We start from the raw sequence: 57,671 nt of genomic DNA, 5'->3' as shown, positions 1-57,671 counted from the left end.
TGATTGAAACCGGCCCCAAAGCCGTCGTCATCGCCGCCTTCCTCATCTTCGCCGCCCGCCCCCTAGCCGTCTGGACTTCGCTCAAGTTTTTCAGCTACCGTTCGCGCGAAGTGGCCTACATCAGCTGGGTCGGACTGCGCGGCGCCGTACCGATTACCCTTGCCATCACACCCGTGATGATGGACGTGCCCGGCTCCCTGATGCTGTTCGACGTCGCCTTCGCCGTCGTCATCCTCTCACTGCTGATTCAAGGCGCAACCATCCCGTTTTTCGCCCGCCTGCTGAAAGTCGATTTACCGCCCAAGCCGGAACCGCTGTCGCAACGAGAAATTTGGTTGGCCGACAAACTGGCCGTATCCCTACAATCGTTCAAAGTTGAGGCAAATTCCGACGCGGAAGACAGCCACCCGTCCGCCATGACGCGCGACAGGTTTTCAGACGGCCGCATCTTTGCCCTGCTCCGCAACGGCGAAAACATAGCCGTCCTGCCCAGCACCCAGATGAAGGCAGGCGACATCGTATGGTTCATCCTCGACGAACAGCTGGGCGATGACTTCGCCCAGCAATTTGCCGGCAACAACCACGGCGAACAAACCTTCTTCGGCGCATTCAACCTGAACCCCGAAGCCATTGTCGGCGACCTTGCCGAAGCCTACAGCCTGCCCGTGGACGAACACGAACGCAACCTCCGCCTGGACGAACTGTTTAGACGGCGTTTCGGCGATATGCCCGTCGCAGGCGACTGCATCGATTTGAACGGCTTTAAAATCACAGTGAAAGAATTAGACAATAAAGCCCAGATTCGCCAGCTGGGCTTGAGAATTCCGGATTGAGGCATTGTCATACCGTGAGTTGTCCAAAACCGGCAAGGTATCAATCAAACAGATGAAAAATATAAATTTGGAAAAACATGAATTTGGGAAAATCATTTATTTGAACCATTATGTTCCCCAATCAGGCAGAAATTCAACGTGAACATTTAAACGGTCTATTTATCCATGGCTATCAGCCATCAAAAGCCAAATTTCTCACACGACAGGACTGCCCAATCTTACGAAAATGATGATTTGTGATGTTTATGCTTTCCCAACTTAATATCCGGAATCAAGCTGGTTTACTGCAGTAAAAATCCAAACTCAATCCTGCAATTTAAAATTCTAAGACTGAAAATAAAAAAACCGCATCATAATTTGATGCGGTGTTCTTTTAATAAACAGTATTACTCGGCAGCGGCAACTACTGCTACGGTAACTTTTGCTACTGCATCGCTGTGCAATGCAATTTCCACTTCGTATTCACCAATGGCTTTAAACGGGCCTTCCGGCAAGCGAACATTGGCTTTCTCTGCTTTGATGCCGCTTGCCACAATGGCTGAAGCAATGTCGGCATTGGTAACGGAACCGAACAGACGGCCATCCACGCCGGCTTTTTGGGCCACAGTGATGACTTGTCCGTCCAATTTCTCTTTACGGGCCAAAGCATCGGCAAGGATTTCAGCCTGACGGGCTTCCAATTCGGCACGGCGTGCTTCGAATTCGGCTTTATTGGCCTCTGTTGCGCGTTTGGCTTTACCTTGCGGGATGAGGAAGTTGCGGGCGTAGCCGTTTTTCACGGTTACGATATCGCCCAAGTTGCCCAAACCACCAATTTTTTCTAACAGAATAATTTGCATGATCTACGCTCCAAAATTATTTGTGTTGGTCGGTATAAGGCAGCAACGCCAAGAAACGCGCGCGTTTTACGGCAACAGCCAGTTGGCGTTGGTAGTGCGCTTTGGTTCCGGTGATGCGGGCGGGAATGATTTTGCCGTTTTCAGTAATGAAATCTTTCAGCAAATCAACTTGTTTGTAATCCACTTCTTGGATTTTTTCAGCCGTAAAACGGCAGAATTTTCTACGTTTGAATGTTTGACGAGCCATGTCGTTTAACCTTTATATTCTTGAATGTTCTGTATCCGCAGTATCGGCTTTGGATAACGCAGGCCGGCTGCGGCTAAAAAACCGCTGACCTGTACGGCCCAATCCTGCCGACCCTGCCAAACCAAAGCCTCCTTACCGACTATCCTGGCCGCTATTTCAAGCTTTGCCAGACATTTTTCACCGTTCTCATTTTGCCAAGATTCATGCTTCAGCATTAAATCCAACACAGGCACGCCTGCGGGCGTATAACGGATGATGCCGCATTTTTCGATACGGGCGGTAAGGGTCAGGGAGTTGTCCAATTATGCTTCGGCAGTTTCTTGCTGTTGTTTCAACAGGTTTTTGGACTTCTCTTCTTTCATCATCGGAGAAGCGTCGGTAACTGCATGTTTGGTCTGAATAGTCAGATGACGCAGTACGGCATCATTGAAACGGAAACCAGTCTCCAATTCTTCGATAACGGCCGGAGTGGCTTCAATGTTCATCAGAACATAATGTGCTTTATGAATTTTGTTGATGGGGTATGCCAACTGGCGGCGGCCCCAGTCTTCCAAACGGTGGATTTTACCGTTGTTTTCGGTTACCAGTGCTTTGTAGCGTTCAACCATAGCGGGTACTTGCTCGCTTTGATCAGGGTGAACGATAAACACGATCTCGTAATGACGCATGTTATCTCCTTACGGTTTAAAGACAGCCTGCCGCCATGCGATTGCGGCAGACAAGGTTGCAAAACGCGGCATTATAGCTGCCGGACGTGGTTTGCGCAAGGGGCTAACTGCCTATATTGCCGAACAAATCGCCTGCAAACAAATCCGGTTCGCTCATTCTCGCGCGGCAATCGACCTTAATATCCTCATTCACGCGACAGCAACACGGCAGAATCTCGCCGGGCGCGACAAACGCCAGCGGGAAATCGTCGTAAGACACCCTGCCGTCTAATATTTTGACGCGGCAGGAACCGCAATAGCCGCTGCGGCACTGGTATTCGACCTCGTGGCCGGTGCGCTCCAAGCCCTCCAATAAGGTTTCGCCCTCTTGAAGCTCGAAGGTTTTGTCGTGTGTGCTGATGAGTGCCATATCGTTATTTGGGAACGAAAGGCCGTCTGAAAGTTTTCAGACGGCCTCAAAGACCATGAAACCACAGAAAAGCCGCAAAGCCCGATTACAGTTCGAAATCGCCCAAATCGTCCGCGCTGACTTCCGAATCGATCTGACCGATTAAATAAGAAGAAATTTCCACTTCCTGCGGCGCGACCTGTACGTTGTCGGACGACAGCCACGCGTTAATCCACGGAATCGGGTTTTGGGTGGCGCCTTCAAATCCGGCAGGCAAGCCGACCGCCTGCATACGCAGGTTGGTAATATATTCGACGTATTGCGCCAGAATTTCCTTGTTCAGACCAATCATCGAACCGTTTTTAAACAGATAGGCAGCCCATTCTTTTTCCTGCTCCGCCGCTTTTTTGAAGAGTTTGAAACATTCGTCCTGTAATTCGACGGCGATTTCCGCCATTTCAGGGTCGTCTGAACCGGCGCGCATCAGGTTGAGCATATGCTGGGTGCTGGTCAAGTGCAGGGCTTCGTCGCGGGCAATCAGTTTGATGATTTTGGCGTTGCCTTCCATCAACTCGCGCTCGGCAAAAGCAAACGAGCAGGCGAATGAAACGTAAAAACGGATGGCTTCCAACACGTTGACGCACATCAGGCAGAGATAGAGTTTTTTCTTCAACTCGCGCAAAGACACGTTAACGAGCTTGCCGCCGACATTGTGCGTCCCTTCGCCCAACAGGTTGTAATACTGGGTGTATTCGATTAAATCATCGTAATAACAAGCGATGTCTTCGGCGCGGGCGATGATATATTCGTTCTGCACGATGTCGTCGAACACGACCGATGGATCATTGACGATATTGCGGATAATGTGGGTATAGCTGCGCGAGTGGATGGTTTCGCTGAAGCTCCACGTTTCAATCCAAGTTTCCAGTTCGGGAATCGACACCAAAGGCAGCAAGGCAACGTTCGGACTACGACCTTGGATGGAGTCGAGCAGGGTTTGGTATTTCAGATTGCTGATGAAAATGTGTTTTTCGTGTTCGGGCAGGTTGGCGTAGTCGATACGGTCGCGCGACACGTCGATTTCTTCCGGCCGCCAGAAAAACGACAGTTGTTTTTCAATCAGTTTTTCAAATACTTCGTATTTCTGCTGGTCATAACGGGCGACATTCACCGGCTGACCGAAAAACATGGGCTCTTTAAGCGCGTCGTTTTTGATTTTCGGGAAGGTACTGTAAGACATGGTCAAGTGTTCACAGGACATGGCGTTATTCTCTCTGTAAAACGGTTTTTCAGACGGCCTTCAACATCGAGGCCGTCTGAAAAGGATGATGATTGCAGTTTCAGGCTTAATGATCGGAAGGTTTTTTCAACAACCAGAACAGCATGGCCAACACAACGCCGGTCGCGGCAAATCCCAGCAGCGGCTGGCGGCTGAAACCGAGCACCAGATAGCCGACACCGGCCGCACCGGCAACCGCCAATGCATATGGCAGCTGGGTGGTAACGTGGTCCATATGGTTACACTGCGCACCGGTGGACGACAGAATGGTGGTATCTGAAATCGGCGAACAGTGGTCGCCGCATACTGCGCCGGCCATCACAGCCGACATGCACGGCACAATTAACGCAGCATCAACTTTTACCGCCATTGCCGCAGCAATCGGCAACATAATACCGAACGTCCCCCAGCTCGTGCCGGTGGCAAAGGCCATAATGCAGCCAAGTGCAAACAAAATCAGCGGCAGCAGGCCGGGATGGATGTTGCCGGCAACCAGCGTAGACAGATAATCGCCGGTATGCATTTGGCCGACCACGATACTGATCAACCACGCCAAAATCAGAATGGTGATGGCACCGAACATTGATTTCAGACCTCGCCACACCGCCGTGCCGTAATCACTTTTGCGTATCGTGCCGACGGTGCAAAGCAATACCGCCAACACACCCGAACTGCCGCCGACTACCAGCGACGTATTGACATCGGTTTTCTCAAACGCACCCAACAGGCTGAAGGTTTCCAATTCGCGGCTGCCGGTGTAAAGCATGGCGGAAACCGTTGCGCAAATCAACACCAAAACCGGCACAATCAGGGCATAAACACGGCCTGCCTGCCCGTTTGCCGACGGTGCATAGGTATGCGCATCCTCTTTTAAAGCATTGCGCTCGAAACGGGCCATCGAACCGATGTCATAAGAAAACCACGCCGTAACAAACACCATCAGCAACGCAAACAGGGCGTAATAATTCATCAGGCTCATCGCGGTGAAAATACCCATCGGCGTATATCCGTCGATATTGTACATCACCAGCAAGCCCGACAAAGTGGCAATAATCGACGCCCCCCAACTTGAAACCGGCATCAGCACGCACATCGGTGCGGCGGTAGAATCGAGAATATAAGCCAGTTTTGCGCGGGAAACACGGAATTTGTCGGTAACGGGGCGCGCAATCGCGCCGACGGCCAAACTATGGAAGTAATCGTCGATAAAGGTAACGAATACCAAACAAGCGGTCAGCATTTTTGCACCGCGCCGCGATTTTATGCGCCGTTGCGCCCACTCGGCAAAAGCCTGATTGCTGCCGGAAAAAGTCAGCAACGACGTAAATACGCCAAGCAGGAGCAAAAACAGCAGGATTTTCGTTTTACCCCAGTCAAACGCGCCATCGGCATATACCAACGACACCGTAATGTCTTTCAGGTGCAACAGGCCGTCAAGCGGATTGCCGCCCGTCAGCATCAGCGCACCAACGATAATGCCTATGCCCAACGACAACAATACGCGGCGGGTAATCACAGCCAATGCCAACGCAAGAAACGGCGGCACGACTGACCAATAGGAGTGTGTGTAGTCCAGGAGTTGTATGATGATTCTCCCAAAAAGTTGGTTAATCGGGCGACGGCGCAAACTCAGCCGCAGCAGTCGGTACGGAGCCGCAACGTTTAGGCGGCTGAAAGGCCGCCATTGTATCGTTAATTGCCGTTTATGTGTAAAGAAGAGTTAAAGCGGAGAAATTTTCAGACGGCCTTTACGAGCAGTAAGGCCGTCTGAAAACTCCCCCCTTCATCAAATCTTACAAGCCCCGCCCGTGCAGCCGTCATCCTGAATATCAGTCTGCGTATCGTCCGCGCCGTCGCGGGTGTTGTGGTAGTACAGGGTTTTGACGCCGTATTTGTAGGCGGTCAGCAGGTCTTTGAGCATTTGTTTCATGGAAACTTTGTTGCCTTCGAATTTGCCCGGGTCGTAGGCGGTGTTGGCGGAAATTGCCTGATCGACGAATTTCTGCATCACGCCGACAAGTTTCAAGTAGCCTTCGTTGCCCGGAAGCTGCCATAGGGTTTCGTAGGCGTCTTTCAGAATTTCAAATTCGGGCACGACTTGTTTCAAAATACCGTCTTTCGATGCTTTGACCGTTACCAATCCGCGCGGCGGCTCGATGCCGTTGGTGGCGTTGGCGATTTGCGAACTGGTTTCAGACGGCATGAGTGCGGTCAGGGTGGAGTTGCGCAGACCGTATTTAACGATGTCGGCGCGCAGGCTTTCCCAGTCGCACAACAGCGGTTCGCTGCACACGGCATCCAAGTCTTTTTTGTAGGTGTCGATGGGCAGTTTGCCTTGCGAATAAACGGTTTGGTTGAACAGCGGACATGCACCGTATTCTTTGGCGAGGTTCACCGATGCTTTGAGCAGGTAATACTGCATGGCTTCAAAGGTGCGGTGGGTCAGGCCGAGCGCGGAATCGTCGCTGTAACGGACGCCGTTTTTCGCCAGATAGTAGGCGTAGTTGATGACGCCGATGCCGAGCGTGCGGCGGTTCATGGTCGCGGTGCGGGCGGCTTCGACCGGATAGTCTTGATAATCCAGCAAGGCATCAAGTGCGCGCACGGTCAAATCAGCAAGCCCTTCCAGCTCGTCTAAGCTGTTTAATGCGCCCAAGTTGAAGGCAGACAGGGTACACAGGGCGATTTCGCCGTTCGGGTCGTTAATATTGTCCAGCGGTTTGGTCGGCAGGGCGATTTCCATGCACAAGTTGGACTGGTGAACGGGGGCGACGCGCGGGTCAAACGGGCTGTGCGTGTTGCAATGGTCAACGTTTTGGATGTAGATGCGTCCCGTTCCGGCGCGTTCCTGCATCAGCGTGGAGAACAAATCGGTAGCCGACAAGGTACGCTTGCGGATGTTCAGGTCTTGCTCGTATTTCGTGTAAAGACGCTCGAATTCATCCTGGTCGGCAAAGAACGCGTCGTACAGGCCGGGGACTTCGTTGGGCGAGAACAGCGTGATATTGCCGCCTTTAATCAGGCGGGTGTACAGCAGGCGGTTGATCTGCACGCCGTAATCCAGCTGGCGGATGCGGTTGTCTTCTACGCCGCGGTTGTTTTTCAATACCAACAGGCTTTCGGCTTCGATGTGCCACAAAGGGTAGAACAAAGTTGCCGCGCCGCCGCGCACACCGCCTTGCGAGCAGGATTTAACCGCTGCTTGGAACATTTTAAAAAACGGGATGCAGCCGGTATGTTGCGCTTCGCCGCCGCGGATTTCGCTGCCTAAACCGCGAATACGTCCGGCGTTGATGCCGATGCCCGCGCGTTGGGAAACGTATTTCACAATCGCACTGGTGGTGGCGTTGATGGAATCCAGACTGTCGTCGCATTCAATCAATACGCAGCTTGAGAACTGGCGCGTAGGCGTACGCACGCCGCTCATAATCGGGGTTGGCAGCGATACTTTGAATGTGGAAACGGCATCGTAAAAGCGTTTGACGTAGTCCAAGCGCGTCTCTTTCGGGTATTTGCTGAAGAGACACATCGCCACCAAAATGTATAAAAACTGTGGCGTTTCATAAATCTGGCGGGTAACGCGGTTCTGCACCAGATATTTACCTTCGAGCTGCTTCACGGCGGCATACGAGAAGGTCATGTCGCGGCTGTGGTCGATATAGGCGTTCAGCTCGTCAAACTCTTCGCGGCTGTAATCTTCGATGATGTGGCGATCGTATTTGCCCGCATCAGTAAGTTTTTTAACGTGGTCGAAGAGATGCGGCGGTTCGAACTCGCCGTAAGCGATTTTGCGCAGGTGGAAAATCGCCAGACGCGCGGCGAGATATTGATAATCGGGCGTATCCTGCGAAATCAGGTCGGCAGCCGCCTTGATGATGGTTTCGTGGATGTCGTCGGTGCGGATGCCGTTGTAAAACTGGATGTGCGATTTGAGCTCGACCTGCGATACGGAAACGTTTTTCAAGCCTTCCGCCGCCCAAGTAACGACGCGGTGGATTTTGTCTAAGTCGATATTTTCCAAACGTCCGTCGCGCTTGGTTACTTTAATGCTTGCAGCGGCATTCATGCGTTACCCTTCCAACAATCAAAATACTAGATGTAGTATGGTTTATTCTCTCGAACTACAATATATCGTATTTTGCACACCGCCGACAGCTTGACAAAATACCGGCATACGGCTTAGAGAAGCCCCTCCGAACGGCGTAGATTTCCGCCTAATCGACGCTGCACATGAATGCATGCCTCCGCCCTGCCTGCCCAACCGAATACGTTAAAGTTTGTAATGACCGTATAATGCAGGGGCATATATGCAACAGCAGTACCATAAAATGATGGAAAGTAGCCCTTTCAGACGGCCTCAAACTACAAAAAATCATTGAATTCAAATATATCAGCCCACCCCCCCTATTTCTTTCCCATTCCGGCTCTATCCGGCCTGCCACTCTACACGATAATGTAAAAAAACATTAAAATACCGTCCGAAAGCCGAAACGGACTACCAAATCCGTAATAATGGCGGCACACGGGCAACCGCCTGTGTCTTTCATTGAACTCATTAAACAAAGGAAACGATTATGAAAAAACTGCTTATTCTAACCGCCGCACTGGCTTTGGCTGCCTGTTCCAGCACTTGGAGCGGTGTAAAGCAAGACACCTCCCACAACGTCAGCCGCACGAAAGAGGCCGTAAAAGAAGGCGGAAATGCCGTCGGCCGCGGCATTACCCATGTCGGCGAAAAAATTGAAAACGCCACCGAATAATTAACCCGAAAGGCCGTCTGAAAACCGACACCGAAGTTTTCAGACGGCCTTTTCCAACCTCCGACCACAATACAAACCGCTATGAAATCCTTTACCCAGCTTACCGCCCTTGTCGCCCCCCTCGACCGCGTGAACGTCGATACCGACGCCATCATCCCCAAACAATTTTTAAAATCCATCAAACGAAGCGGCTTCGGCCCCAACGCCTTTGACGAATGGCGTTATCTCGACCACGGCGAACCGGGCATGGACAACAGCAAACGCCCGCTGAACCCCGATTTTTCGCTGAACCAGCCGCGTTACCAAGGCGCACAAATCCTGCTGGCACGCAAAAATTTCGGCTGCGGATCCTCGCGCGAACACGCCCCTTGGGCATTGGACGACTACGGCTTCCGCGCCGTCATCGCCCCCAGCTTTGCCGACATCTTCTTCAACAACTGCTACAAAAACGGCCTCCTGCCCATTGTGTTGACTGAAGAACAAGTCGACCATCTCTTCAAAGAAGTCGAAGCCAACGAAGGCTATCAGCTCTCCATCGACCTTGCCGAGCAAACCCTGACCACCCCGAGCGGCGAAACGTTCAAATTCGACATTACCGAACACCGCAAACACTGCCTCTTAAACGGCTTGGACGAAATCGGCCTAACCTTGCAGCATGCGGACGAAATCCGCGATTTCGAAGAAAAACGCCGCCAAAGCCAGCCTTGGCTGTTTAACGGTTAATAAACAAAAGGCCGTCTGAAAACCATCCAACAGTTTTCAGACGGCCTTTATAACAAACCCAAACATAAAAAATCCAAGATTAAAATACAAGCCATACTGACAATATCGCAAACTCCTTGCAATAACAGAATCTTGATAGAAAGGAACAATAATGAAAACATTATCTGACCTCATCAATACCACCGACCCCGCATGGCCGCTGATTCAAGAGTGGCTTGCCGAAGCTGCTAATCCCGTGGAAATCCTGCCGCGCGACTCTGCCGCCGCAGAAGCAGAACTCGTCAAGACCCAAGTAACAACACGTTCATTTATGGGCGCGGTCGTTTATGAAACCGGCGGCATCCTGATCGACCACGGCTGGTTGCGGATACTGGGTTCCGGCAGTGCAAAACTGCCTCGCGGACTGGGAAGCTGGAACATCAGCCGCACCCAAGCCGAACCTGCCGCGCCCGCGCCTTATTATCTGATTGCCGACGATGCCGCAGGCGGCTACTTCGCCCTAAACGGCGGCGGATTGGACGGGATACCCGGCAATGTTTTCTACCTCCCGCCGGATACGCTCGAATGGGAAGATTGCGAAAAAGGCTATGGCGATTTCTTGCATTGGGCATTAGTAGGCGACCTACAAATGTATTATGAAAACCTACGCTGGCAGAATTGGCGCGAAGAAATCCGCGATTTGAGTGGCGACAATGTTTATACGTTCTTTCCATTTTTATGTACAGAAGAAGGTGGCGACATCAACCAAGTCAGCCGCAAGCCTATCGCCATTGCCGAACATTATGCTTTCACTTTAGATTTACAAAAAACCATCTTGTAAGAAATGCTTTTCAGACGACCTTTTTTCGTCTCATCCTTCAAAACATGATTACCGACACCATCCCCAACGCCGCCCGCTACGCCGCACTGCACCCCGACTTTGCCGATGCCGTCCACCTACTGCAAACGCTGGATTTCGCCGCCCTGCCCGACGGTCAAGTGCCGTGCGCAAACCCCAATATCCGTCTCTTTATCGGCAGCGAACCGATGAGGAGCAAAGCCGAGGCAAAGCCCGAAGCGCATTTGAAACACATCGACATCCAAGTCCCCATCAGCGGGGAAGAAACCTACGGTTGGATAGACAGGGGCCGTCTGAAAAACGGTTTGGGCTACGACGAAAAGCGCGACATCGAATTTTTCGACTGCGAACCGGAAACCTGGCTCACGCTCCAACCGGGCGAGTTCGCCCTCTTCTTTCCCAACGACGCGCACGCCCCGCTGGTGGGCGGAGAAAAAACCATACGCAAAGCTGTCTTTAAAATCCGTGTTGCAGAATAAGGAGCCTGATATGTCTTTTTGGAAAAAACTGTTCGGCGGCAAGCCCAAACTCATGGATTGGCGTGAATTCTGCCAACATTTCGCCGATGCGGCAAACCGCGAACCGGGCGTGTCGGCAGCCATCGAATGGGCGGATACGCCGCACGACACCTATATCGCGATTACCGCCGAAGGAGAGGCCGAATCGGGCAGGCTGTACGTCGCCAACGCCTACGCGCAATACAGCCAAGACCCCGAAGGCTTGGACGGGCTGCTGGCCGCACATCTGACCGCTATGCGGCAAATGGCATCGGCAATACAAGAGTCTGCCGCCATTGAAAGCGGGCAAATCCGCATCACGCTGAAAAACGCGGCCTGGCTGGACGAAATACGGGAACTAAACGGCCCGTCAACCGAAGAATTGCCGCTTTGCGAACCGCTGGCCGGCGACATACTGCTGGTGTACATGCTGGATTTGAGTACCGCCATGCGCTCGATGACGCAGGCCGACGCCGACAAATTGGGCTTGTCCGACCGTACCAAACTGCGTGAAACCGCATTGGACAATATCCGCCGCCTGATCAGGCAGGACGGCCTCGAAACCGACCGCGCCGAAGGGCACAGCCTGTGCCAAATCCGCTTGGACGGCTTTTACGATACCGCGCTGGTGCTGCTGCTGGACGAAATCCTTCATGACAATGACGTTTTGGCCGCCAACCCCGTCTTCTCCGTTCCCGCCCGCGACGCGCTTTTGCTGTGCAACCCCGCCGATGAAGAGAGCCTGTACGCGCTGGCCGATTTGACACGGCAGGCATATGACGAATCGGCTTATACCGTATCCGACATCCTGTATCAGTATCACAAAGACAGCATCAGCATTTTCCAAAGCCATTGAACGGCAAAAGGCCGTCTGAAAGAAAATTTTTCAGACGGCCTTCCGTTATAATCCGCATTTCAGACGGCCTGCCGTCGGAAACTCCCCCAACCAAACAAGGAAACCCGAAATGACCAAACAAATCGCCATCCTGCCCGGAGACGGCATCGGCCCCGAAATTACCGCCCAAGCCGTGCGCGTACTCGACAAACTGATTTCAGACGGCCTGGACGCACGTTACGAATACGCCCCGCTGGGCGGTGCAGCCTACGACCAATACGGCCACCCCTATCCCGAATTTACGCAAAACCTGTGCCGTGCCGCCGACGCCGTGCTGCTCGGCGCGGTCGGCGGGCCGCAATACGACACACTCGAACGCCCGCTGCGCCCCGAACGCGGCCTCTTAGCCATCCGCAAAGACCTGGGCCTGTTTGCCAACCTGCGCCCCGCCGTTTTATATAAAGAGCTTGCCGATGCCTCCACATTAAAACCCGAAGTCGTGGCCGGATTGGACATCCTCATCGTGCGCGAACTCACCGGCGACATCTACTTCGGCGAACCGCGCGGCATCCGCACACTGGAAAACGGCGAGCGCGAAGGCTACAACACCATGAAATACAGCGAGTCCGAAATCCGCCGCATTGCCAAAATCGCCTTCGAAGCGGCACAAAAGCGCAACAAAAAACTCTGCTCCGTCGATAAGGCCAACGTACTGGAAACCACCGAACTGTGGAAAGAAATCTTCAACGAAGTTTCCAAAGATTATCCCAACGTCGAACTCTCCCACATGTATGTGGACAACGCCGCCATGCAGCTCGTGCGCGCGCCCAAACAGTTCGACGTGATTGCCACCGGCAACATCTTCGGCGACATTCTAAGCGACCAGGCCTCCATGCTCACCGGCTCCATCGGCATGCTGCCCTCCGCCTCCCTGGACGAAAGCGGCAAAGGCCTGTACGAACCGTCGCACGGCTCCGCGCCCGACATCGCCGGGCAAGACAAAGCCAACCCGCTGGCCACCATCCTCTCGCTGGCCATGCTGCTGCGCTACAGCCTGAACGACGAAGCGCGCGCGCAACAAGTCGAAAGCGCCGTGCAAAAAGTGTTGGAACAAGGCCTGCGTACCGCCGACATCATGCAGGACGGAGGCAAACTCGTCTCCTGCTCCGAAATGGGCAGCGCAGTCGTCGCCGCACTTTAAAACCCAAAAGAGGCCGTCTGAAAACACCGTTTTACCAAACCAACGCCGCATCCCCGTTTTCAGACGGCCTAAACCTTACCCTACCGACAAAGAGGCCGAACATGAACATCAAAACCCTGCTTCCCACCCTTACTGCCGCAGTTCTTCTGAGTGCCTGCGGCAGCATCGTCCCGAAACCGCAAACCGATCTGTTTACGATTGCCAAATTTGAAAGCGAGAACACCATCGTCAGCCAAATCAGCAATCCCGAGCGGGAAATTATCGCCTACTACGACAACAATCACCGGGAGAGTGCCAAGCCTGCCAAAGGCGGCTACTACCGCATGCTGCTGGGGCGCACCGCCGAAGGCCGGGCCGTGATCCAAGACTTTTACCAAGACAACGGCGCACGCCAAATTTCCCCCATCATCATTCCCGACGATACAAAATTGAAGCTGTCCACCCCGCTCGAAATCGGGTTGAACGGCAAAATGGCCTTTTACAGCCGTAAAGGCCGTCTGCAAAGCATAGGCCTATATGAAAACGGCCACATCGTCGAAGAATGGACATACGACCTCAAAGACCGTCTGATCAGCCATAACTACGGCACCCAAAGAAGCAGCAGCCACGCCGTCTACGGAGAAAACGGCAAGCTGCTCCACCACTTCAAATATCAGCAAAACACCGGTATCGAATCCAAGTTTTACCGCCCGGACGGCAGCCTGATGTATACCTTCCGCCATGATAAAGCAACAGACAAAACAAGCGTCGTGGACGCCCACGGCAACCCCGCATCGCAAGAATTGCAAGACGAAGCCGAACGCTTCCTCAGGCCGCGCATGGACGAATTGGACAAATTGGCAGAATCGGACGAATAAACCCATCCGCCAATATAGGCCGTCTGAAAACCCGCCTCCGAACCGCCGCAGGATTTTTCAGACGGCCTCCTTCCCCGTCCCGCAGCATTTCTTATCATGCTGCATTTCATATAAAATACCGGCTGCAAAGGCCGTCTGAAACCTAAGGTTGCACCAACCGATACCTTTTCAGACGGCCTTCTCCAAACACCAGCCAATCAAAGGAATACAAAAATGCCAGAATACCGCTCCAAAACCTCCACCCACGGCCGCAACATGGCGGGCGCACGCGCATTGTGGCGTGCCACCGGCGTGATGGAAACCGACTTCGGCAAGCCCATCATCGCCGTTGCCAACTCGTTTACCCAATTCGTGCCCGGCCATGTCCACCTGCACAACATGGGCCAACTGGTTGCCCGCGAAATCGAAAAAGCGGGCGCAATCGCCAAAGAATTCAACACCATCGCCATCGACGACGGTATCGCCATGGGACACAGCGGCATGCTGTACTCCCTGCCCAGCCGCGATTTGATTGCCGACTCCATCGAATACATGGTGAACGCCCACTGCGCCGACGCGCTGGTGTGCATTTCCAACTGCGACAAAATCACCCCCGGAATGCTGATTGCCGCCATGCGTCTGAACATCCCGACCATCTTCGTTTCCGGTGGTCCGATGGAAGCGGGCAAGGTCATCGGCGTGGCAAATATCCAGCCCGAACGCCGCTTGGACTTGATTGATGCCATGATTGAATCGGCGGACGACAATGTCAGCAACCAACAGGTTGAAGAAGTCGAACAAAACGCCTGCCCGACCTGCGGCTCCTGCTCCGGCATGTTCACCGCCAACTCCATGAACTGCCTGACCGAAGCGCTCGGCCTGTCCCTGCCCGGCAACGGCTCCTACCTCGCCACCCACGCCGGCCGCAAAGAATTATTCCTCGAAGCCGGCCGCATGATTGTCGAAATCACCAAACGCTATTACGAGCAAAACGACGAAACCGTGCTGCCGCGCAGCATTGCCACCAAAAAAGCGTTTGAAAACGCCATGACCATGGACATCGCCATGGGCGGCTCCACCAACACCATCCTGCATTTGCTTGCCGTCGCCAACGAAGCGGGTGTGGATTTCAAAATGGCCGACATCGACCGCTTAAGCCGCGTCGTGCCCTGCATCTGCAAAACCGCACCCAACAACCACGACTACTACATGGAAGACGTGCACCGCGCCGGCGGCATCTTCGCCATCCTGAAAGAATTGGACAAAGCGGGCAAACTGCACACTGACGTGTACACCATCCACGCGCCGACGCTGAAAGACGCGATTGAACAATGGGACGTGACCAATCCTAAAAACACCCATGCCATTGAACGCTTCAAAGCCGCGCCCGGCGGCGTACGCACCACCCAAGCGTTCTCGCAAAACCGCATGTGGAAAACCCTCGACCTCGACCGCGAAAAAGGCTGCATCCGCAACGTCGAACACGCCTATTCGCAAGACGGCGGCTTGGCGGTCTTGTTCGGCAACATCGCCGAGCGCGGCTGCGTGGTGAAAACCGCAGGTGTGGACGAGAGCATCCTCAAATTTACCGGCCGCGCCCGCGTGTTTGAAAGCCAGGAAGCCGCCGTCGAAGGCATTTTGGGCAACCAAATTGTCGCCGGCGACATCGTCATCATCCGCTACGAAGGCCCCAAAGGCGGCCCGGGCATGCAAGAAATGCTGTACCCAACTTCCTACCTGAAATCCAAAGGCCTCGGCAAAGCCTGCGCCCTCTTAACTGACGGACGCTTCTCCGGCGGCACATCAGGTTTGTCCATCGGCCACGCCTCGCCCGAAGCAGCGGAAGGCGGCGCCATCGGCTTGGTGCACGAAGGCGACACGATTGAAATCGACATCCCCAACCGCAGCATCAATCTGAAAGTGTCCGACGAAGAACTCGCAAAACGCCGCGCCGAAATGGAAGCGCGCGGCAGCAAAGCGTGGAAACCGGAAAACCGCGACCGCTACGTCTCCGCCGCCCTGCGTGCCTATGGCGCGATGGCCACTTCCGCCGACAAAGGCGCGGTGCGCGACGTATCGCAAATCGAGCGATAAAACAGTGCGGCAATAAAGGTTTCAGACGGCCATACGGTATCGTAGGCCGTCTGAAAACCTATCTCACTTAAACTATCCCAAAAAAGGAAACTAAAATGATTGACACCCTGATTATCAATGCACATCCTGATCGACATTCTACTGCTTCCGCGACCAATCGCATGGTTGCCCACCTGCTGACCAAACTGCCTGCAGGCAGCGTGCAAACGGTCAATTTGGCAGAAGCAGATATTCAGCCTTTGGATAAGGCAGTGCTGGAGATGTTTACTGTTACCCTGTTTCAAGGGCAACAACCAAACGAAGAACAAGCTGCGCTGCAAGCTCGGCTGATGTCGGTCGTGAACCAAGTCAAATCCGCCCGCCGTCTCGTTATCGCCTACCCTATGTATAACTTCGCCATTCCCGCCCTCCTGAAAGACTGGCTGGACAATCTGGTTATGCCCGGCGAAACCTTCCGCTACGGCGAAGACGGTACACCGAAAGGTTTGATGGGCGAGCATAAAGTACTGCTGTTGCAGGCCAGCGGCAGCGTTTATAGCGAAGGTCCGATGGCGCAAATGGATTTCGCCTCAAGCTATTTGAAAACATTGCTTGGCGGTTTCTTGGGCTTCGCTTCTGTGGATACCGTTTACGCCGAAGGTACGGCAGGCAACTGGGAGGCCGCAGTCCAACGCGCCTGCGCAAAAATCGATGCCGTGTACGACCATTTTATCGCTTAACAGTCACAGACAACCCGAGGCCGTCTGAAAACCGAAAAAGCAGCCTGCACACCATCTTCCCGAACCCAATCCGCGCAAACAAATATTCAGGCAGCTTAAAAGCGCGGATTCCCCTAAACCCCAATACCCGAATTTTTACCTTGAAACGGAAACCACCCCATGCGTAAAACGATTTTGCCTATCCTGCTGGCATTCTGCGGATTGGCGGCAAGCCAATTCGCGGCAGCCAACGAAAACATACTGCGCCGAGAGCACGCACAGCAAATGAACCGTATAGGGCACTGCATGCAGGTATATGGCAACGCTACATGCACCGACTATTCGCCAAGCAGCTCGTCATACAGGAGTTCGTCATACGACAGCCCGTCAGACAGCAGCTCATATACACCCCCCTCACCCGAAGAACTCGCCAGAATCAACAACTGGCTCCGTTTGAACGAAACACGCACCCCAAAACACTGCACCCCTGTTGCAGACCGCATGCAACGCTGCTGGGAAGGCAATTACCACCCGATGCCGGCCGACTCGAAGCACCCTGCAATCAGGCCGCTGGTCAAACTTTACACCCTTGATGACAAAGGCAACATACAGGGACACGAACTGGAATATTCCAGACAGACCAACAAACTGCTATGGACGACCTTTTATCGGGACGGCCAACCCAACCCCAAAGACTCGGCCGCATACAACTTCTACGACGCGCCCGCAGGCCAAGTCGGCATTACCAAAATAAGCGGCTCCGGCGGATGGTCGGGCAAGCAACGGATAACGGAAACTGCCGCGTCCCAAGCGCAAGGCCTGAGCGAACTCGGCCTGAAAAGCATGAACCTGCGCGATACGATGCACCCCGACGATTACAGACAGCTCCTCAAAGCGGAACAGCAAATCCGGCAGTTGGAGGATGAATTTAAACGCAAAGGAATAGACATCCGCTGATGAGGCCGTCTGAAAACTTAAATACGGTTCGGATTGATGAATCTGCAAACCGCAAGTCTAACCGGAACGTCAAGACACGGCCGAATGCGGGTCAAGGTTTCCCAACCGAACATTAAAAGGCCGTCTGAAACTTTTCAGACGGCCGCAAAAGCAAAACACCGAACATGGAAATGTTCGGTGTTTTTTGATAGGGCGGCGAGCCTAACCCCCGGCACTGACTTATCAGAGTGGGCTGCTGGCTTCCGCCCCTGACCCGTTGCTCCAACTCACCATGCGGGGAGACCCGCCATAAGAAGGCGCGGATTATAACCGTATTGCGGCAAAACACCAAGCGGTATTTTCCCTGCCCTGCTTTCTTCCGCCCTCATTGCAAACAAGCGGATTGTCTACAGTTTAGACTTGAAATAACATTGAAGTTACATTACATTACAAACCATCACAAATCCAGCCGGGCTTTCAGACGGCCTCAATAACAAAACGACGGCAAATGCCGCAACACGGACACCAAACCATGACGACTGCCACACAACAACGCATCCGCGAAATCCCCTACAACTACACTTCTTATTCCGACCGAGAAATCGTCGGCCGACTGTTGGGCGAAAAGGCTTGGCAGACGCTGGAAGATTTGCGCGGACGGCGCAGGACGGGGCGTTCGGCGCGGATGCTGTTTGAAGTATTGGGCGATATTTGGGCGGTGGTGCGCAATCCTTATCTGGTGGACGACCTGCTCGAACACACCCACCGCCGCGAAGCCCTGGTGCGCGAAATGCGCCACCGTTTGAACGAAATCCAAAAGCGGCGCGACGACGACCCGCAGGTGGGCGAGCTTTTGCAGGTGGCGGAAAACGCCGTGTCCGCCTTCGACGGCAGCTTCGAAGCCACGCGCAAAAAGCGGGCGCAGATTTTGGCTAAGCTGTCCAAACATACGAAAAAACACAATATTATGTTCGACGGGCTGGCGCGTGTAACGCACGTTACCGATGCGACCGACTGGCGCGTCGAATATCCTTTTGTCGTCGTCAATCCCGACACGGAAGCCGAAATCGCGCCCTTGGTGCGCGCGCTGATTGAGTTGGATTTGACGATTATCCCGCGCGGCGGCGGCACGGGTTATACCGGCGGCGCCGTGCCTTTGGATGCAAACAGTGCGGTCATCAATACGGAAAAGCTGGACAAGCATCGCGGCGTCGAATTTGTCGAACTGGCGGGCTTGGACGGCAAGCATCCGATTATCCATTGCGGCGCGGGCGTGGTAACGCGGCGGGTGGAAGAAACCGCACATCAGGCGGGTTTGGTGTTCGCCGTCGATCCGACTTCCGCTGATGCGTCCTGCGTGGGCGGCAATGTGGCGATGAACGCGGGCGGTAAAAAAGCCGTGCTGTGGGGGACGGCGTTGGACAACCTCGCCTACTGGCAGATGGTCAACCCGCAAGGCGAATGGCTGCGCATCGAGCGCGTGCGCCACAATTTCGGCAAAATCCACGACGAAGAAACCGCCGTGTTCGACGTTCACACGCTGGATTCAGACGGCATTAATGTCGTTAAAACCGAACGTTTGGAAATCCCCGGCCACAAATTCCGCAAAGTCGGTTTGGGCAAAGACGTTACCGACAAATTCTTGAGCGGCCTGCCCGGCGTGCAGAAAGAAGGTACGGACGGCATCATCACCAGCGTCGCTTTCGTGTTGCACAAAATGCCGAAACACACGCGCACCGTGTGTATGGAGTTTTTCGGTACAGTCGCCAACGCCACGCCTTCTATCGTCGAAATCCGCGATTTCCTGCTCGCCCACGACAGCGTGCGGCTGGCGGGTTTGGAGCATTTGGACTGGCGTTATGTCCGCGCCGTCGGCTACGCCACCAAAGCGGCAGGCAAGGGGCGGCCGAAAATGGTCTTGCTAGCGGACGTGGTTTCAGACGACGAAGCCGCCGTAGAGGCAGCAGCCGAACACATCTGCGAACTCGCCCGCGCCCGCGACGGCGAAGGCTTTATCGCCGTATCGCCCGAAGCGCGCAAAACCTTCTGGCTCGACCGCAGCCGCACCGCCGCCATCGCTAAACATACCAACGCCTTTAAAATCAATGAAGACGTGGTGATTCCGCTGGAACGGCTGGGCGAGTATTCGGACGGTATCGAGCGCATCAACATTGAGCTTTCTATCCAAAACAAACTCAAACTCTGTGCCGCTTTGGAACAATATCTGTCCGGCAAACTCCCCATCGACAAAATGGGCACGGACCTGCCGACCGCCGAACTTTTGGGCGAACGCGGCAAACACGCCCTTGCCCACGTTTCCGCCGTCAAAGAACGTTGGGACTGGTTGCTCGCCCATCTGGACACGCCGCTTGTCGACTACAAAGCCCGCTACGGCGCAACCGTCCATGCCGCGCCCGAAGCCAAAGACGACGAGAGCTGTTTCACCGCATTCCGCGACTTCCGTCTGCGCGTGTCCGTCAAAGAGGACGTAATGAAGCCGCTCGCCGAAATCTTCAGCGGCAAAACCGACACCAAAATCATCGAAGGCTTGGGCAAAATCCACGCCAAAACCGTACGCGGTCGCGTCTTCGTCGCCTTGCACATGCACGCCGGCGACGGCAACGTCCATACCAATATCCCTGTCAATTCCGACGACTACGAAATGCTGCAAACCGCGCATAAGGCCGTGGCGCGGATTATGAACATCGCCCGCAGCTTGAACGGCGTGATTTCGGGCGAGCACGGCATCGGCATCACCAAACTCGAATTCCTGTCGGACGAAGAAATGCAGCCCTTCTGGGACTACAAGGCCAAAGTCGATCCGCACGGCCGCTTCAACCGCCGCAAGCTGATGAAAGGCTCGGATTTACGTCATGCCTACACCCCGTCTTTCGAACTGCTGGGTGCGGAATCGCTGATTATGGAACAGTCCGATTTGGGCAAAATCACCGAATCGGTAAAAGACTGCCTGCGCTGCGGCAAATGCAAACCCGTCTGCTCCACCCACGTCCCGCGCGCCAACCTGCTGTACAGCCCGCGCAACAAAATCCTGGGCGTGGGGCTTTTGACCGAAGCCTTCCTGTACGAAGAACAAACCCGCCGCGGCGTATCGCTGAAACACTTCGACGAACTCAACGACGTGGCCGACCACTGCACCGTGTGCCACCGCTGCGTCAAACCCTGCCCCGTCAATATCGACTTCGGCGACGTAACCGTGGCCATCCGCAACCTGTTGAGAAAGGCGGGCAAACGCCACTTCAACCCCGCCGTATCCGCCGGACTGGCCTTTTTGAACGCCAAAGACCCGCGCGCCATCAACCTGATGCGCAAAGGCGTGGTTCAGGCGGGCTTCAAAATGCAGACCATGGGCTACGATTTGGCGAAAAAACTGCATTTGGGCGCGGACAGCCTGAAAAACGCGCCGAAAACCACGGTCGGCAAACCGTCCGTCAAAGAACAAGTCATCCACTTTGTGAACCGTCCGCTGCCGCGCCATGTGCCGCTGCAAACCGCCCGCGCCATGCTCGGCATCGAAGGCGACAAACACATCCCCATCATCCGCAACCCCGAACTGCCGGAAGATACCGAAGCCGTGTTCTACTTCCCCGGCTGCGGCTCGGAACGCCTGTTCTCCCAAGTCGGGCTGGCCACGCAGGCCATGCTGTGGCACGTCGGCGTGCAAACCGTGCTGCCGCCGGGCTACCTGTGCTGCGGTTATCCGCAAAACGCCCACGGCGATGCCGACAAAGCGGACAAAATGGTTACCGACAACCGCGTCCTGTTCCACCGCATGGCCAATACCTTGAATTATCTCGACATTAAAACCGTCGTCGTCTCCTGCGGAACCTGTTACGACGCGCTGGCCGAATACCGCTTCGAAGAAATCTTCCCCGGCTGCCGCATCATCGACATCCACGAATTTTTGCTGGAAAAAGGCGTGAAACTGCAAGGCATACAAGGCACGCAATACCTGTACCACGACCCCTGCCACACGCCGATAAAAACCATGAACCCGACCAAACTGGCGGGCGAACTGCTGGGCAAAGACGTGGTATTGAGCGACCGCTGCTGCGGCGAATCGGGAATGTTCGCCACCAAACGCCCCGACATCGCCAGCCAGGTGAAATTCCGCAAACAGGAAGAAATCGAGAAAAACCTGACACAGCTCCCGCCCGCCGAACAGGTGAAAATCATCACCACCTGCCCGGCCTGTATGCAGGGTTTGAGCCGCTACGAAGAAGACAACAACATCAAAGCCGACTACATCGTCATTGAAATGGCGCGCGGCATTTTGGGCGAAACCTGGCAGGACGATTTCGTGCAAAAAGCGAAAAACGGCGGCGTGGAACAAGTGTTGCTGTAAGGCTGGAAAAGTTTTCAGACGGCCTCTAAAGGCCGTCTGAAACCATATCCCCAAACAGCGGATATAACTTCATGCCTCCATCGCCGAATCGCGAAAATCAGTTGGACGGATACCCGAACCTTTCAGACGGCCTAGAAGGCCGTCTGAAAAATACCGCATCCGAAAAAACATGCCGGCCAACCGCCGATAGGCGAAACCGAACCTCCCGCCGAATGCCCGCACCTTTCCGACCGATTTCACGACAGCAATCCGCCTATCAGGCCAAACTCATAAACGCATAACAGAAGCATCCCACTGCCGCCTTCCGTGCCAACCCAAAACACGGCGGCCGTTACGGCAGGTTTCCCTGCCAAAGCCGCAATGTGGCAAAACCTGTGTTCAAACCGAAGCACCATTCATCACCCCGGCCAAACCCGATCGACCGACCTTTCAGACGGCCCCTCCGTTATAAGCAAATAAAAAACCGTTCCTTCGCCGGCAGCGCAATCGACGGGACAATGTCGGCTATCCCGAAAACAATAATACCGCCGCCATGAAACCGAAATTTTGGCAAATGCCGCCGCCCGACCAAACCACACCGGCCCGATTGCCCGAAAAAATCCGCCTGCTCGACCAACGCCTCGGACAAATCGCGCAACGCTTCCCCCAAGCCGTTTTCGCCTCCAGCCTGGCGGCGGAAGACATGATCGTTACCCACCGAATCGCCGCCGCCGACCTGCCGATTGCCGTCGTCACCCTCGACACCGGCTGCCTCAACGCCGAAACGCGGACACTGATCGCGCAAGTCCGCCGCCGCTACCCGCACATCCGCTTCACCGTCTTTCATCCGCAGCCCGAAGAGGCCGCACGCTTCGTCGCCGAATACGGCGCAGGCGCAATGTACGAAAGCATAGAATTGCGCAAACAATGCTGCCACATCCGAAAAGTCGAGCCGCTCAACCGCGCCCTCGCCGCCGCCCCCGCCTGGCTGACCGGCCAGCGGCGTAGCCAATCGGTTACGCGCGGAGACCTGCCGTTTGAGGAAACCGACCACGCCCGCGGCATCGCCAAATTCAACCCGATTTTCGACTGGCAGGACGACGACGTTTGGGCCTATGCGCAAACCACCGACCTGCCGTTAAACGCCCTCTACAACCAAGGCTACCCCAGCATAGGCTGCGAACCCTGCACCCGTCCGGTGAAATGGGACGAAGACATCCGCGCCGGACGCTGGTGGTGGGAAAGCAAAGACAGCAAGGAATGCGGCCTGCACAAATAAAGCCGCCCCACCCTTCCGTCCGAACAGGCAAAGGCTTATCATGCCGCCGTTTTCCTTATCCGTTCAAACGGCCTCATCATGCCCCGCAGCCGACGACTCCTCTCCCTGCTCGACCTGCTCCGCCGCCGGCACGGTCCCGTTACCGCCGAAACGCTGGCGCAGCAGTTATCGGTGAGCACGCGCACGGTGTACCGCGACATTGCCCAATTATGCGCGCAAGGCGCCGACATACGCGGCGAGGCCGGGCTGGGTTTCGTATTACATACCGATTTGGGGCTGCCGCCGCTGATGTTCGACAAACCGGAAATCGAAGCACTGGTATTCGGAATGCGCTGGGTGGCCGCAAACGGAGACGACGGCCTGGCCGCCGATGCCAAATCTGTGCTGGCGAAAATCGATGCCGTGCTGCCCGGCCATTTAAGGGAACACCTCAACACGCAGGCACTTTATCCCCGCCCGTGCCAAACCTATCCGTTTACGCCGCAGGAAAGCGAAACGCTGTCCGCCATCCGCACCGCCCTGCGCGGCAACCGCATCCTTTCGTTCGACTATACCGATGCCCAAGGCCGCCCTACCCGCCGCAGCGTCAGACCGTTGGCGGTCGGCTATTTTCCCGACGCCTGCCTGCTGGCGGCATGGTGCGAAAAGCGGCGGGATTTCCGCCACTTCCGCACCGACCGCATGTCAAACCTGAGCATCGGCGACACCTTCCCCGTTCCGCGCATGGTGCTGCTGCGCGAATGGCAGCGGCAGGAAGATTTGGATTTGTCGGTGTTTGAGATTTAGAAACCTATTTTTCAGACGGCCTCAAAGCCGTAACAGGCCGTCTGAAAGACCGTAACCCGTATTGATTTTCGACCGCCGTGGTTCCATCATAGCCGGCTTGCTTCATCTTTGATGCGGCTATTGATTGAATCCCGTCATTCCCGCGCAGGTGGGAATCCAGGATGTGGAATGTGGGAAACTTTTTCTCTCAGCAGGTTTCCGTACGGGCAAGCCTCAATTCCCGCCTGCGCGGAAATGGCAAAAAACGAAACATCAAAACAGGCCGTCTGAAAAAGCCTGCTGACAAAAATTGACGCGCCCTGCCTGTATCATGAGTCTTTTCAACCCCGCAGGAGAAAAACCATGCACCGTTTCACGCTCTACACCCACCCTTATTCCCGCGGCACCAACGTAGTCTGGATGCTGAAAGAATGCGGCGCGCAATACGACGTCAAACTGATTCCGTTCGGCGAAGCCATGAAATCCGCCGACTATCTGGCAGTCAATCCGATGGGCAAAGTTCCCGCACTCAAAGCAGACGGCACCGTGCTGACCGAAACCGCCGCCATCATCACCTTTCTGGCCGAGCAGTTTCCCGACAAACACCTGATTCCGGCCGCCGATTCGTTGGCACGCGGCGAGTTCTACCGCTGGCTGTGTTTCTCCATCCACCTCGAATACGCCGGATTCGACAAAATCCACCGTGTACAGGACAGCGAACAGCGGCGCAAGGACACAGGCTACGGTGATTTCGACACTGCCTTCGCCACCCTGCGCGCCCATCTGGCCAAACACGACTTTATCGTCGGCAACCGCTTTTCCGCACTCGATGTATATTTCACCGGCCTGCTGATCCACTTTATCCGCACCATACCGAAACGCGGCATACCCCCGGTTTTCGTAACGGACGAACCGGTCTTCTCCGCCTATATCAACCGCCACACCGCCCGCCCCGCCTTTGCCGAAACGATGGCTTGGGCGCAACAGGCCGCAGCGGAATTGGAAAAACAGGCTTGAGGCCGTCTGAAAACAATTTTTCGCCACACTTATCCGACATAAAACGGGGGTTTCCAAACAGAAACCCCCGTTTCACATATCGGCATCACTATGAATCCGTATGCGGCGGAACGCAAAAATTTCCCACCGCAGCCTGAAACAACGTTTTCAGACGGCCTGTCCGCATTTAAAATGGCGTTTTTTCTCCGGCAGCCATCCATGACAGCACAAATCGGCATCGACTTGGGCACCACCAACAGCCTGATTGCCCAATTCATCAACGGCGAAACCCGCCTGATTCCCAACCGGCTCGGCCATTTCCTGACCCCCTCCGTCGTCAGCATAGGCGACGACGGGAAAATCCTAGTCGGCCTCGCCGCACGCGAACGCCTGCGCACCGCGCCGCAGTCCACCGCCTCGGCCTTCAAACGCTTTATGGGCACGGACAAAACCTTCAAACTCGGCAACAAAACCTTCCGCGCCGAAGAACTGTCCGCCCTCCTGCTGCGCAGCCTGAAGGAAGACGCGGAAGCGTTTTTGGGCGAACCTGTGGACGAGGCCGTCATCACCGTGCCGGCCTATTTCAACGCCATCCAACGGCAGGCCACGCGCAATGCGGCGCAAATGGCCGGGCTGAACGTCCTGCGCCTGCTGAACGAACCGACCGCCGCCGGCCTGGCCTACGGCCTGCAGGAAAAGCCCGACGACACCCGTTTCCTGATTTACGACTTGGGCGGCGGCACGTTCGACGTATCCGTTTTGGACTATTTCGACGGCGTGGTGCAAGTATCCGCCAGTGCGGGCGACAACCATTTGGGCGGCGAAGACTTCGTACAGATATTGCGCCAATGCTTCCTGCGCCAATGCAAAGAACTGAGCGATGCCGAACGCGCCAAACTAAGCGACAGCAGCGAACTGTGGCAGGCTCTGGAAACCGCAAAACGGAAACTGGGCGAAGAAATGCAGGCCGAAATCGCAGTCAATGTCGGCGGCCGCATCGTTTCCGCCGTCATTGCCCGCAACGAATTTTACGAAGCCGCCAAGCCCCTGCTGACCCGCCTGCGCCAGCCGCTCGAACGCGCCCTGCGCGATGCCAGGCTACACCCCGACCAAATCGACAGCATCATCCTGGTAGGCGGTGCCACACGCATGCCGCTCATCCGCCAAACCATCGCCCAACTGTTCCGCCGCATCGCCAACGTTTCCGTCAATCCCGACGAAGCCATCGCGCGCGGGGCGGCGGTTCAGGCGGCCTTAATCGCACGCGACGAAAGCGTGGACGAAGTAGTTTTAACCGACGTCATGCCCTTCTCGCTCGGCATCGAAACCAGCACCGACCTGGGCAACGGCGAACGCGCCTACGGCATTTTCAGCCCGATTATCGAACGCAACATGCCCGTACCCGTATCGCGCGAAGAACGCTACAGCACGGCATCCGACAACCAGACCGAAATCGAACTGCGCGTCTTGCAGGGCGAATCGGTTGCCGCCAAAGACAACCTCGAACTCGGCCGCCTGACCGTCAAAATCCCCCCGCGCCCCGAAGGCGAAGTGTATATCGACGTTCGGTTCAGCTACGACATCAACGGCCTACTGGACGTGGATGTCCGCAACAGCGAGTTCGACATCTCCGCCAACCAAACCTTCCGCCACAACAGCGTAAACCTTTCCGAAGAGGAAATCCAAGCCTCACTGAAAAAACTGGCCGCACTGAAAATCCACCCGCGCGACCAGCAGGAAAACATTTACCTGCTGGAAAAAGGCAAACGCCTGTATGAAGAACACCTCGGCGACCAACGGCAGATCATCGGCCACCGCATCATGATATTCGAACGCATCCTGGAATCGCAGGACCACGCCCAAATCCGCCGCGCGCAAAGCGAATTTGCCGAATTCCTCAGCCACTACGACGGCGGCTGGCTGCTGTAACCGCCTGCACGCCGACAGCAAAACAGGCCGTCTGAAAACCCGGCCCGTTTTACCCCTCCACCTCAACCGAAAGAAAGTACCGCCATGAAACTCTTGAAAACCGTCCCCCTGCTGTTAAGCCTGGCCGTTGCCACCGCGCAAGCCGCCGACGTCAATCCGCATCCGCAAAGCTTCGGTACCTGGCACGATGCGGACGGCGGAAACTTCGTCATCAACAAAAACGGCTTTAAAGAATTTGCCCATGTATCCGCCGAGTGCGGCCAAAAAAGCAAAGGTTATGTGCATGAAAGCTCTTGGATAAGCGGCAAAGAACTGGCCAAAAGCATCCGCGAAAGCATCGAAATCGAAGACTCGGACAATAAAGCATACGGTAGCGAAATGAACGCGGTACTGAAAACCATCCGCCCCAATAAAAAATACCTGCGCATCGACGTGGCACTCAGTTGCAGCGACGGCATGGAATCCTTTATCCAGCTCGACAAAAACAACGCCCTGCGCAGCACCACCGCGCCCGACGAATTTTTCCGCCGCGCCAAACGGGTGAAATAAACCGACAGGCCGTCTGAAAAGATTGCGAAAGCATCCGGGCAGCCCGCCTTTCATTCCGACGGCGGCTGCCCGGATGTTTTCAGACGGCCAACCAATAGCGCAACGCCGCCAACAGCAGCGACATCGAAACGCAAACCCAGGCCGCGGTTTTCGCCGCCCTGTGCACCGCCTGCCGGTAACCGTCCGGCAACAGCCGCACAACCGCCAAAGCAATCAAAGCGGCAAACAAAAAGAACTTCAATAAAAAAGAAACATGCATCCGGCAAGAAAGGCCGTCTGAAACAGCCATGCAAAAACAAAAGCCGTTATAATACGGCCTTTTCCCTCTCCCGCGCACACGTTATGACCGCCGCCGACAGCATAGGGCTGGTAACGCCCGAAAAAATCCCGTTCGAACAGCCGCTTGTCCTGCAAAACGGCCAAACCCTGCCGCACTTCGATTTGATGGTGGAAACCTACGGCACGCTCAACGCCGACAAATCCAACGCCGTATTGGTCTGCCACGCCCTCTCCGGCGACCACCACGTCGCCGGCCGCCACCACCCCGACGACAAACACCCCGGCTGGTGGGACAGCATGGTCGGCCCCGGCAAACCCGTGGACACCAACCGCTTCTTCGTTATCGGGCTCAACAACCTGGGCGGCTGCGCCGGCAGCACCGGCCCGTTGAGCACCAACCCCGAAAACGGACAGGAATACGGCGCGGACTTCCCCGTCGTTACCGTAAAAGACTGGATCAACAGCCAAGCTCTGCTGGCCGACCGCTTCGGCATCCGCCAATGGGCGGCCGTCATCGGCGGCAGCTTGGGCGGCATGCAGGCACTGCAATGGGCGATAGACTACCCCGACCGCGTGCGGCACGCGCTGGTGATTGCCTCCGCCACCCGCCTGTCGGCGCAAAACATCGCCTTCAACGACGTTGCCCGCCAAGCCATCATCACCGACCCCGACTTCCACGAAGGCCACTACCGCCGCTTCAACACCATCCCGCGCCGCGGGCTGCGCATCGCCCGCATGATGGGGCACATCACCTACCTGGCCGAAGAAGGCCTGGGCAGGAAATTCGGCCGCAGCCTGCACGACGGCATACGCTACGGCTACGGCGTAGAGTTCGAAATCGAATCCTACCTGCGCTATCAGGGCGACAAATTTGCTGAACGCTTCGATGCCAACACCTACCTGCGGATGACCAAAGTGCTGGACTACTTCAGCCCCGCCGCCGCCTTCGGCAACGACCTCGTTGCGGCACTGCGGCAGACCAAGGCCAAATTCTTCGTCGCCAGCTTCACCACCGACTGGCGTTTCGCCACCGCACGCTCGCGCGCACTGGTCAAACACCTCGTCAAAGCCGGGCGCGACGTACAATACATCGAGGTCGAATCCAATCACGGCCACGATGCCTTCCTGATGACCGACCGCCCCTATATCGCCGCCGTGGCCGCATATATGGACAACGTTTACAAGGAGTTGCAGGCATGAACAATCTGCGCGACGATTTACGGCTGATTTACGACTGGATACCGGCCGGCAGCCGCGTACTCGACCTCGGCTGCGGCCGCGGCGAACTGCTGTCCGCACTGGTTCGGGAAAAACAATGCACCGGCTACGGCGTGGAAATCGACACCGAAGGCGTGCTGGCTTCCATCGCCAACGGCATCAACGTCATACAGGCCGACTTGGAACAAGGCCTGCAGGATTTCGACGACGACAGCTTCGACATCATCATCTTGAGCCAAACCATACAGGCGATGCAGAACACCGAAAACATCCTGCGCGACCTGACCCGCGTCGCCAAACAAGCCGTCGTCTCCTTCCCCAACTTCGGCTACTGGCGCAACCGCCTGCAAATCGCACTGGGCGGCCACATGCCCGTCAGCGAACGCATGCCCTACCAGTGGTACAACACCCCCAACATCCACTGGTGCACCCTGCAGGACTTCGACGCACTGTGCGCGAAAAACAACATCCGCGTCCTCGAACGCGCCGTCATGACCGCAGGCAAACGAATCGAAACCCTGCCCAACCTCATGGGTAGCCTGGCATTTTACCGCGTCGGCTAAACCGCCCCGCCGCCCCATCCATACCGGAGAGGCCGTCTGAAAAGCACGGAATGCCTTTTCAGACGGCCTCGGAGATTTTTTATGGCATACCAAGTACTCGCCCGCAAATGGCGGCCGAAAACCTTCGCCGACCTCGTCGGACAGGAACACGTCGTCAAAGCCCTGCGCAACGCCCTGGAAAAAGGCCGCCTGCACCACGCCTACCTGCTCACCGGCACGCGCGGCGTGGGCAAAACCACCATCGCCCGCATCCTCGCCAAAAGCCTCAACTGCGAACACCCCGAAGAAGGCGAACCCTGCGGCCAATGCCAATCCTGCCGCGACATCGACGCCGGCCGCTTCGTCGACCTGCTCGAAATCGACGCCGCCTCCAACACCGGCATCGACAACATCCGCGAAGTACTCGAAAACGCCCAATACGCCCCGACCGCCGGCAAATACAAAGTCTACATCATCGACGAAGTGCACATGCTCTCCAAAAGCGCGTTCAACGCCATGCTCAAAACCCTGGAAGAGCCGCCCGAGCACGTCAAATTCATCCTCGCCACCACCGACCCGCACAAAGTCCCCGTTACCGTACTCAGCCGCTGCCTGCAATTCGTCCTGCGCAACATGACCACCCAACAAGTGGCCGACCACCTCGCACACGTCCTCGACAGCGAACAAATCCCCTACGAAACCCCCGCCCTCGCCCTGCTCGGCCGCGCCGCCGCAGGCTCCATGCGCGACGCACTCAGCCTGCTCGACCAAGCCATCGCCATGGGATCGGGCAAAGTGGTCGAACAAGACGTGCGCCAAATGATAGGCGCGGTGGACAAACGCTACCTCTACGAACTGCTGCAAAGCATCGCCGGCCAAAACGGCGCGGCCCTGATGAACCAGGCACGGGAAATGGCCGAACGCGCCGTCGGCTTCGACAACGCCCTGAGCGAACTCGCCCTCCTGCTGCAACGCATCGCCCTGCTGCAAACCGTACCCGCCGCCGTACCCGCCGACGACCCCGAATATCCCGCCCTCAAACACCTCGCGGCACAACTGGGCGGCGAACAAATCCAGCTCTACTACCAATGCGCCATCCATGGCAAACAAGACCTCGGCCTCGCCCCCGACGAATACGCAGGCTTCGTCATGACCCTCCTGCGCATGCTGGCCTTCGCCCCCTTGGCCGCCCCGCCGCAGTACACCGGCGCGCAAATTGACGGCAGCGGGCTGCACACCCCGTCCGCAGCCCCCGCAAAGCAAACGCCGTCTGAAAACCTGCCTGCCTTTCAGACGGCCTCCACCGACACAGCACCCGCCCAAACGGCAGCCGCCACAAGCGACGACAACACCCCGCCGTGGCAGGAAACTGCAACAAATGTATCGCCAACCCGACTTTCAGACGGCCGCCACCCGTCGGAAGACGACAGGCCGTCTGAACACACGTCCGACCAAACAGCAACCGCCACCACAAACAACGACGACACCCCGCCGTGGCAGGAATCCGCCGCAAACACGCCGCAAACACGCCTTTCAGACGGCCTCCACCCGTCAGAAAAAGACAGGCCGTCTGAACACACGCCCGACCAAACGGTAACCGCCACAAGCGACGACGGCACCCCGCCGTGGCAGGAATCCGCCGCGAACGTCTCGCAAACCCAACTTTCAGACGGCCTCCACCCGTCAGAAGACAACAGGCCGTCCGAACACACCCTGCCCGCCAGTCCCGAAGCCTGGCAGTTGGAAGAAAGCGCGCCCTTCGACGACATTCCGCCCGCCGACGAATACGCTTACTACGGCGACGACATCCTCCCGCCCCTGCCGCAGGACGAAGGCATGGAAACAGGAGAAACCGGACATGAAGAAGGCGAAGACGAGGGCGAAAACGCGGACGACTTCACCCCCCTGCCCGAACTGAACGCCGCCAACTGGCATGCCGTCATCAAACGCCTCGGCAAACGGCTGGGTGCCGCGCAAATGCTGGCCGACCACATGGCCTGGACGAAAGACGACACCGCCGCCAACCGCATCCTGTTCGCCCTCAACGGCAACAGCCAGACCACCACCACCAAAGAATATTTCGACAAAATCAGCCAAACGCTGGCCGATGCCTACAACCGCCCCGGCCTGAGCATCCAAACCCAAGCCTGGCAGGACGGTGCGGGCTGGGAAACCCCGGCCATGCGCCGCGTCCGCCTGCAACACGAAGGCCGCGAGGAAGCACGCGGCCGGCTGGAAAACGACCCCGCCTGCCGCCGCCTGATGGCCGGACTCGAAGCGGCGGGCTGGGAAGCGGAAAGCCTGCAACTGGCGGAAAACCTCGAAAACTGATTTCCCGTCCGCCGCCCACCCGCAGCGGACAACCCTTTATCTTTAACCCTCAACACACAGGAGCATAAAACCATGTTTGGAAAAGCAGGACTGGGCGGCCTCATGCAGCAAGCCCAAAAAATGCAGGAAAATATGAAAAAAGCCCAAGCCGAGCTGGCCGTTACCGAAGTAAACGGCGAAGCGGGCAACGGCCTGGTTAAAGTCGTCATGACCTGCAACCACGAAGTCAAAAGCATCAGCATCAGCCCCGACCTGATTGCCGAAGCGGCCGAAGACAAAGAAATGCTGGAAGATTTGGTATTGGCTGCGGTAAACGCCGCCCACGAAGCCGCCGAAGACCTCACCTCGTCCACCATGGGCAAATTCACCCAAGGCCTGCCCGGCGGCATCGGCGACTTCTTCAAATAATTTTCAGACGGCCTCCATGCCGCCCGAAGATAAAAAGGCCGTCTGAAACTTTCAGACGGCCTTTCCTTTAACTTAACTTCAATAAAACAAAAACTTGCTTAAATGCATATCCCAACCCGCCCCGGAAAATATTGCCGGCCGCCCTCTTGGCATTGCGGGATTCTGCCGACTGAAATAGAATGCACCCGTTTTTTAGAGTTTAGTCTCTAAACTCAACCCCAACTGATTACATCAGGATTTATCAAAGGACAACCATGACCACCCCATTCGTTCAGCAAAACAGCTACACCAAAGAAGAACTCTTAGCCTGCGGGCGCGGCGAACTTTTCGGCGCGGGCAATGCCCAACTGCCGCTGCCGAACATGCTGATGATAGACCGCATCCTCGACATCAACAGCACCGGCGGCAAATACGGCAAAGGCGAAATCGTCGCCGAATTGGACATCAACCCCGACTTGTGGTTCTTCGGCTGCCATTTCGAAGGCGACCCCGTCATGCCCGGCTGCTTGGGCTTGGACGCCATGTGGCAATTAGTGGGCTTCTATTTGGGCTGGACGGGCGCGCCGGGACGTGGCCGCGCACTGGGCTGCGCCGAAGTGAAATTCAGCGGCCAAGTATTGCCGAAACACAAAAAAATCACCTACCACATCCACATCAAACGCGTGATGAACAGCAAACTGGTGCTGGGCATCGCCGACGCCGAAATGAGCGTGGACGGCCGCAAAATCTATGAAGGCAACGGCCTGCGCGTCGGCCTGTTCACATCTACCGACGACTTCTAACCATTTGCAACGGCAAAAGGCCGTCTGAAAAAAGCGTTCAGACGGCCGCCATTAAGGAGTATCCACTATGAAACGAGTAGTCGTAACCGGTATCGGCATCGTATCTAGCCTGGGCAACAACTGCCGCGAAGTGCTCGAATCGCTGAAAAACCTGAAATCCGGCATTTCCTTTGACGAAAGCTACCGCGAAATGGGGCTGCGTTCAAACGTGGCAGGCAACATCAAAATCGACACCAAAGAACACATCGACCGCAAAATCCTGCGCTTTATGGGCGACGCGGCGGCCTATGCCTACATCGCCATGAAAGAAGCCATCGCCAACGCCGACCTCACTGAAGGGCAGGTTTCCAACATCCGCACCGGCATCGTAACCGGCAGCGGCGGCGCGTCTTCCGCCTCGCAAGTGGAAGCCGCCGACACCCTGCGTGCCAGCGGCGTGAAGCGCATCGGCCCCTACGGCGTAACCAAAACCATGGCCTCCACCGTAGCCGCCTGCTTGGCTACCCCTTTTAAAATCAAAGGTGTGAACTATTCCATCAGCTCTGCCTGCTCCACTTCCGCCCACTGCATCGGCCACGCCGCCGAACTGATTCAGCTTGGCAAACAAGACATCGTGTTTGCCGGCGGCGGCGAAGAAGTGTCTTGGCAGATGAGTTCCCTGTTCGATGCGATGGGTGCGTTATCGAGCAAATACAACGACACGCCTGAACAGGCCAGCCGCGCCTATGATGCCGACCGCGACGGTTTCGTGATTTCCGGCGGCGGCAGCATCTTGGTGATGGAAGAATATGAACACGCCAAAGCGCGCGGTGCGAACATCCTGTGCGAACTGACCGGCTATGGCGCGACTTCCGACGGTTACGACATGGTTCAACCTTCCGGCGAAGGCGCGGTGCGCTGTATGCAGATGGCACTGGCGCAGCACGGCGGCAAAGTCGATTACATCAACGCCCACGGCACTTCCACGCCGGTCGGCGACACCAAAGAACTGGGTGCCATCCGCGAAGTGTTCGCCGGACAAGAAATCCCGCTCATCAGCTCCACCAAATCGCTTTCCGGCCACGCCCTAGGCGCGGCAGGTTCGAACGAAGCGATTTACTCGATTCTGATGATGCAGAACGATTTTGCCTGCGCCAGCGCGAACATCCGAAACTTGGACGAACAAGCCGAAGGCCTGCCGATTCTGCGCGAAAACCGCGAGATGAAGCTCAACGCGGTGATGTCCAACAGCTTCGGCTTCGGCGGCACCAATGCCACGCTGATTTTCAGCCGCGTCGATTAACCGTTGCCCCCGCTTGGTTTGAAATAAAAGAAAGCCTGCACGAGATGCAGGCTTTTTCACATTTCGAGGCCGTCTGAAAATTTATACCTGTGCAAACAAGCGGTTTTCAGACAGCCTCAACTTCTAAAATAAAACCCTGCTTCATCTTCGCAACGGCGTATCTGCCAACCGTAAACCGATTCAAGCAAGTCGGGGTGCATCACTTCGCCCACCTTGCCTGATGCAACGACTTTTCCCCTATTCATCAAAATAATATGTTCCGCATAACGCGCGGCGAGGTTTAAATCGTGCAATACCATCATTGATGAGGCACGGTTTGAATACCCTACCAAATACTGCATCAGGCGGTGTTGGTGGCGGATATCAAGATGGTTGCACGGTTCGTCCAAAAGCAAGACCGGCGCATTTTGCAACAGGGCGCGGATGATGTTGGCGCGTTGCTGTTCGCCGCCTGAGAGCTTGCCGATGCGCTTATCCGCCAAGGCCGTCAAATCAAAATAATCGAGCAACTCGTCCGCCCATTCATGATTCAGACGGCCTTTTTGTACGAATGACGCCAACTCAATGTATTCGCGTACGGTCATCGGCATGTTGTAACGGCCATGCTGCCCGACCCATGCCACCCTGCCCGCGCGGATTTGCGGCGCAACGGCCTCACCGAAAAGCGTGATTTTCCCCTGCCCTGTTTGCCCGATTAAGACACGCAGCAAAGTGGATTTGCCCGCACCATTCGGACCGATAATGACGGTCATGCCCGAAGGTATATCCAGTTGATCGATTTCAAGCAGGGTTTTGTCTTGGACGCAGACGGAAAGATTACGGATTTGAAATAAGGTGTACATGGCAAAAGATATAGGGCAATGAAGTTTCAGACAGCTTGTTTAGACATCAACGGCTTTTCAAAGGCTTGATAAACAAATACATAAAAAACGGTCCGCCCAATAAGGCAATCACGATACCGACCGGCAGATCTACAGGGTATGTCAACCAGCGCGCCGCGCCGTCCACCACCATTAAAAACACTGCGCCCAACCAAGCCGACAGCGCAATCAATTTGCGGCGGCTGCCGCCGACGGTTTGCGCCAGCACATTGGGGATCATCATGCCGAGAAAACCGATGATGCCCGAAAGCGACACCGCCGCCCCCGTCATCAATGCCGCGCCGATTACGGTTTGCACACGCAATACCCCAACTGATACACCCATACTGGCAGCCGTGTCTTCCCCCGTCATCAAAACGTCCAGCCGCCTGCCTGCGGACAACAAAATCAGAAAACCGGGCAACATGACCGCGATTGCCGCAACAGGCGATGAGAAACCAGCTTCGGCAAGGCTGCCCGACAGCCATGTGGTCGTGCTGCGCAATACCAAATCGTCAGATAAAAACAAAATCATGCTGACCACCGCGCCCGAAAACGCGCTCAACACAAAACCCAACACCAGCAATCCCAAAGTACCGCCGCCGAGCAGTTTATGCACTGCCAAAATCAGCAGGCACATGCCCAGCGCACCGAAAAAGGCCGCCGTAGGTACGCCAATCGTACCACCGCCCAAAGCCAATAAAACAATCACGCCCAAAGCCGCACCGCCCGACGTCCCGATCAAACTCGGATCGGCCAGCGGGTTCTCAAATAAAGCCTGCAATGCCGCCCCCGAAGCGGATAAACCGGCTCCAACCAAAAGCGCGGTATAGATGCGCGGTAAACGAATTTGGCGGACGGTTTCATCCATCGCCAGCGGCGACTCCCACGCGCCAAAACCGATGCCGCAGCACAAATAAACTGCGGCAGCAGTAAGCAGCAGGCAAAGGGTAAGGATATGCGGTTTCATGACATCATACGGTTTAAGCGGATTGAGGGACAGTTTCAGACGGCATTTTTAAGACAGCCGTTTTGCCTCCTCAACAAGAAGGAACACATCAAGGCCGTCTGAAAACAAAAATCAGGCTGTTTTTTTCAAATCAGGCGCGTTTATTTCGCCAAACCGTGCAAACGTTGAACCACTTGCGGCGTATCCAACCCGTAACGGAACATATCGTTGGCCTTCCACAAATAAATTTTGCCGTTTTTCGCAGCAGGCGAACCGGCGATTTCGGGGCGTGCGGCAAAGGTTTTGACGTTGCCTATCATGGCCGTGTTGTGATCGGCAATGATAATGATGTCGGGCTTGGCCGCTATCCATGCCTCACGCGTCATCGGTTTGAAACCGTCAATGGCGGCTGCGGCATTGATACCGCCGGCACGGCGGATGATTTCGTCGGCGGCAGTATTCTTGCCCGATACGATGCGCCCGTCGTAGCTGAAGAGGTAGCGTTTGCCGCTGGAAGGCTGCTGTTTCATATCCGCCTGCCACTTGCTTGCCAACTTGTCCGCCTGCGTGCTTTTGCCGATAAGCCGGCCGATGTTGCGGATACTTTGCGGATAGGCGGCGATGCTGTCATCGGGCGCAACATTAACGGCTTTAATTCCTGCTTTTTGCAGGTGGGCAAAAATATCGGCAGGCTGCGCCATCCATGAACCGATGGCGATGTCGGGTTTGGCGGCCACAATCGGCTCAACCGTCAGACGGCGATGAATGCCGATACTGGGCTTGTTTTTCAATGCCGGATTTTGAACGGTCTGATCGCGGCCGACGATTTCGTCCAATGCGCCGAGCGCGGCAACAATGTCTGCCGTATCGGGGGTTAACACGACGATGCGTTGTGCGTGTGCAGTGCCGGCCAACGAAATAAACGCGGAAAGCAGAAGGAGTTTGAGTTTCATTATTTTTCCTTGTCGAATGCTTTCAGACGGCCTGCTCGTTTTCTCAGGCCGTCTGAAAACGGTTGAATCACATTAGAACTTCAGTTGTACCGTTGCGGCGAAATTGCGGCCGGTTTCGGTGTACAAGTCCATCACACTGGTACGGCTCATGCCGGCGACGTCTGCGTGTTGCCAGTATTTTTTGTTGCCGATGTTGTAAATGTTCGCGCCGATTTCAAGGTTTTTAGACGGCTTGTACCACGCGCCGACATCCCATACGCCGTAGCCCGGCGCTTGGAAAACGCTGTCACTGCTGACGCGGCTGTGTTTTTTCGACCAGCGCAATTTGGTATCGACGCCCCATTTTTCTTGCGCGTAGTCCAAGCCCAAAACGCCGTTGAGCGGGTAGGCGGAATCCAGCGGCGTGCCGTCTTGCTGCTTGCCGCGCATCCAAGCGATGCTGCCGGAGACTTGCCAGCCCGGCAGGAATTTGTAGGCGGCGGAGGCTTCTGCGCCGTAGGTTTTGACCCTATCCAGGTTTTGATATTGGTACTGGATAATCGGGCGGCCGCCTATGGAGGCAGTGCCGACTTCGGTGCGGTCAATGAAGTTTCGATAACGGTTGTAGAACGCGGTAACTTGCGCGCGGGCGCGTTCGTTTTTGAACTTCATGCCCAATTCGAAGCTGTTGGAGCGTTCGGATTTGAGATTCGCATTCGGGATGACGGCATAGCCGTAGGTCGTGTTGGCAAACGCCATGGTCGCGCTGTCAAACGGCGGTGTGCGGAAGCCTTGTGAATAAGTGGCAAAACCGGTGAGCTGCTCGCCCATCGGTACACTCAAGCGCAGGCTGGGCGTAAGCGCGGAATCGTTGAAGCGGGTTGCCGTGCCGTCGGGATTGGCGTTGAGATAGGCTTGGTCGGTTTCGGTGTTCAGTTTGTCTTTCTCGTAACGTAGGGCAGGGGTCAGGACGATGCCGTTGCCGAAGGTCAGGCTGTCTTGTGCGTACAGGCTGAGGGTTTTGCGTTTGCTGTCGGGAAAGGTTTTGTTCGGATAGGTGCTGCCCGCATAGACTTTGCTAACGGCGCCAGTCAGGTTGTCCACCGTCAGGCTGTCGCGCGGACGGGCGGTTTCGGTATGTTTGTATTCGGCTCCGGCAACGACGGTTTGTTTGACCGCGCCGTCAAATTCCCACACGCCGCGTCCGTTCAAGCCGCGTATGACTTGTTGGAAACCGTAATTGGAATAGCGGGTCGAGTTGCCCAGTTGGCGCGCGCCCATGCGGGTAATGCTGACATCGACGGCATCGTCTTCCGTGCGCAGTTTTTGCTGATAGGCGGTCAGGTTCGCTTCTTTCAGACGACCTTCGCTGGTGTAGCGGTAGCCCGCTTCAATGCGTTGGCGGCGGATGCGGTCGCGGGCGTTGCTTTCCGAAGTCGCCACCGTTACCGGCCCACGCGATTGCGAACCCAAGCCGTTTGCCAACACGGTGTCGTTGGCGTGGTAATACTGTTCGTACAAAGTTTCAAAGCGGTGGTGTTCGTTGCCGATACTGCCTTTCGCCAAAATATTGTAGGCATTGTTTTTCTGCGGATTGGTGGCGGTGCGCGAAGTCGAGTAGCTTTTGTCGCCGCCCATGTTTTTCGTTTCGTGTCCTTGGCGGCGCGTCAGCATCAGCAGGCCTTCGGCGTTTTCATGGAAACCGGCGGCTGTCGCCGTTACGCCGTGGCTGCGGTCGCGGCTGCGGTAGCCGTGTTTCAAACCGAAATGCCCGCGTTTGTCCGCATCGACAAAATCGCGCGGCGAGAGCGTAACCATGTTCACCACGCCGCCGAGCGCATCGCTGCCGTAGAGCGCGGAATAAGGGCCTTTGACAATATCGACCTGCTTGAGCGTGTCGCTTTCGACCATATCGCGTCCCGAAATCGCGCCGTTAGAACCGCCGCCCGCGTAGGACTCGGGAATGCGTACGCCGTCCACCATCATCAGGATGCGGTTGCCGTCTATGCCTCGGATATTGATGCCCGCATGGCCGCGGCGGTTGTTGTCAGACGGCACGCTGACGCCGGGTTCGTACAAAACGATGTCGTCCAAATTCTGCGCCGACGCTTGGTTTAAGGTCTTGCGCCCGATAACCGACACATTCGGCGCAGCTTTGTCCAGCGTTTGCGCGTTGCGGTCGGCGGTAACAAGGACGGGAGCCAGCTCCGCCTGCGGAATAGGTTCGACATTCGCCGCATACAGCGGGGTAGCAAAAGTAGAGGCTACAGCACAAGCCAATATTTTCTGTTGTAACATCATCGTACTTATTTCATTTAATTAATAATAGTTTTTATTTTAATTGAAATATGATTTTATTTGCAATAGATTATCAAATTTATTTAAGCCGTTCGGCACCATTCAAGAAAAATCAAACAAATCCGGCTGCGCCTGTTCACCTGTCACCCGAACGTCAGCCTCGCCTTCAAAAAAGGTGACGTGCAGCTTTTGCCCCTGCTTCAACAGGGCGGCATCGCGTATCACTTGCCCGCGGCTGTTTTTCACCACCGAAAAACCGCGCGCCAAAATATGCTGCGGCGACACGGCCTGCAATAGGCCGGTCTGTTTTTCCAGCAGTTGCGCCTTATCGGCCATTATCCGCTGCCTGCCGCGCGCCAAATCCGCCTGCAACTGCGCCAACCGTGCATCCGCCTGCCGCGTGTCCGGCCGCAAATGCCGCAGAAGCTGGCTTTGCCGGGCCACATTCTGCCTTTGGAAGCGGCAGACGGTTTGCAGCGCGTGGCGCAACTGCCGCGACAGCGTTTCGGCCTGCACGCGCTGCGCGTCGAGCTTTTGGCGCGGATGGCGGATTTGCCGCGACAGCCAGTCTATCTTTTGGCTGGCATCGTAATAACGCTGCCGCAAGGCTTCTTTCAAACGGCCTTCCGCCTGCCACAGGGATTGCAGCGATTCGGCACGGTTCGGGCTGACGAATTCCGCCGCGCCTGTGGGTGTCGGCGCGCGCACGTCGGCCGCGAAATCGGCCAGCGTGAAATCGGTTTCGTGCCCCACGCCGCTGACGACGGGAATGCGGCAGGCGGCTATTGCGCGCGCAACCGGCTCTTCGTTGAACGACCATAAGTCTTCGATACTGCCCCCGCCGCGGCACACAATCAGTACATCACACTCCGCCCGTTCGGAGGCCGTCTGAACCGCACGGGCAATCTGTGCCGCGCTGTCCGCCCCCTGCACGGCGGCGGGATACACGATGACGGGTATTTCGGGTGCGCGCCGCTTCAGTGTGGAAACCACGTCGCGCAGCGCGGCGGCGGCCAAACTGGTTACCACGCCGATGCGTTCGGGCCGTTCGGGCAGCGGACGTTTGCGTTCGGCGGCAAACAGTCCCTCGGCCTGCAATACGGCCTTCAGCCTTTCGTATGCCTCGTAAAGCCGCCCCAAACCCTTCAGCCGCACTTCGGACACCGTAATCTGAAATTCGCCCCGCGCCTCATAGATGCCGATGCGGCCGCACACTTCGATATGGTCGCCCTCCTTCAGGGCGGGAAACCGTTGCGCCGTGCCTTTAAACATCGCGCAGCGCACTTGGGCGTGGCTGTCTTTCAGCGAAAAATAATAATGCCCGCTGGCGGCGCGGGTCAGGTTGGAAACCTCGCCCGCAATCCACAGCCCGGCCAGGTTGTCTTCCAACAGGTTTTTGGCCAGGCGGTTGAGTTCGGAAACGGATAAGGCGGCGGAGGCGAAGAGGTCGGACATGGCGGAATCGGGCAAAAAAGCGCGATTATAAGGGAATTGATGCCTCAAAATGCATCAGGCCGTCTGAAAACCCGCCTTTTGCCCGAACCCATGCTTTCAGACGGCCTCCGAACTGCCTTGAATGATAATTCTTGTGAAATACATGACGTATTTTGTTATAATGCGACACTCTGTTTTCATATAAACCTTTTGGAGAGAAAAAATGTCTGAGAATATCCCGCAACAACCTGCTCCAACCCCTGCAACCAGCGACAAACGCATTATTGCGGCCGTTTTGGCGTTTTTCCTAGGTGGCTTTGGCGTACATAAGTTCTACTTGGGCGTAAACAAAGTCGGTGTGATTTACCTGCTGATTACCATTTTGGGTTCGTTCATCTTCGTCGGCCCGGCCGTTACCTTCATCTTCTGCATCATCGACATCGTCAAATATCTGAAATGCACGCCCGAAGAGTTTGAGCAAACTTACGTCATCGGTAAAAAAGAGTGGTTCTAAGCCCTCGCCGATACCGCTGAAAACTGCCCTGCCGGGGCAGTTTTTTTACCCGTTCCGATACCCCATCCGCCATGCCGCTGACCCGCCGTCAATTCCTCTACAGCTCCGCCGCACTTGCCGCCGCGTCCGCCGCCTCATGGCAACTGTGGCGCGGCCTCAATGCCCTGCCGCCCATCCATGTAAACCGCGTCGGCCTGCCGCTCGGTCATGCCCTGCGCGACAATGCCCTGCCGCCGCAGGCAAAATCCGAACACCGCTGCGACATCCTGATTCTGGGCGGCGGCGCGGCCGGTTTGAGCGCGCTGTGGTATCTGGCCAAACACGGTCGGCGCGACATCCTGCTGGCCGAAGGCTTCGAACGCAACGGCAACAACGCCGCCTACCGCCACCAAAACCTCGCTGCCCCGTCCGGCGCGCACTACCTCGCCCTGCCTTCCGAAGAAAGCGTTTACGTCCGCGAAATGCTGCACGATTTGGGCATCATGGCAGACGGCCGCTTCAACGAAACCGATTTGGTTTACGCTCCGCAGGAAAGGCTGCTGTACCAAGGCGGCTGGCGCGACCATCTCGCCCCGCAGGATGCCGACGGCAAACGCTTCTTCGCCCTCACGGGCCGTCTGAAAACCGCCTACGGCCGCGACGGGCGCAAAATCTTCGCCATCCCGATAGACCTCTCCTCGCAAGACGAAGAATGGCGGCAGCTCGACACGCTGACTTTCGCCCGATGGCTGCAACGTCAAAACTACCGCTCCGCCGAACTGCTCTGGTATCTCGACTACTGCTGCCGCGACGACTACGGCGCAGGCATCGCCGAAGTATCCGCCTTTGCGGGGCTGCACTATTTCTGTGCGCGCGGCGACCATGCCGACACCGTCCTCACCTGGCCGGAAGGGCTGGCTCACCTCTCCGAAGCCCTGCGCCGCCGCAGCGGCCTGCAAACCCTGCCCCGCCTGCCCGAACAGCCGCAATGGCGTTTCGACCCGCCCGCTTCCTGCGACGTTTCCGCAGTCAAAATTGAAGAGCTTACAAACGGCGTAAACGTTTGGCTGAGGCACAATGTCAGCGGCGAAACCGTATCCGTCCTCGCCAACCGCGTCATTTGCGCCATGCCGCTGATGGTGGCCGCCCGCATCACCTCCCGCCCCGAATATTACGGCCTGCACACGCCCGACTACGCGCCTTGGCTGGTCGGCAATTTCGTCATAAACCGTTTCCCCGCCGAAATCGGCCGCAGCGAAACCGCCTGGGACAACGTCGTGTACGGCAGCCCGCACCTGGGCTACGTCTCCGCCGCAAACCAATTCATCCGCACCGCCAAGCCCGAACGTGCCGTTTTCACCTCCTACACCGCTTTCGGCGGCAGAAAGGCAGGCGAATCGCGCCGGATGCTGCTGCACGCGCCGTCTGAAGAACTGCTGCCGTATGCCGCACACGATTTATTGCAGGCGTACGGCAACCGCTTTTTCGGGCATGTCGAACAAATCGACCTCACCGTGCGCGGCCACGGCATGAGCATCCCCCACCCCGGCTACCTGAACCGCCCGCAACTTCTGCAACTGCGGCGGCACAACTCACCGCTGCTGTTTGCCCACAGCGATTTGAGCGGTTATTCGGTATTTGAAGAGGCCGTTTATTGGGGCGTGGAGGCGGCAAAAAAAACATTGGATGCCGTCTAAAAAACCATGACAATCCGTATCGATTTAACGTAAGCTAATAACATATCTTGTACTGCGTATTGACCACTATGTCATATCAAACCCATGCTGCCGCCTATACCGCCTTCAAAGACTTTTATCAGGAAGAATTGGAAGCCAACCCGCTTTACCGACACCTTATCGAAGCTTTGAAACATGCCTCTTCCATGCCTGCCGGGCAATATAAGGAGGCCATTGCGGATTTACACGAATTCGAACGGAAGTGCTTCAAAAATGCCTATAGCCGGCTGAACCAACTGTCTTACGGGCATGCGGTGGAGATTATCCGGCCAAACGATTTTTTCTTTTTCCGCAGCCAGTTTAAACCGACAGCTTCATCGGAGAACGATGACGGCTAGTTTCAGACGGCCTATCCGCCGGCCATTCCTTCCCGTTGCGGCTTTTATGGCAGACAAACCGGTTCTGCCGTATCGTTACCGTACTTTGACGCCCAAAACTTGGCCGAACCTTTGATACAAAGCCAACATCGGTTTTTAGCTGCCCACGCCTTCCGCACGATAGCGGCAGTACGCTTCATCTACCGTAGCGACTTTGCGCTTGCCGTCGGGAAATAATCAGAGGCCGTCTGAAAAGTATTCTTTCAGACGGCCTCTTCACGGTTAGGGCTTATTTACGCGTTTTCTTCGGCACGCGCTTTTCGCTTTTGGTTTTCGGCTTGGCCTTCCGGCTTGTTTTCTCTGCCTTGGCCTGCTTTTTCTTATCCGCTACCAACGTGATTTTTCCGTTTACCGTCCGCAAAGAACGTGCGGCTTTCTTTCCGCCTTCAATGTCCTTTCCTTTTTCAGACGGCCTCTGTTCCGACTTGCCCCTGCCGCCGGTCTTTTTCGGTTTTTCCTTTTCGGCAGCCCGTTCCGACACGGCTCGCTTGCGGCCTTTGCTGCCGCCGCTGATCAGTGTCAAATCGATTTTGCTGGTATCCAAATCGGCACGCGCCACTTTGACTACCACACGGTCGCCCATCTCAAAACGTATGCCGCTGCGTTCGCCTTCTATCCGCATCACTTCGGGGCGGTAGTTGAAATAATCCTCGCCCAGATCGCTGATGTGCACCAGTCCTTCGATATAGATGTCGTCCAAAGTAACGAAGAGGCCGAAATTGGCCATGCCGCTGATTCTGCCGCCAAACACCTCGCCCACTTTGTCGCGCATATAGTAGGTTTTCAGCCAGTTTTCGACATCGCGGCTTGCCTCGTCGGCACGGCGTTCGCATGCGGAAGTATGAACGCCCGCTTCATTCCAAGACTGCGGCGCATAGGCTCCGCCCTCCAATACCGCCTTAATCGCGCGGTGCACCATCAAATCGGGATAACGGCGGATGGGCGAGGTAAAGTGGGCGTAATGTTCGTATGCCAGGCCGAAATGCCCTTCATTCCGCGCTTCGTATACGGCCTGCTGCATAGAGCGCAACAACATGGTCTGTATCAGCTCGCGGTCGGGCCGGTCGGCAATCTTGTCCGCAAGTTCGGCATAATGCTTGGGCATCGGCTTGTCGCCGCCACCCAGGCTCAATCCCAACAGTGCCAGCTGTTCGCGTAAAGCAGTCAGTTTTTCCGGCGTCGGGCCCAAATGGTTGCGGAACAAACCGTGGTGTTTGTGTTTCAGCAGGAAATCGGCCGCGCAGACATTCGCCGCCAGCATACATTCCTCAATCAGTTTGTGCGCATCGTTACGCACCACGGGGACTATCCGTTCGATTTTGCCTTTATCGTCAAACAACATCTGCGTTTCGACGGTTTCAAACTCCATCGCACCGCGTTTATGGCGTTTGTTTTGCAGGATATGGAACAGCTTATGCAAGGTTTCCAACTGTTCCTTATGCGGATAGTCACCGCCCCCTTCCAACCACTGCCATACTTGGGTATAGGTCAGTCGCGCATGGGAGCGCATCACAGCAGGATAAAAACGGTATTCTTTGACATTGCCCGCATAAGTAATGGTCATGTCGCAAACCATGCACAAGCGTTCGACATCGGGATTCAGCGAACAAATGCCGTTGGACAAACTCTCCGGCAGCATCGGAATCACGCGGCGCGGGAAATACACGCTGGTGGCGCGCTGATAGGCATCCTTGTCTATCGCATCATCCGGCCGGACATAATGGCTGACATCGGCAATCGCCACCACAAGGCGGTAATTGCGGCCGATTTTTTCGGCAAATACCGCATCGTCAAAATCGCGTGCCGTTTCGCCGTCTATCGTCAGCAGCGGCAAATCGCGCAAATCCTCCCTGCCCTTCCTGTCCGACGGGCGCACGTTTTCCGGAATCTTGGCGGCAGCGCGAAGGCAGCCGTCTGAAAATTCGTGCGGCAGCCGGTGTTTGCGGACGGCGATTTCGATTTCCATCCCGCTGTCGGCATAATCGCCCAAAACTTCCGACAATCTGGCCACGGCAGGCTGATGATTGTGCGGATAACTTTCAATCTTCGCCGACACCACCTGGCCGGACTTCGGCTGCAATTCGGCAACCGAATCCGGTTCCAGCAAAATCGGCTGCACCAGCCGCTTATCCTCCGGCTCCATAATCGCCACGCCGCGCTCGATGTAAAAACGGCCGACCACATCGGTTTGCGCGCGCTCGATAATGTCCAGCACCTGCCCTTCGCGCCGCCCCCTTCTGTCTACCCCGGCCGGCCGGACGGTAACGATGTCGCCATGCATCAAATCGCGCATCTGACGCTCATACAATACAAAATCGGCCTGCTTGGGCTGCTTGTCCAGCGGCACAGCAAATCCGAAACCGTCTTTATGCGCCTCCACACGGCATTTCACCAACTCCAACTTTTCCGCCACGCACACCGCGCCGCGACGGTTGATCAACACCTGCCCGTCGCGCGCCATGGCTTTCAGGCGGCGTTCGAAAAATTCATACTCATCCGCACGGATAGACAACTTTTCCGCCAGCACGGCGATACTCAGCGGCACACCTTCCGCTTCCAAAATTTCAATCACCCATTCGCGGCTGGGCAGAGGGAATTCATAACGCTGCTGCTCGCGGGCTAAAAACGGGTCTTTTTCCCGCAAACTTAATACTTTAACCTTTTTCTTCATTTTTACCTCGTTTTTATCATTGACATTCTTTCGCGAGGATATATAATGCCCGCTTCCGTTTTCCGTTACTTTAACGCAAGACGGTTATTAAAGCAAAGCCCAGGTGGCGGAATTGGTAGACGCGCTAGCTTCAGGTGCTAGTGTCCTTACGGGCGTGGAAGTTCGAGTCTTCTCCTGGGCACCATCAAATACTTTGCTTTTTATTTTATATTGCCCAGGTGGCGGAATTGGTAGACGCGCTAGCTTCAGGTGCTAGTATCCTCACGGGTGTGGAAGTTCGAGTCTTCTCCTGGGCACCAAAAACAAATACTGCCGTTAAGGCAGTTTTTTCATTTCCGCTTCCGAATTTGCATAAAGGCCGTCTGAAAACTTTTTCAGACGGCCTTCAAACTTTCCGTTCAATCCGATTATTCCATCGGCGGATACACGCCTATCTGCCACAACAAAGACAAATTATCAAACTGGTTAAACTCCTTAACCACCTTTCCGCTTTTCAGACGGTAAAGGTTCATGGCAGAAATCCTTACCTCCTTGCCGCCGGGCTTGATTCCCTGAAACTCACCCAGGTGCGTTCCCGAAATATTGAAACGGGCGGCCACCACATTGCCTTCCCCGACCAACTCCTGCAATTCCCAGCGCACATCGGGAAAACCTGCTTTCAAAGCAGCCAAAATCTCCAAATATCCCGACGGCCCCATATGCTCCCTGCCGGTAATGACCGAATTGAAAACAGCATCCGGAGCAATCAATTCCACCGCCAATTTAGGCGACGCACTATTTAGCAACTCGACAAATTTCTGCATAAATGCATGATTACCGATCTGGCTCATAAAAATTTCCACACCTTTGTTTGCAGCAAGGGCCGCATCATACCCTGAAAGTAAAATTTATGTAATTGCATGTAGTCAAAATAACCGCCTTCAGTCGGAACAAGGAAAAACCAACCGCTTCAATAAAAAACCCACGAAGCATCCAACCTTGACCTGCATCAAAGCCAATGAAAAGGATTCGCTTATAATCGCCCCCGCTTGACAACGGGATTCTATGTAATCGGCCGATAAAATCGGTGAAATTTGCGAATCTCCATAGCGGCAGGCAAGTTTTCTTTCCTTTCCTCTTGATGTGTGTGTGTTTGGGTGTGGCAGTAATACCGCCACACCATTTTTTTACGCCCAATTTTCCCGCTGCCGAATTTTTCAGACGGCCTACACTAGTCCTTCCTTCTATTGCATACAGCCGATATGTCGTGATACCGTTCGCAAACTGATAACCACCTGGAGCCACCATGCAGGAACAGCAAAAACACTTCGCCACCCAAGACGGTACCGAACTTTTCTACCGCTACCGACCCGCTGCCGACGGCTCGGCCGATAAAGCCATCGTGCTGTTCCACCGCGGCCACGAACATTCCGGCCGGATGATGTTTGTTGCCGACGAACTCGGTTTCGACGATTTTGCCTATTTCGCATGGGACGCGCGCGGTCATGGCCATAGCCCCGGCGAACGCGGCGACAGCCCCAGCATCGGTACTTCCGTTGCTGACGTGGACGATTTTATCCGCCACATCCAGAACGAATACGGCATCAAACCCGAAAACATCTGCGTGATCGCGCAAAGCGTCGGCGCGGTATTGGTGTCCACTTGGCTGCACGACTACGCGCCGAAAATCCGCTGCGCCGTATTGGCATCGCCCGCATTCAAAGTCAAACTCTACGTCCCTTTTGCCCGCGCCGGCCTGAAAATCATGCAGAAATGGCGCGGCAATTTCTTTGTCAACAGCTACGTCAAAGCCCATTACCTGACGCACAACCAAGAGCGCCAAACCAGCTACGACAACGATTCGCTGATTACCCGCGCCATTTCCGTGCGCATTCTGCTCGGTTTGTACGAAGCTGCCGAACGCGTGGTTGCCGACGCGCAGGCGATTACCACGCCCTTGCAGCTTTTGATTTCCGGCAGCGACTGGGTTGTTCACCACAAACCGCAACACGATTTCTACAACCGCTTGGGCAGCCGCATCAAAGAACGCCATATTCTGCCCGGCTTCTATCACGACACATTAGGCGAGCAAAACCGAGAAATCGCCTTTGTCGAAATGCGCCGCTTTATCCGCGAACGTTTCAATCAGCCTTTATATCAAGTCGATTTGACCCAAGCCCACTTACACGGCGAAAGCCGCCGCGAAGCCGACGAACTGGCCACGCCTTTGCCTATTTGTTCGCCGCGCGGCGCATTTTGGGCGGTTTACCGTGCCTCCCTCGACCTCGGCGCACGTTGGAGCGAAGGTTTGAAAATCGGCAAGGAAACCGGCTACGACTCAGGCAGCACGCTGGATTATGTGTACCGCAACCAGCCACAGGGCAGTAACGCCTTTGGTGTGGCGGTGGACAAACACTATCTCAACGCCATCGGCTGGCGCGGCATTCGCCAACGCAAAACCAATATCGGCAAAGCGATTCAGACGGCCTCTGCCAAGCTGCGCGAAGCGGGCAAACCGGTACACGTTCTCGATATTGCCTCGGGGCACGGCCGCTATGTACTTGATGCGTTGACTGCTGACACGCTGCCCGATTCCGTGCGCCTGCGCGATTACAGCCCGATTAACGTCGAAGCCGGACGTAAGCTGATTGCCGAACGCGGTCTGCAAGACACGGTTACCTTCGACGAAGTCAATGCCTACGACCGCGCCAATTATCAGGATTTGCAGCCCCGTCCTACGCTGGGCATCGTTTCCGGCCTGCATGAATTGTTTGCCGATAACGATTTGATTTTGAACTCGCTCTACGGCTTCGGCGATGCGATTGAAACAGGCGGCTACCTGATTTACACCGGACAGCCGTGGCATCCGCAGCTCGAGATGATTGCGCGCGCGCTGACCAGCCACAAAGCAGGCAGCCCGAACTGGGTAATGCGCCGCCGCAGCCAGCGGGAAATGGATCAGCTGGTTGAGAAAGCCGGTTTTGAAAAAATCCGCCAATGGATAGACGAAGACGGCATCTTTACCGTGAGCCTGGCGGTGAAGAAATAAACCCTATCTTTCCCTTGCTACCGCGCTGATACGCTTTGCGGGGAATATGTTCCGGCCATAAAGAAAGGCCGTCTGAAAACACGAAACATGGTTTTCAGACGGCCTTTTTATAGGTCAGGCACAGTATGGCGGATTGCCTGCGTCTCTACATTGCCTGCCTTGCCGTTCGGTATGCGCCTTCGCTTTATCCTGAATTTATCTCTTCAACGGACGGTACGCCAAAAATGGGCGACCGGCCCCGCACCTTCTCCCAAACGCCAGCTCCGCCCCGCATCTATCGCGCCGTGCAGGTAACTTTTGGCGGCGGCAACGGCCAAAGGCAACTGTCGTCGGTGTGGGTAAAGCGCGGCAATCGCGCTGGACAAGGTGCAACCCGTGCCGTGCGTATGACGGGTATCGATGCGGCTGTTGATAAAGCATTGCGGATCGGCATCCGGCCGCACCAGCCAATCGCGGGCGAACTCCCCGCTCCAATGGCCACCTTTAAGCAATACGGCTTTCGCACCCCGTTTCAACAACATTTCCCCCTGTTCCAACATTTCTTTTTCATCTTGCGGCAGCGTTTTTCCCGTCAGTTGCGCGAGTTCGTTCAGGTTCGGTGTCAGCAGGTCGGCCAGAGGCATCAACTCGGACAAAATGGTTTCGACGGTATTTTCCAACGCCAGGCTGTCGCCCGAAGTGGCCACCAGCACGGGATCGGCAACGACAAACGGCGCGGGATGACGGCGCAACACATCGGCTACGGTGCGGATGGTTTCCGTATCGGGCAACATGCCGATTTTTACCGCGTCGATGCGGATGTCGGAAAACACCGATTCGCACTGCTGCCGTACCATTTCGGCCGGAACGGTATGCACGCCCTGCACGCCTTGCGTGTTTTGGGCGGTAACGGCGGTAATGACGCTTGCACCGTATGCGCCCAACGCGCCGAAGGTTTTCAAATCGGCCTGTATGCCCGCGCCGCCGCCGGAATCGGAGCCGGCAATGGTCAAAACGCGCGGGAAAGGCTTGTCTGCATAAATCATGTCGCTCTCCTTGCAAATATGCTTGTTTTCCCGTTTTACGGGGCGAGACGTTCTTTCAACCAAAGGCCGTCTGAAAGCCTGTATCGGATGCGGTCGTGCAGCCTGCTCGGCCGACCCTGCCAGAATTCGACGAGGTCGGGGATAACGATGTAGCCGCCCCAATGCGGCGGGCGCGGCACATTCAGCGGATGTTTCAAACCGATGGCGGCGGCGCGTTTGACCAGCACGCTTTTGTCGGCAATCACGCTGCTCTGCTCGCTCGCCCACGCCCCGATGCGGCTGGTATAGGGGCGGCTGGCGAAATACTCGTCGGACGCGGCGGCATCCAATTTTTCCACCCTGCCTTCAACGCGCACCTGCCGTTCCAGCTCGGGCCAGAAAAACGTCAGCGCGGCAAACGGGTGTGCGGCCAGAGACTGCCCTTTCCGGCTTTGGTAGTTGGTGAAAAACACAAAGCCGCGCGGATTGACTTCTTTCAATAAAACCATGCGGCTGTTCGGCCGGCCGTCGGTACCGACGGCGGCCACATTGACGGCGGTCGGCTCGTTTACCTGCGCTGTTATGGCTTCGTTCAGCCATTGTTCGAATTGAACGAGCGGGTCGGCCGCGCAATCTTCCTCTGACAACTGCCGCTTGCTGTAATCTTCGCGTATGCCGTGCAAATCCATGATGACTCCTCAAATTAGCCCTGCCGTTCCCATTATACGCCGCAGGCCGTCTGAAAACCTTTCAGACGGCCTGCCGATTGTTAAAAAGCTATTTCCAATAACGCCACCACGGCGCATCGTCGCTCCTCCATTCCTGCTGCAAATAAGGGCTTTGCGGGAAGTTTTGCTGCAAAATGCGGCGGGTATCGTCCGCCAACTGCTGGCGGTTCATCTTACGGTAAGAAACCTCCATAATCGCCAAGGCCTCTTCCGTGAAGCGGGTATTCTGGAAGCCGGTAATGATATTCTGCGCACGGTTGGCCGCGGCCAGATGCGCGCCGCGTTTGGCGTAATAACGGGCGACGGAAATTTCGTTACCCGCCAGCGCATCCACCAGTTTTTCCATCTGCTTGGACGCTTCTTCAACATATTTGCTCTGAGGATAGCGTTGAACCAGCTCGGCAAACGCCTGATAGGCCTCGCGGTTGGCTTTCGGGTCGCGGTCGGACCAGTCTTGTGAAGCCAGCTTGTTCAAGAACGATTTGTCCTCGTTAAACAAAATCAAACCCTTCAGATAAAGGGCATAATCCATATTCGGATGCTGCGGATGCAGGCGTTGGAAACGCTCGACCGCCGCCAATGCTTTTTCGCGCTCCTCGTCCTTGTAGTAGGCATAGGCCGTGTCCAACTGAGCCTGCTGCGCATAACGCCCCTGAGGGAAACGCGATTCCAAAAGTTCATATAACTTGACAGCCCGCGTATAATTGCTGCTGTTTAACTCATCTTGCGCCTCGGCATACAACTTCTCGACCGGCCAATCCTGGGTAATCTGCGCATCTTTGTCGGAAGTTCCCTTGTTGGCGGCACAACCGCCCAGCGCGATACCCAAAGCTACTACTAAAAGAATTTTTTTCATGCAGAACTCTTCCTTTGAAAATGCCGCCGATTATAACGACGATTTCGATTTTGGTGCAGCCCCCACTGCGGAAAGTTGTCTAAATTTAACCGTCCCCCTCGAATATGCCGGCCTGAGGCTCGATGCCGCGCTGGCCAAACTGCTGCCCGACTACTCCCGCTCGCGGCTGGCCGACTGGATTAAAGAAGGCGCGGTATCGGTAAACGGCAAACCGGCCAAGCCGAAAGACAAACTCATCGGCGGCGAGAAGCTGGCCGTGCAAATCCGCGAAAGCAACGAAACCCTGGCCTTCACCCCCGAAGCCATGGATTTGGACATCATATACGAAGACGACAGCGTCATCGTCTTGAACAAACCCGCTGGGCTGGTCGTCCACCCGGCGGCGGGCAACTGGTCCGGCACGCTGCTCAACGGCCTCTTGGCACACTGCCCCACGCTGCAAAACATCCCGCGCGCAGGCATCGTCCACCGCTTGGACAAAGACACCAGCGGACTGATGGTCGTGGCCAAAACCCTGCCCGCGCAAAACCACCTTGTCCGACAACTGCAAACCCGCACCGTCAAACGCATCTACCGCGCCGTTGCCGACGGCATCGTGCCGTTCGACGGCAAAATCGAAACCCAAATCGGCCGCGACCCGCACAACCGCGTCAAAATGGCGGTCGTCAAATTCGGCGGCAAAGAAGCCGTTACCCACGTCAAAGTCTTGGAACGCTACCAGGCGCACAGCTACATCGAATGCGCGCTGGAAACAGGCCGCACCCACCAAATCCGCGTCCACATGCGCGAAGCCAAGCATCCGCTGGCGGGCGACCCCGTTTACGGCAACCCGCGCCATCCCTGCTCCGACACGGTAAAAACCGAAATCAAGGCATTGGCTAGACAGGCATTGCACGCCTACCGCCTGAGTTTCATCCATCCGCAAAGCGGCGAGGAAATGCAGTTTGAAGCCCCGCTGCCGCAGGATATTTACCGCCTGCTGTCCGTATTGCGGCTGGAAAGCGGCCTCGACTCCCCGCTCAGCCGCGAAGAAGAATGGCGGAACAAACTCGATGACGATGACGACAATTGGAATGAAGACGACTACGATGTCGAAATTGTTTATGTCAAAGAATAAGTTTTTCAGACGGCCTTTCATGTTTGGGGCCGTCTGAAAATATAGTGGATTAAATTTAAACCAGTACGGCGTTGCCTCTCCTTGCCGTACTATTTGTACTGTCTGCGGCTTCGTCGCCTTGTCCTGATTTTTGTTAATCCACTATAAAAATCCTATTTAAACAGCAAAATCAACACCAAAGCCACGGCAATCACTGCCAGCCACAAGCTCTGCCGCTGCTGGATTTTCACCAAATGGACATAGGCGTCGCGCATTTCCTTCTGCCGCGCCTCGTCCACCAGCGCATTCAGTTTACGCGGCAGTGCGGGCAGCATTTCCGCCCAATCCAGCGCTTCGTTCTTCAAATTGCGCCAAAAGGCTTTCGGCCCGACCTGCTCGTTCATCCATCTCACCAAAAACGGTTTGGCCGTCGCCCACAAATCCAAATCGGGCTCCAACTGCCGCCCCAGACCCTCGATATTCAACAGCGTTTTCTGCAACAATACCAACTGCGGCTGGATTTCGACGTTAAACCGCCGGCTCACTTCAAACAGCCGCATCAAAACCAAACCGAAGGAAATTTCGGAAATCGGCTTGTTGAACACCGGCTCGCACACCGCGCGCACCGCTGCTTCCAACTCTTCCGCCCGCGTTTCGGGCGGCACCCAGCCCGACTCGATGTGCGCCGTGGCGACACGGTGGTAGTCGCGGTTGAAGAAAGCCAGAAAGTTAATCGCCAAATAACGCTTGTCGTAATCGGTCAGGCTACCGACGATGCCGAAATCCAACGCGATATAGCGGTTGTCGGCCGACACCAAAATATTGCCCGGATGCATATCGGCATGGAAGAAGCCGTCGCGGAACACCTGCGTGAAAAAAGTTTCCACGCCGTATTCCGCCAACCTGTGCAAATCCTGCCCCTGCGCCCGCAAGGCGGCAATATCGGACACCGGCGTGCCGTCCATCCATTCGATGGTCAGCACGTCGCGGCTGCAATAATCGTAAAACACCTTCGGCACAATCAGCATTTCGCTGTCTTTGAAATTACGGCCGAGCTGGCTGCAATTGGCCGCTTCGCGCATCAAATCCAACTCGTCGTGCAAATACTTGTCGAATTCGTCCACCACTTCGCGCGGCCGCAGGCGTTTGCCGTCGGCAAACAGCCGTTCCACCCAACCCGCACCGAAACGCAGCAGGGCCAAATCCTGCTCGATAACCGGCAGGATGTCCGGCCGCAACACTTTTACCGCCACACGTTCGCCGCCGTGCAGCCGCGCCTTATGCACCTGCGCGACCGACGCGCTGGCTACCGGCTGCGTTTCAAACTCGGCATAAAGTTCCGCAACCGGCTTACCGAAGGCCTTTTCAATCTGACGGCGCGACAAATCCGCATCGAAAGGCGGTACTTTGTCCTGCAATTTGGCCAATTCCACCGCATAATCGTGCGGAATCAGGTCGGGGCGGGTGGAAAGGACCTGTCCGAATTTTACAAACACCGGCCCCAGGCTTTCCAAAGCCAGCCGCAACCGCACAGGCAGGGATTCCGCTGACGAATCGCGCGATTGCGGCAGGGCGGCCAGCAACCTGCGCTGCCAACCCTTTTTTGCCAACGGGACAAACAGTTCGGCCAAACCGTAGTGGCGGACGGTTTTCCAAAGGGTATTGCTGCGTTTCAACCATTTCATACGTTATCTCGGAAGCATCGGACACAAAGAAGCGCGATTATAAAACACGTCGGCAAAAACAGTTTGAAATGTTGCTTTTTCCAATCAATTTACTGAAAGAGACAAATAAATAATCGCAAAAATCTTGACGAACGAAAGAAATATCATAACAATCCAAGTTCTTTTTAACATCAAACCAAAGAGAGATACAAATGAAAACATCCGCTTTACTGGCATCCCTGTTGGCCGCATTGGCATTGTCCGCTTGTGGTGGAGACTCTGGTTCCACAAATTCTGCCAGCGCTACCGGTGGCAACGCAGCTACCAGCGGTTCAGTTTGTGATGAGTATGAAAAAGCATTTGCCGCTTCTATTGCAAATGTTGATGCTGCTACTAAAGAAGCAATGCAAAAAGCATTCGATCAAAGCAAAGAAGCACTGCAAAACCTGCCTGCAGATCAAAAAGAAGCCGCTTGTAAGGTTTCTTTAGACGCTTTGAACGGTAAAGCACCGGCCGGCGTACCTACTTCAGCCGAAGATGCTAAAGAAGCCGCTTCCGAAGCTGCAGAAGAAGCCAAAGAAGCCGCTGCAGATGCTAAAGAAGCCGCTTCCGAAGCTGCTGAAGAAGCCAAAGAAGCTGCTGCAGAAGCTAAAGAAGCCGCTTCTAAATAATTCGCACAGATTCGTCTGTCCAGGCCGTCTGAAACCCCTTTTTCGAAACGGGGTTTCAGACGGCCTCTTTCCATGAATTGCCATATCGGGAGAACATTATGCAGGGCGACCTCCTTCCCATTGCTATCGGCTCGATTGTCGGCGGACTGTTCGGCGGGATTTTATCAATCGTTATATTGTGGGTAATGTCAAACAAAGCGCAACGCACCTATCCCGCACTCTCCATCCCCGTACCCAACGGTGCACGTTACAGCCCCTATTTCGAACTGTGGGCGCAGTTGAACAAATACCGCCGCACGGAAGAAAACTGTTATACCAAAGGCTGCGGCCTGCTGACCAGCTCCACCGAAATCCGCTTTCACGGCAACGAGATGGAAATCGTAGAAGTCGTCAATTTCCTGTTTGCCAAGCGGCGTTTCGCCATCAACGCCCCGGTGATGTTCGGCAAACCCGTGCGCCGGCACAAAATCAAACAAATCAACAAACTGCTGGAACACTGGCAATGCTGAAGCGGCCTGCGAAAAACTGCGCTGATTCTTGAGAAAATCCGTTTTGTTTTTTGTTGCACTATCTGCAATCTTTTTTCACTTTTTTATAAAAGCGACGTTGCCGTCGCTTTTTTTATTTACCAATTGCATATGGCCAGCTCGCCGCTTGTCTTGCCGGTTTTGCTCCTGCCGATGGAATAGGCCAGTTCAAACTGGGCAATGCGGAAGTCTTTGAACAAGTTCCTGATGTCCGGATGATCGTTAATGGACAACATGATTTTGCCTTTACTCTCACTCATTACTTTGGCCAGCAGTTGATACTGCGCCCAATCAAAAGCACGGTCGTAGCCTGCAGTCTGCCAATACGGCGGATCGGCGTAGAAGAAGGTGTGCTCGCGGTCGTATCGCTTGAAACAACGCTCCCACGGCTCATTCTCGATAAATACCCCGCTTAGGCGGTTTCGCGCCGCTGTCAGCTTTGCTCTGATTTGAGAGGCATCCCATGCTTTCGAGGTGGTGGTCGTACCAAAATGTTGATGGACGGTCTTTCCGCCAAAAGGCCAAGTGCCGATTGTTTACGACTACACGCCTAAGCTGCCGGCCGAGCGTCTGACCAATACCAGCGTGATGACCCGCAAGTATCTGGCCAATCTGGTATCGGCTAACTAAGGCCGTCTGAAAAGGAAAAAATATGTCTGCAATCAATGCAATCTACAATGCCAACGTCTATATCGACGGTAACAGCCTGTTGGGTAATGCTTCGGAATTCAAACTGCCTGAGTTTGAGTTCGGGCAGAGATAAATTTCGGAGACGTTGCCCGCCCGAAATTCGTGCTGTTCGAAAATGAGGAAAGCGGCACCAGAGAGCGTGCCGAACGGGATAAGATGATGGTGGATGCCGGTGCCAAGTTCACCAACCAATACTGGCAGCGTACATACGGTTTGAGAGAGGGAGATTTGGTTGAGGATGTTCAAGCAACCCCGGAGGCAAAAGCTGCCGACTTCACCGAGGGCGATTTGACAGACGCAGGTTTGGTCATCGACGGACTCGCCCCCGACACAGGCCGTCTGAATGAACAGGGCGAACGGCTGACTGCCGTCCTAGTGTCCGAATTAAGGCAGGGCGAAACCGCCGAAAATCTGCTCGACCGTCTGACCGCCGCCTATCCGAACATGGACGATACCGCCTTGCAAAACGAGTTGGCACGCCTGATTTTCCTTTCCGACTTGGTCGGCAGGATTGAAGTGGTACAGGAGCTTAAATCATGAACCCCGAAGATATTAAAGCCGTCTTCGGCATGAAACCCGAAGCCGCCGTCGCCTATCTCAAGCAAAAAGGCATTGCCGTATCTTGGGACTGGCAGGATATATTGGACGACGCGCACGCCACCGCCTTTACGGTGACAAAAACCGCCAAAATGGATGTGCTGTCCGACATCTATTCCGCCGTCGTCGATGCCGCCGAACAAGGCCGGACGCTGGAGGAGTTCAGCCGCGAACTCGCCCCCGTTCTGCAGCGCAAAGGCTGGTGGGGCAGACAGGAAGTTCAAAATCCCGAAGGAGAAACCCAAAGCGTACAGCTCGGCAGCCCCCACCGCCTGAAAACCATCTATCTGACCAATATGCAGTCAGCCTACATGGCGGGTCGCTACGCCGAAATGATGGATTCCATCGACACGCACCCTTATTGGCAGTATGTCGCCATCAACGACAGCCGCACCCGCGAAACCCACCGTATGTTACACGGTCGCGTCTATGCAGCCGATGACCCGGTGTGGGACAGCCTGTATCCGCCCTTGGATTATCGCTGCCGCTGCCGGGTTCGCCCTCTGTCGCGCGGTATGGGTGAGAGCCGTGTTCAAGCCAGACCAACTCTTGAGTCCGTCACCGTCGATATAGGCTCGAATCCTTATACCGGAGAGGCACGCTATGCCCGGCGCACCGGCATCCGCGTGAATAATAAATTCATCGCCCCCAATGCGGGCTTCAATGCCAACCAAGGCAAATCCATG

General features: G+C 55.6%; 52 protein-coding genes, 2 tRNA genes, 1 other RNA gene and 2 pseudogenes (1 of these 57 running past the window's edge). 35 read left to right on the top strand and 22 right to left on the bottom strand.

Annotation, left to right across the window (positions count from 1 at the left end; genetic code table 11):
• Positions 1 to 833: the final stretch of a potassium/proton antiporter gene (locus BM261_RS08045; RefSeq protein WP_074897245.1), read on the top strand. The gene continues 883 nt to the left of window position 1, outside the view; the window shows 833 of its 1,716 coding nt (coding positions 884-1,716); the start codon falls outside the window, past its left edge; its stop codon occupies positions 831 to 833.
• Between the two features lie 386 nt (positions 834 to 1,219).
• Here BM261_RS08045 and rplI read toward each other — a convergent pair whose 3' ends face one another.
• The 8 genes from rplI to nrdA form a co-directional block, all read right to left on the bottom strand.
• Positions 1,220 to 1,672: a 50S ribosomal protein L9 gene (gene rplI, locus BM261_RS08040; RefSeq protein ID WP_070454148.1), complete on the bottom strand. Its 453-nt coding sequence runs from the start codon at positions 1,670 to 1,672 to the stop codon at positions 1,220 to 1,222.
• A 16-nt stretch (positions 1,673 to 1,688) separates the two neighbouring features.
• Positions 1,689 to 1,919, bottom strand: coding sequence for a 30S ribosomal protein S18 (gene rpsR / locus BM261_RS08035; RefSeq protein WP_002641495.1), 231 nt, complete (start codon positions 1,917 to 1,919; stop codon positions 1,689 to 1,691).
• 5 nt (positions 1,920 to 1,924) lie between these two features.
• Complete coding sequence (locus tag BM261_RS08030; RefSeq protein WP_070454150.1) at positions 1,925 to 2,221, bottom strand: primosomal replication protein N; 297 nt, start codon at positions 2,219 to 2,221, stop codon at positions 1,925 to 1,927.
• Entirely contained in the window at positions 2,222 to 2,587 is a 366-nt protein-coding gene (rpsF, locus tag BM261_RS08025; RefSeq protein WP_003772196.1) for a 30S ribosomal protein S6, read from the bottom strand.
• A 103-nt stretch (positions 2,588 to 2,690) separates the two neighbouring features.
• Complete coding sequence (gene yfaE, locus BM261_RS08020) at positions 2,691 to 2,996, bottom strand: class I ribonucleotide reductase maintenance protein YfaE (protein ID WP_074897243.1); 306 nt, start codon at positions 2,994 to 2,996, stop codon at positions 2,691 to 2,693.
• 85 nt (positions 2,997 to 3,081) lie between these two features.
• A complete protein-coding gene (gene nrdB / locus BM261_RS08015; RefSeq protein WP_114910546.1) occupies positions 3,082 to 4,215 on the bottom strand; it encodes a class Ia ribonucleoside-diphosphate reductase subunit beta in 1,134 nt (377 codons plus the stop codon).
• Between the two features lie 106 nt (positions 4,216 to 4,321).
• Positions 4,322 to 5,839 (bottom strand): Na+/H+ antiporter NhaC family protein, encoded by a 1,518-nt coding sequence (locus tag BM261_RS08010; RefSeq protein ID WP_074897334.1) that lies wholly within the window; start codon positions 5,837 to 5,839, stop codon positions 4,322 to 4,324.
• 201 nt (positions 5,840 to 6,040) lie between these two features.
• Positions 6,041 to 8,320 (bottom strand): class 1a ribonucleoside-diphosphate reductase subunit alpha, encoded by a 2,280-nt coding sequence (gene nrdA, locus BM261_RS08005; RefSeq protein ID WP_074897239.1) that lies wholly within the window; start codon positions 8,318 to 8,320, stop codon positions 6,041 to 6,043.
• A gap of 508 nt (positions 8,321 to 8,828) precedes the next feature.
• On the opposite strand from nrdA, the gene BM261_RS08000 reads away from it, so the two are divergent.
• The 10 genes from BM261_RS08000 (at position 8,829) to BM261_RS07955 (ending at position 17,693) form a co-directional block, all read left to right on the top strand.
• Positions 8,829 to 9,014 carry a hypothetical protein gene (locus BM261_RS08000; protein WP_074897237.1) on the top strand — a complete coding sequence of 62 codons (186 nt, stop codon included), beginning with the start codon at positions 8,829 to 8,831 and terminating at the stop codon, positions 9,012 to 9,014.
• 81 nt (positions 9,015 to 9,095) lie between these two features.
• Entirely contained in the window at positions 9,096 to 9,737 is a 642-nt protein-coding gene (leuD, locus tag BM261_RS07995) for a 3-isopropylmalate dehydratase small subunit (RefSeq protein ID WP_074897235.1), read from the top strand.
• A gap of 151 nt (positions 9,738 to 9,888) precedes the next feature.
• A complete protein-coding gene (locus BM261_RS07990) occupies positions 9,889 to 10,557 on the top strand; it encodes a DUF2625 domain-containing protein (protein WP_074897233.1) in 669 nt (222 codons plus the stop codon).
• A 44-nt stretch (positions 10,558 to 10,601) separates the two neighbouring features.
• Positions 10,602 to 11,054, top strand: a complete 453-nt coding sequence (locus BM261_RS07985; RefSeq protein WP_074897231.1) for a YhcH/YjgK/YiaL family protein — start codon at positions 10,602 to 10,604, stop codon at positions 11,052 to 11,054.
• A 10-nt stretch (positions 11,055 to 11,064) separates the two neighbouring features.
• The gene (locus BM261_RS07980; RefSeq protein ID WP_074897229.1) at positions 11,065 to 11,928 is read left to right on the top strand and encodes a hypothetical protein; all 864 of its coding nucleotides are present in this window, start codon (positions 11,065 to 11,067) and stop codon (positions 11,926 to 11,928) included.
• A 109-nt stretch (positions 11,929 to 12,037) separates the two neighbouring features.
• Positions 12,038 to 13,108, top strand: a complete 1,071-nt coding sequence (gene leuB, locus BM261_RS07975) for a 3-isopropylmalate dehydrogenase (protein WP_074897227.1) — start codon at positions 12,038 to 12,040, stop codon at positions 13,106 to 13,108.
• Between the two features lie 101 nt (positions 13,109 to 13,209).
• On the top strand, positions 13,210 to 13,965 hold the full coding sequence (locus BM261_RS07970) for a toxin-antitoxin system YwqK family antitoxin (protein WP_074897226.1): 756 nt from the start codon (positions 13,210 to 13,212) through the stop codon (positions 13,963 to 13,965).
• A 213-nt stretch (positions 13,966 to 14,178) separates the two neighbouring features.
• Positions 14,179 to 16,038: a dihydroxy-acid dehydratase gene (ilvD, locus tag BM261_RS07965; RefSeq protein ID WP_074897224.1), complete on the top strand. Its 1,860-nt coding sequence runs from the start codon at positions 14,179 to 14,181 to the stop codon at positions 16,036 to 16,038.
• A 95-nt stretch (positions 16,039 to 16,133) separates the two neighbouring features.
• On the top strand, positions 16,134 to 16,757 hold the full coding sequence (locus BM261_RS07960; RefSeq protein ID WP_074897222.1) for an FMN-dependent NADH-azoreductase: 624 nt from the start codon (positions 16,134 to 16,136) through the stop codon (positions 16,755 to 16,757).
• 159 nt (positions 16,758 to 16,916) lie between these two features.
• The gene (locus BM261_RS07955; RefSeq protein WP_074897221.1) at positions 16,917 to 17,693 is read left to right on the top strand and encodes a hypothetical protein; all 777 of its coding nucleotides are present in this window, start codon (positions 16,917 to 16,919) and stop codon (positions 17,691 to 17,693) included.
• A 191-nt stretch (positions 17,694 to 17,884) separates the two neighbouring features.
• Here BM261_RS07955 and ffs read toward each other — a convergent pair.
• Positions 17,885 to 17,981: signal recognition particle sRNA small type (ffs, locus tag BM261_RS07950), an RNA gene on the bottom strand.
• A 223-nt stretch (positions 17,982 to 18,204) separates the two neighbouring features.
• On the opposite strand from ffs, the gene BM261_RS07945 reads away from it, so the two are divergent.
• From BM261_RS07945 to BM261_RS07920, 6 genes are all read left to right on the top strand, one after another.
• Positions 18,205 to 22,035 carry a DUF3683 domain-containing protein gene (locus BM261_RS07945; RefSeq protein ID WP_074897332.1) on the top strand — a complete coding sequence of 1,277 codons (3,831 nt, stop codon included), beginning with the start codon at positions 18,205 to 18,207 and terminating at the stop codon, positions 22,033 to 22,035.
• A 532-nt stretch (positions 22,036 to 22,567) separates the two neighbouring features.
• On the top strand, positions 22,568 to 23,293 hold the full coding sequence (locus BM261_RS07940; protein WP_074897219.1) for a phosphoadenylyl-sulfate reductase: 726 nt from the start codon (positions 22,568 to 22,570) through the stop codon (positions 23,291 to 23,293).
• Positions 23,294 to 23,371: 78 nt separating this feature from the next.
• On the top strand, positions 23,372 to 24,079 hold the full coding sequence (locus tag BM261_RS07935; protein ID WP_074897217.1) for a helix-turn-helix transcriptional regulator: 708 nt from the start codon (positions 23,372 to 23,374) through the stop codon (positions 24,077 to 24,079).
• Between the two features lie 342 nt (positions 24,080 to 24,421).
• Positions 24,422 to 25,075 carry a glutathione S-transferase family protein gene (locus BM261_RS07930; protein ID WP_074897215.1) on the top strand — a complete coding sequence of 218 codons (654 nt, stop codon included), beginning with the start codon at positions 24,422 to 24,424 and terminating at the stop codon, positions 25,073 to 25,075.
• A gap of 198 nt (positions 25,076 to 25,273) precedes the next feature.
• Positions 25,274 to 26,983 carry a molecular chaperone HscC gene (locus BM261_RS07925; protein ID WP_074897330.1) on the top strand — a complete coding sequence of 570 codons (1,710 nt, stop codon included), beginning with the start codon at positions 25,274 to 25,276 and terminating at the stop codon, positions 26,981 to 26,983.
• Between the two features lie 84 nt (positions 26,984 to 27,067).
• The gene (locus tag BM261_RS07920; RefSeq protein ID WP_074897213.1) at positions 27,068 to 27,532 is read left to right on the top strand and encodes a hypothetical protein; all 465 of its coding nucleotides are present in this window, start codon (positions 27,068 to 27,070) and stop codon (positions 27,530 to 27,532) included.
• 79 nt (positions 27,533 to 27,611) lie between these two features.
• On the opposite strand, the gene BM261_RS07915 is transcribed toward BM261_RS07920, so the two are convergent.
• Positions 27,612 to 27,761 (bottom strand): protein MIGRI, encoded by a 150-nt coding sequence (locus tag BM261_RS07915; protein ID WP_240317866.1) that lies wholly within the window; start codon positions 27,759 to 27,761, stop codon positions 27,612 to 27,614.
• A 113-nt stretch (positions 27,762 to 27,874) separates the two neighbouring features.
• Here BM261_RS07915 and metX point away from each other — a divergent pair, with 113 nt between their 5' ends.
• The 6 genes from metX (at position 27,875) to fabB (ending at position 34,374) form a co-directional block, all read left to right on the top strand.
• Positions 27,875 to 29,011 carry a homoserine O-succinyltransferase MetX gene (gene metX / locus BM261_RS07910; protein ID WP_074897209.1) on the top strand — a complete coding sequence of 379 codons (1,137 nt, stop codon included), beginning with the start codon at positions 27,875 to 27,877 and terminating at the stop codon, positions 29,009 to 29,011.
• The gene (gene metW, locus BM261_RS07905; protein WP_049253331.1) at positions 29,008 to 29,592 is read left to right on the top strand and encodes a methionine biosynthesis protein MetW; all 585 of its coding nucleotides are present in this window, start codon (positions 29,008 to 29,010) and stop codon (positions 29,590 to 29,592) included. The genes metX and metW overlap by 4 nt, the downstream gene beginning before the upstream one ends.
• An 81-nt stretch (positions 29,593 to 29,673) precedes the next feature.
• Positions 29,674 to 31,902 (top strand): DNA polymerase III subunit gamma/tau, encoded by a 2,229-nt coding sequence (gene dnaX / locus BM261_RS07900; RefSeq protein ID WP_074897207.1) that lies wholly within the window; start codon positions 29,674 to 29,676, stop codon positions 31,900 to 31,902.
• A gap of 72 nt (positions 31,903 to 31,974) precedes the next feature.
• Positions 31,975 to 32,310 carry a YbaB/EbfC family nucleoid-associated protein gene (locus BM261_RS07895; protein ID WP_003772128.1) on the top strand — a complete coding sequence of 112 codons (336 nt, stop codon included), beginning with the start codon at positions 31,975 to 31,977 and terminating at the stop codon, positions 32,308 to 32,310.
• Positions 32,311 to 32,564: 254 nt separating this feature from the next.
• Complete coding sequence (fabA, locus tag BM261_RS07890; RefSeq protein ID WP_070453854.1) at positions 32,565 to 33,092, top strand: 3-hydroxyacyl-[acyl-carrier-protein] dehydratase FabA; 528 nt, start codon at positions 32,565 to 32,567, stop codon at positions 33,090 to 33,092.
• 67 nt (positions 33,093 to 33,159) lie between these two features.
• Complete coding sequence (fabB, locus tag BM261_RS07885; RefSeq protein WP_074897204.1) at positions 33,160 to 34,374, top strand: beta-ketoacyl-ACP synthase I; 1,215 nt, start codon at positions 33,160 to 33,162, stop codon at positions 34,372 to 34,374.
• A gap of 116 nt (positions 34,375 to 34,490) precedes the next feature.
• On the opposite strand, the pseudogene BM261_RS07880 reads toward fabB, so the two are convergent.
• The 5 genes and pseudogenes from BM261_RS07880 to xseA all read right to left on the bottom strand — a co-directional run.
• Positions 34,491 to 35,159, bottom strand: a pseudogene (locus tag BM261_RS07880) (ABC transporter ATP-binding protein); the annotation flags it as partial.
• A gap of 103 nt (positions 35,160 to 35,262) precedes the next feature.
• Entirely contained in the window at positions 35,263 to 36,204 is a 942-nt protein-coding gene (locus BM261_RS07875; RefSeq protein WP_074897200.1) for a FecCD family ABC transporter permease, read from the bottom strand.
• 140 nt (positions 36,205 to 36,344) lie between these two features.
• Positions 36,345 to 37,136 carry a heme/hemin ABC transporter substrate-binding protein gene (locus BM261_RS07870; protein ID WP_074897198.1) on the bottom strand — a complete coding sequence of 264 codons (792 nt, stop codon included), beginning with the start codon at positions 37,134 to 37,136 and terminating at the stop codon, positions 36,345 to 36,347.
• Between the two features lie 72 nt (positions 37,137 to 37,208).
• Entirely contained in the window at positions 37,209 to 39,416 is a 2,208-nt protein-coding gene (locus BM261_RS07865; protein ID WP_074897196.1) for a TonB-dependent hemoglobin/transferrin/lactoferrin family receptor, read from the bottom strand.
• Positions 39,417 to 39,515: 99 nt separating this feature from the next.
• Positions 39,516 to 40,868 carry an exodeoxyribonuclease VII large subunit gene (gene xseA / locus BM261_RS07860; RefSeq protein WP_074897194.1) on the bottom strand — a complete coding sequence of 451 codons (1,353 nt, stop codon included), beginning with the start codon at positions 40,866 to 40,868 and terminating at the stop codon, positions 39,516 to 39,518.
• Positions 40,869 to 41,070: 202 nt separating this feature from the next.
• On the opposite strand from xseA, the gene BM261_RS07855 reads away from it, so the two are divergent.
• The 3 genes from BM261_RS07855 to BM261_RS07845 all read left to right on the top strand — a co-directional run bounded on the left by BM261_RS07855 (position 41,071) and on the right by BM261_RS07845 (position 43,414).
• Entirely contained in the window at positions 41,071 to 41,361 is a 291-nt protein-coding gene (locus BM261_RS07855; RefSeq protein WP_074897192.1) for a TM2 domain-containing protein, read from the top strand.
• Between the two features lie 71 nt (positions 41,362 to 41,432).
• On the top strand, positions 41,433 to 43,037 hold the full coding sequence (locus tag BM261_RS07850) for an NAD(P)-binding protein (protein WP_074897189.1): 1,605 nt from the start codon (positions 41,433 to 41,435) through the stop codon (positions 43,035 to 43,037).
• A gap of 68 nt (positions 43,038 to 43,105) precedes the next feature.
• Positions 43,106 to 43,414, top strand: coding sequence for a hypothetical protein (locus BM261_RS07845; RefSeq protein ID WP_074897187.1), 309 nt, complete (start codon positions 43,106 to 43,108; stop codon positions 43,412 to 43,414).
• Positions 43,415 to 43,682: 268 nt separating this feature from the next.
• Here BM261_RS07845 and rnr read toward each other — a convergent pair whose 3' ends face one another.
• Complete coding sequence (rnr, locus tag BM261_RS07840; protein ID WP_074897185.1) at positions 43,683 to 46,124, bottom strand: ribonuclease R; 2,442 nt, start codon at positions 46,122 to 46,124, stop codon at positions 43,683 to 43,685.
• Between the two features lie 97 nt (positions 46,125 to 46,221).
• On the opposite strand from rnr, the gene BM261_RS07835 reads away from it, so the two are divergent.
• A tRNA-Leu gene (locus tag BM261_RS07835) sits at positions 46,222 to 46,308 on the top strand.
• 28 nt (positions 46,309 to 46,336) lie between these two features.
• A tRNA-Leu gene (locus BM261_RS07830) sits at positions 46,337 to 46,423 on the top strand.
• 108 nt (positions 46,424 to 46,531) lie between these two features.
• On the opposite strand, the gene BM261_RS07825 is transcribed toward BM261_RS07830, so the two are convergent.
• Positions 46,532 to 46,954, bottom strand: a complete 423-nt coding sequence (locus BM261_RS07825) for an ester cyclase (RefSeq protein ID WP_074897183.1) — start codon at positions 46,952 to 46,954, stop codon at positions 46,532 to 46,534.
• 455 nt (positions 46,955 to 47,409) lie between these two features.
• Here BM261_RS07825 and BM261_RS07815 point away from each other — a divergent pair, with 455 nt between their 5' ends.
• A complete protein-coding gene (locus BM261_RS07815) occupies positions 47,410 to 49,152 on the top strand; it encodes a bifunctional alpha/beta hydrolase/class I SAM-dependent methyltransferase (RefSeq protein ID WP_074897179.1) in 1,743 nt (580 codons plus the stop codon).
• A gap of 203 nt (positions 49,153 to 49,355) precedes the next feature.
• On the opposite strand, the gene thiD is transcribed toward BM261_RS07815, so the two are convergent.
• The 3 genes from thiD to BM261_RS07800 form a co-directional block, all read right to left on the bottom strand.
• The gene (gene thiD, locus BM261_RS07810; protein ID WP_074897177.1) at positions 49,356 to 50,177 is read right to left on the bottom strand and encodes a bifunctional hydroxymethylpyrimidine kinase/phosphomethylpyrimidine kinase; all 822 of its coding nucleotides are present in this window, start codon (positions 50,175 to 50,177) and stop codon (positions 49,356 to 49,358) included.
• Positions 50,178 to 50,212: 35 nt separating this feature from the next.
• On the bottom strand, positions 50,213 to 50,845 hold the full coding sequence (gene pdxH / locus BM261_RS07805) for a pyridoxamine 5'-phosphate oxidase (RefSeq protein WP_074897175.1): 633 nt from the start codon (positions 50,843 to 50,845) through the stop codon (positions 50,213 to 50,215).
• Between the two features lie 88 nt (positions 50,846 to 50,933).
• A complete protein-coding gene (locus tag BM261_RS07800; RefSeq protein WP_003772083.1) occupies positions 50,934 to 51,740 on the bottom strand; it encodes an outer membrane protein assembly factor BamD in 807 nt (268 codons plus the stop codon).
• Between BM261_RS07800 and rluD the strand changes: the two genes are divergently transcribed.
• Positions 51,739 to 52,857, top strand: a complete 1,119-nt coding sequence (gene rluD, locus BM261_RS07795) for a 23S rRNA pseudouridine(1911/1915/1917) synthase RluD (RefSeq protein WP_074897173.1) — start codon at positions 51,739 to 51,741, stop codon at positions 52,855 to 52,857. The genes BM261_RS07800 and rluD overlap by 2 nt on opposite strands.
• A 152-nt stretch (positions 52,858 to 53,009) precedes the next feature.
• Here rluD and ubiB read toward each other — a convergent pair whose 3' ends face one another.
• The gene (gene ubiB / locus BM261_RS07790; protein WP_074897171.1) at positions 53,010 to 54,521 is read right to left on the bottom strand and encodes a ubiquinone biosynthesis regulatory protein kinase UbiB; all 1,512 of its coding nucleotides are present in this window, start codon (positions 54,519 to 54,521) and stop codon (positions 53,010 to 53,012) included.
• A gap of 191 nt (positions 54,522 to 54,712) precedes the next feature.
• Between ubiB and BM261_RS07785 the strand changes: the two genes are divergently transcribed.
• Both BM261_RS07785 and BM261_RS07780 read left to right on the top strand, forming a co-directional pair.
• Complete coding sequence (locus BM261_RS07785; protein ID WP_074897169.1) at positions 54,713 to 55,171, top strand: DUF5339 family protein; 459 nt, start codon at positions 54,713 to 54,715, stop codon at positions 55,169 to 55,171.
• A 98-nt stretch (positions 55,172 to 55,269) separates the two neighbouring features.
• Positions 55,270 to 55,680 carry a hypothetical protein gene (locus BM261_RS07780; RefSeq protein WP_074897168.1) on the top strand — a complete coding sequence of 137 codons (411 nt, stop codon included), beginning with the start codon at positions 55,270 to 55,272 and terminating at the stop codon, positions 55,678 to 55,680.
• 116 nt (positions 55,681 to 55,796) lie between these two features.
• Here the strand turns inward: BM261_RS07780 and BM261_RS07775 are convergent, their stop codons facing one another.
• Positions 55,797 to 56,231 (bottom strand): DNA adenine methylase, encoded by a 435-nt coding sequence (locus BM261_RS07775; protein WP_074897166.1) that lies wholly within the window; start codon positions 56,229 to 56,231, stop codon positions 55,797 to 55,799.
• Positions 56,232 to 56,350: 119 nt separating this feature from the next.
• Between BM261_RS07775 and BM261_RS07770 the strand changes: the two are divergent.
• The 3 genes and pseudogenes from BM261_RS07770 to BM261_RS07760 all read left to right on the top strand — a co-directional run.
• A pseudogene (locus BM261_RS07770) lies at positions 56,351 to 56,455 on the top strand (phage major tail tube protein); the annotation flags it as partial.
• A 35-nt stretch (positions 56,456 to 56,490) separates the two neighbouring features.
• Entirely contained in the window at positions 56,491 to 56,928 is a 438-nt protein-coding gene (locus BM261_RS07765; protein WP_240317864.1) for a phage portal protein family protein, read from the top strand.
• Positions 56,925 to 57,671, top strand: a 747-nt coding sequence (locus BM261_RS07760) for a phage head morphogenesis protein (protein ID WP_074897164.1), incomplete at its 3' end; no start/stop codon positions are given. The genes BM261_RS07765 and BM261_RS07760, both read left to right, overlap by 4 nt.

This window comes from Neisseria elongata subsp. elongata, from assembly GCF_900113545.1.
GTDB classification, from domain to species: Bacteria; Pseudomonadota; Gammaproteobacteria; order Burkholderiales; family Neisseriaceae; genus Neisseria; species Neisseria elongata.
Note: the sequence above shows the minus strand (reverse complement) of the source record. Positions and strands in the feature narration are given on the sequence as shown.

Bases quoted from the DNA above. Each gene is read 5' to 3' on its own strand.
- rplI (WP_070454148.1), bottom strand. From the start codon at position 1,672: ATGCAAATTATTCTGTTAGAAAAAATTGGTGGTTTGGGCAACTTGGGC.
- rpsR (WP_002641495.1), bottom strand. From the start codon at position 1,919: ATGGCTCGTCAAACATTCAAACGTAGAAAATTCTGCCGTTTTACGGCT.
- rpsF (WP_003772196.1), bottom strand. From the start codon at position 2,587: ATGCGTCATTACGAGATCGTGTTTATCGTTCACCCTGATCAAAGCGAG.
- yfaE (WP_074897243.1), bottom strand. From the start codon at position 2,996: ATGGCACTCATCAGCACACACGACAAAACCTTCGAGCTTCAAGAGGGC.
- nrdB (WP_114910546.1), bottom strand. From the start codon at position 4,215: ATGTCTTACAGTACCTTCCCGAAAATCAAAAACGACGCGCTTAAAGAG.
- nrdA (WP_074897239.1), bottom strand. From the start codon at position 8,320: ATGAATGCCGCTGCAAGCATTAAAGTAACCAAGCGCGACGGACGTTTG.
- BM261_RS08000 (WP_074897237.1), top strand. From the start codon at position 8,829: ATGAAAAAACTGCTTATTCTAACCGCCGCACTGGCTTTGGCTGCCTGT.
- leuD (WP_074897235.1), top strand. From the start codon at position 9,096: ATGAAATCCTTTACCCAGCTTACCGCCCTTGTCGCCCCCCTCGACCGC.
- BM261_RS07990 (WP_074897233.1), top strand. From the start codon at position 9,889: ATGAAAACATTATCTGACCTCATCAATACCACCGACCCCGCATGGCCG.
- BM261_RS07985 (WP_074897231.1), top strand. From the start codon at position 10,602: ATGATTACCGACACCATCCCCAACGCCGCCCGCTACGCCGCACTGCAC.
- BM261_RS07980 (WP_074897229.1), top strand. From the start codon at position 11,065: ATGTCTTTTTGGAAAAAACTGTTCGGCGGCAAGCCCAAACTCATGGAT.
- leuB (WP_074897227.1), top strand. From the start codon at position 12,038: ATGACCAAACAAATCGCCATCCTGCCCGGAGACGGCATCGGCCCCGAA.
- BM261_RS07970 (WP_074897226.1), top strand. From the start codon at position 13,210: ATGAACATCAAAACCCTGCTTCCCACCCTTACTGCCGCAGTTCTTCTG.
- ilvD (WP_074897224.1), top strand. From the start codon at position 14,179: ATGCCAGAATACCGCTCCAAAACCTCCACCCACGGCCGCAACATGGCG.
- BM261_RS07960 (WP_074897222.1), top strand. From the start codon at position 16,134: ATGATTGACACCCTGATTATCAATGCACATCCTGATCGACATTCTACT.
- BM261_RS07955 (WP_074897221.1), top strand. From the start codon at position 16,917: ATGCGTAAAACGATTTTGCCTATCCTGCTGGCATTCTGCGGATTGGCG.
- BM261_RS07945 (WP_074897332.1), top strand. From the start codon at position 18,205: ATGACGACTGCCACACAACAACGCATCCGCGAAATCCCCTACAACTAC.
- BM261_RS07940 (WP_074897219.1), top strand. From the start codon at position 22,568: ATGAAACCGAAATTTTGGCAAATGCCGCCGCCCGACCAAACCACACCG.
- BM261_RS07935 (WP_074897217.1), top strand. From the start codon at position 23,372: ATGCCCCGCAGCCGACGACTCCTCTCCCTGCTCGACCTGCTCCGCCGC.
- BM261_RS07930 (WP_074897215.1), top strand. From the start codon at position 24,422: ATGCACCGTTTCACGCTCTACACCCACCCTTATTCCCGCGGCACCAAC.
- BM261_RS07925 (WP_074897330.1), top strand. From the start codon at position 25,274: ATGACAGCACAAATCGGCATCGACTTGGGCACCACCAACAGCCTGATT.
- BM261_RS07920 (WP_074897213.1), top strand. From the start codon at position 27,068: ATGAAACTCTTGAAAACCGTCCCCCTGCTGTTAAGCCTGGCCGTTGCC.
- metX (WP_074897209.1), top strand. From the start codon at position 27,875: ATGACCGCCGCCGACAGCATAGGGCTGGTAACGCCCGAAAAAATCCCG.
- metW (WP_049253331.1), top strand. From the start codon at position 29,008: ATGAACAATCTGCGCGACGATTTACGGCTGATTTACGACTGGATACCG.
- dnaX (WP_074897207.1), top strand. From the start codon at position 29,674: ATGGCATACCAAGTACTCGCCCGCAAATGGCGGCCGAAAACCTTCGCC.
- BM261_RS07895 (WP_003772128.1), top strand. From the start codon at position 31,975: ATGTTTGGAAAAGCAGGACTGGGCGGCCTCATGCAGCAAGCCCAAAAA.
- fabA (WP_070453854.1), top strand. From the start codon at position 32,565: ATGACCACCCCATTCGTTCAGCAAAACAGCTACACCAAAGAAGAACTC.
- fabB (WP_074897204.1), top strand. From the start codon at position 33,160: ATGAAACGAGTAGTCGTAACCGGTATCGGCATCGTATCTAGCCTGGGC.
- BM261_RS07875 (WP_074897200.1), bottom strand. From the start codon at position 36,204: ATGAAACCGCATATCCTTACCCTTTGCCTGCTGCTTACTGCTGCCGCA.
- BM261_RS07870 (WP_074897198.1), bottom strand. From the start codon at position 37,136: ATGAAACTCAAACTCCTTCTGCTTTCCGCGTTTATTTCGTTGGCCGGC.
- BM261_RS07865 (WP_074897196.1), bottom strand. From the start codon at position 39,416: ATGATGTTACAACAGAAAATATTGGCTTGTGCTGTAGCCTCTACTTTT.
- xseA (WP_074897194.1), bottom strand. From the start codon at position 40,868: ATGTCCGACCTCTTCGCCTCCGCCGCCTTATCCGTTTCCGAACTCAAC.
- BM261_RS07855 (WP_074897192.1), top strand. From the start codon at position 41,071: ATGTCTGAGAATATCCCGCAACAACCTGCTCCAACCCCTGCAACCAGC.
- BM261_RS07850 (WP_074897189.1), top strand. From the start codon at position 41,433: ATGCCGCTGACCCGCCGTCAATTCCTCTACAGCTCCGCCGCACTTGCC.
- BM261_RS07845 (WP_074897187.1), top strand. From the start codon at position 43,106: ATGTCATATCAAACCCATGCTGCCGCCTATACCGCCTTCAAAGACTTT.
- rnr (WP_074897185.1), bottom strand. From the start codon at position 46,124: ATGAAGAAAAAGGTTAAAGTATTAAGTTTGCGGGAAAAAGACCCGTTT.
- BM261_RS07825 (WP_074897183.1), bottom strand. From the start codon at position 46,954: ATGAGCCAGATCGGTAATCATGCATTTATGCAGAAATTTGTCGAGTTG.
- BM261_RS07815 (WP_074897179.1), top strand. From the start codon at position 47,410: ATGCAGGAACAGCAAAAACACTTCGCCACCCAAGACGGTACCGAACTT.
- thiD (WP_074897177.1), bottom strand. From the start codon at position 50,177: ATGATTTATGCAGACAAGCCTTTCCCGCGCGTTTTGACCATTGCCGGC.
- pdxH (WP_074897175.1), bottom strand. From the start codon at position 50,845: ATGGATTTGCACGGCATACGCGAAGATTACAGCAAGCGGCAGTTGTCA.
- rluD (WP_074897173.1), top strand. From the start codon at position 51,739: ATGCAGAACTCTTCCTTTGAAAATGCCGCCGATTATAACGACGATTTC.
- BM261_RS07800 (WP_003772083.1), bottom strand. From the start codon at position 51,740: ATGAAAAAAATTCTTTTAGTAGTAGCTTTGGGTATCGCGCTGGGCGGT.
- ubiB (WP_074897171.1), bottom strand. From the start codon at position 54,521: ATGAAATGGTTGAAACGCAGCAATACCCTTTGGAAAACCGTCCGCCAC.
- BM261_RS07785 (WP_074897169.1), top strand. From the start codon at position 54,713: ATGAAAACATCCGCTTTACTGGCATCCCTGTTGGCCGCATTGGCATTG.
- BM261_RS07780 (WP_074897168.1), top strand. From the start codon at position 55,270: ATGCAGGGCGACCTCCTTCCCATTGCTATCGGCTCGATTGTCGGCGGA.